Genomic DNA, 41,341 nt, shown 5'->3' on the forward strand with positions numbered 1-41,341 from the left:
CTGCATGGGGGACCGTGTGGGAGAGTAGGACGCCGCCGAACAAATTTTAGCCTCAGGCCCTGGGTCATAGACCCGGGGCCTGAGGCATTTTTGCGCTTAAGGTGACGTCATGCGCTATGACCTCGTCATCTTCGACAACGACGGCGTACTCGTCGACAGCGAGCCGATCGCGAACCGGATCCTGGCCGCGTACCTCACCGAGCTGGGGCATGCCACCAGCTACGAGGACTCCCTCCGCGACTACATGGGCGCCGCCGTCCACCGCATCCACGACCTCGTGCTGGAGCGGACCGGGCAGCAGCTGCCGACTGAATTCGACGACACGCTGCACGCGCGCACCTTCGAGGCTTTCGACCGGGAGCTCCAGCCCATAAAGGGTGCGGTGGAACTGCTGGAGCAGCTGGTGGCCGAGGGGGTGTCGTACTGCGTCGCGTCGTCCGGTTCGCACGAGCGCATTCGCGTCGGGCATCGGCGCACTGGGCTGGACGAGTGGTTCGAGGACGAGTGGATCTTCAGCTCGGACGATGTCGGCAAGGGAAAGCCGGCGCCTGACCTCTTTCTCCACGCCGCCCGTTCCATGGGCGTCGCCCCGGAGCGGTGTGTGGTGATCGAGGACAGCCCGCGCGGCATCCAGGCCGCGACCGCCGCGGGAATGGATGTGTACGCGCTGACCTCCCTGACGCCGAGGGACCGGCTGACCGGGGCGACCGGACGGTTCGACAGTCTCTCGGAGCTGCCGGGGCTCCTCGCGTGATTCCGCGCCGGCAAACCGTGTGCCGGTGAATCGTGTGCCGGCGAATCGTGTGAGCGAGCTACCCAGGGGTAGTGCCGCGCCGTACTCTCATCGGCCATGACGGATGCGCGCTCGCGGCTGAGAAACGGTCGGCTCTCCCTGGCGGTCAGCTTCTTCATCCAGGGCGCGGTCTTCGCTCTCCTGGTGACTCGAATACCGGCGATCCAGACCCGGTACGGAATATCCGACGGGCTGCTGCCCGTCTTCCTCGCGGCCGTTCCGGTTCTCGCCGGAATCGGCAGTATCGCCACCGAGCACCTGGTGGCGAGGGCACGGCCCGGGATCGTACTCCGCTGGGTGCAGCCGGTCGTCGGCCCTCGCCCTGCTCGCGGCCGGTTCAGGTCGCGAATTGTGGCAAGTGGCCGTCGCCCTCGGTGTGTTCGGGCTGGCGGTCGGTGGGCTCGACGCGTCCATGAACATGCTCGGGGTGAGCCTTCAGCAGGCGTACGGGCGCAGCATCATGCTCGGCTTTCATGCCGCGTACAGCCTCGGTGGCATTGTCGGGGCGTCGCTCGCCTGGCTGGGTGCACACGAGGGATTGCCGCTCGCCGCGATCTACGCGCCGGTGGTGGCCGTGGCGGTGCCGGCGGCTCTCCTCGCGAGTGGCTGGTACGCCGACCGGAGCCCCGGTGACGTACGGCTCGCGGACGCGCTCGGGAGCCGGGCGGCCGATCGCGGTATGCGTTTTCTCCTGCCGCTGTGTCTGGTGATGGCGTTCGCCTATATAGGGGACTCCACGGTCTCCAACTGGAGTGCCAAGTACCTCCAGGACGTGCTGCACAGTTCCGATCAGGTCTCCACCGTGCCGTACAACGCCTATATGGCCACGACCCTGTTGGGGCGTGCGGTCGGTGATCTGGAGGTGCGGCGTTTCGGGGCGGTGCGGGTGGTGCGGGCGGGGGCGGTGCTCGCGGCCTGTGGGTTCGCGGTGGTGGCGGTGGCGCCCGGGGCGTGGGTCGGGGCGGCCGGGTTCACCGTGCTGGGGCTGGGCCTGAGCGTGGTCGTTCCGCAGACTTTCGCGGCGGCCGGGAGGAATGCGGAGGAAAGGCTGGGGGCCGGGGCGTCCGATGCGGCCGTTGCCCGGCTCAATATCTTTAACTATGTGGGATTTCTGGTGGGTTCACCCCTCGTGGGCGCGCTCGGGGAATTGTGGAGCTATCGGTGGGCCATGGTCGTGCCGATGATTCTGGTGCTTGCTACTTTCCGGTACGCCCCTTCGTTCGGCCCTTCCGGCGCCCGCTACGGTGGCGGTCATGAGCGGCCGAGCACAGCTGATGTGGGACGAGGCGGTAACGGGCTATGACTTCGGCCCCGGGCACCCGATGGATCCGGTGCGGCTCGCGCTGACGATGCGCCTGGTCGAGGCGTACGGGCTCGACCGCGAGCTGCGGGTGACCGCCGCGCCCGCGGCGGGGGAGTCGACGCTGCGGCTGGTGCACCGCGAGGACTACATCGCGGCCGTGCGGGCCGCCTCGGCCGATCCGGCCGCGGCCGACGGCTCGTACGGGCTGGGCACGGCGGACGATCCGGCGTTCGCGGGGATGCATGAGGTGTCGGCGCTGATCGCGGGGCAGTCGGTGGCCGCGGCCGAGGCGGTGTGGCGCGGGGAGGCGCTGCACGCCGTGAACTTCGCCGGCGGCCTGCACCACGCGATGCCGGGGGCGGCCGCGGGCTTCTGCGTGTACAACGACGCGGCCCTCGCCGTGGCCCGGCTGCTGGAGCTGGGGGCCGAGCGGGTCGTGTACGTGGATGTCGACGTGCACCACGGTGACGGGGTGCAGGCGGCGTTCTGGGAGGACCCGCGGGTGCTGACGATCTCGCTGCACGAGGATCCCCGCACGCTCTTCCCGCAGACCGGCTGGCCCGGGGAGACGGGGGCCGCGGCGGCGGAGGGCGGTGCGGTCAACGTGGCGCTGCCGGCCGGGACGGGGGACGCGGCGTGGCTGCGGGCCTTCCACGCGGTCGTGCCGCAGCTCGTGGCGGCCTTCCGGCCGCAGGTGCTGGTGACGCAGCACGGGGCGGACACCCACTTCGAGGACCCGCTGGCCCATCTCGCGGTCTCGCTGGACGCGCAGCGGACGGTGGCCGAGGCGTGCCACGAGCTGGCGCACGCGCACGCGGACGGCCGGTGGGTGGCCCTGGGCGGCGGGGGCTACGCGGTGGTGGACGTGGTGCCGCGGACCTGGACGCACCTGGTGGGCATCGCGGCGGGGCGGCCGGTGGAGCCCGCTTCCGCCGTGCCGGAGGAGTGGCGCGCGGAAGTGTTCCGGCGGACGCGGCAGTTGGGGCCGTTGCGGATGACGGACGGGGTGGTGCCGGTGTGGCAGGACTTCGACTCCGGCTACGACCCCGGGGACCGGGTGGACCAGGCGATCCTCGCCACGCGCCGGGCGGTGTTCCCGTCCCACGGGCTGCTGCCGTAGCGCCGGGCCCCGGCCGCCCTGTTACGCCAAGTGTGGGATCCGGGGCCGAAAGGGCGCGCCGTCCCCCGTGGTGCGGCAGCATCGGGGTGTGTTGAGTGCTCGCACCTTGCGTGCGCATCTGCTGGCCGCCCGGCTGGCCGGAACGGTGGCCACGACGCGGGAGCGCAGTCTGGGCCGGTATCGCATGTTCGTGGCCCGGGACCCGCGGGCACTGATCGGGCTGGAGCCCGAACGGGACTGGCCCCTGGGGGAGTTGTTACAGCTGATGGGGCGAAGGTGCGGGGTTTCGGCCGATCCTGACCACTCGTCAGGACAGGACGTGATCGACCCCGACCGTACGATCGCGGCACTCGATGCCTTCGCGGACCGGCTGGCGGCGGCGGCCGCGAGCGGTGCTCCGGTGCTGTTCGGCACCGGTCATCCCCATCGACTCCTGGGCTTCTACGCCGGGTTGGCCGCGGGTCTCTCGGCGGCGGGATGCACTGTCCTCACCCCGGCGCAGGGTCGAAGTGTCGACATAACGACCCGGTTCGGGGTACGTACTTACAACCTTGACTACGTTGAAGGAGTCGCGCTGGTGCGTGAACCCGGCGCACGGAGGGGCGCGAGTGAGCCGGGCGCACATACGCATTCACCGCTCCCGCTTCGGGTGGCGCTGGCGTCGGCGATGGACGCAGGAGAACCGCTGCCGGCCCTGGTCGTCGGGGACCACGGGTGGGTCTGCGGGGCAGGTCAGCTGGGCATTGAGGCCATCGGCCTGGCGGACTCGGACGACCCCGCGCCGTTCGTCGCCGAGGCGGAGGGACGGGTGTCCGTCGCCGTTCCGCTTGATGACACTGTGCGGTCTGATTACTACCGACCGCTTACTCGCTATGTACTCAATCGAGCGTGTCTGTCACAGTAGGCGGCCGATGGCTGCTCCTCTTCCCCACTCGCATCACCCGCCCCTAACCTGGGGAGTGAGCGCGCAGCGACGAGGAGTCACCGGAGGGGAAGCCGGTGCGCGTCATGTGCGGAAGGTTCAGGTGTGTCATGGCTGCTGGCGAGAGGCCTCTCAACGAGGTCGTGTTCCTGACCGTGGCGGAAGTCGCCGCGGTGATGCGAGTGTCCAAGATGACCGTGTACCGCTTGGTGCACAGCGGTCATCTGCCGGCGATCCGGGTGGGAAGGTCGTTCCGGGTCCCAGAGCAAGCGGTGCACGAGTACCTCCGAGAGTCCTACGTGGGGGTGGAAACAGCCTGACGGGGACCTCGGATTACGTTGTTCGCCCGGTGCCGGGTAGGCTGGCCCGATGTAGGTCGTGTGGGCTCGGACGCCCCGCACCGAGTGAATCGATGTAAGCGAGGGTAGTCGTGGGCTCTGTTATCAAGAAGCGGCGCAAGCGGATGGCCAAGAAGAAGCACCGCAAGCTTCTCAAGCGCACGCGTGTTCAGCGTCGCAACAAGAAGTAAGCAGCGCCGCTGTGCTCGTCCCGCAGCCCTCCCACCGCTCAGCGGTGGGAGGGCTGCGGTGCGTTGCGGTGAGTAAAGCTTTCGCTACGGCTTGAAATGTAGCTCCGCGCATCGGCTGGTCACCACAGCGCGACGACGACCCGCTACGGTGGCCGCGGCAGCACCACTGGCAAGGGGCGGGAAGGAAGGCGCTGATCTTGGGCAAGGTCGTGCTCGTCACCGGAGTCGCACGGCAGCTGGGGGGCCGGTTCGTCCGCCGCCTCCTGCGCGAGCCCGATGTGGAGCGGGTCATCGGGGTGGACGCCGTGGCTCCCGAGCGCGGTCTCGGCGGGGCCGAATTCGTACGGGCGGACATCCGCCATCCCGCGATCGCCAAGGTTCTGGCCGAACAGGGCGTCGACACCGTCGTCCACATGGATGTGAACGGCACCCCGCTGGGCAAGCGCGGCAGCCGGGCCACGGTCAAGGAGACCAACGTCATCGGCACCATGCAGCTGCTCGGTGCCTGTCAGAAGACGCCCTCCGTGAAGCGGCTCGTGGTCAAGTCCAGCACGAATGTCTACGGTTCCGCGCCACGCGACCCCGCGATCTTCACCGAGACCACCCCGCCCAAGTCGCTGCCCAGCGGTGGCTTCGCCAAGGACGTGGTCGAGGTCGAGGGATATGTCCGGGCCTTCGCCCGCCGCCGCCCCGACGTGGCCGTGTGCGTCCTGCGCTTCGCGAACATCCTCGGGCCGCACGCCGATTCGCCGCTCGCGGAATACTTCTCCCTGCCCGTCCTGCCGACCGTGCTCGGCTTCGACCCCCGGCTCCAGTTCGTCCACGAGAAGGACGTGCTCGAGGTGCTGCGGATCGCCGCCGGGGAGCCCCGCAGGGGCACCTTCAACAGCGGCACCTTCAACATCGCGGGTGACGGGGTGCTGCTGCTGTCCCAGGCCGCCAGGCGCCTCGGGCGCCCCACCCTCCCCTTCCTCCTGCCGACCGTCACCTGGGTCGGCTCGGCGCTCCGCTCGGTCGGCGTGACGGACTTCTCCCCGGAGCAGATCCGGCTGCTCACCCATGGGCGCGTGGTCGGGACCACGGAGATGCGCGAGAGACTGGGCTTCGAACCCCGGTACACGACCGCCGGGGCCTTCGCGGACTACGCGAGCAGCCGTGGCCCGGGGCTGCTGCCGCCCGACACCCTCGCCCGTACCGTCGACCGGATCGCCGCGGCCCTGCCTGCCGGCCACGGCCAGAACTGAGGAGCGCACCCACCATGGCGGACGCGAAGGTCATCCCGTTCGGCGAGGAACCGCGGGCCAAGCGGAAGGGCCAGCGAGCGGGCCGGCCCCGTACGAACCGGACGCCGTCGTCCCTCGCGCCCGTGCCGCAGCAGCGTGACGAGGGCCCTGCCGTGGCCGCGGAGGCCGCCGAGGCGGAGCGGACGCGGGAGCGGGGCGGTGCCGGCTGGGACCGCAAGCTCGCCCATGGGCTGAGCTTCCTGCGGCGGCGCATCACCGGTGAGTACGAGGTGGACGACTTCGGCTACGACGAGGAGCTCGCCGACCAGGTCGTGATGTCCGCGCTCCGCCCGTTCTACGAGAAATACTTCCGGGTGGAGGTGAAGGGGCTGGAGAACATCCCCGACAAGGGCGCGGCGCTGGTCGTCGCCAACCACTCGGGCACGCTGCCGGTCGACGGGCTGATGCTCCAGGTCGCGGTGCACGACCACCACCCGGCCGGGCGGCACATCCGGATGCTCGCCGCCGACCTGGTCTTCGCCCTGCCGGTCATCAACGAGATCTCCCGGAAGCTCGGGCACACGCTCGCCTGCGTGGAGGACGCGGAGAAGCTCCTGGAGCGGGGTGAGGTGGTCGGGGTGATGCCGGAGGGGTTCAAGGGGATTGGGAAGCCTTTCTCCGAGCGCTACAAGCTCCAGCGCTTCGGCCGGGGCGGCTTCGTCTCCACGGCACTGCGTGCCGGGGCGCCGATCGTGCCGTGCTCGATCGTGGGTGCCGAGGAGATCTTCCCGATGATCGGCAACTCCCGGACGGTGGCGCGGCTGCTGGGCATCCCGTACTTCCCGCTGACGCCGACCTGGCCCTGGCTGGGGCCGCTCGGCCTGGTGCCGCTGCCGACGAAGTGGACGATCCAGTTCGGCGAGCCGATCCCGACGGACGGTTATGCGCCGGAGGCCGCGGACGACCCGATGCTGATGTTCAACCTGACCGATCAGGTGCGAGAAACGATTCAGCACACGCTGTACAAGCAGCTCGTGCAGCGGCGTTCGGTGTTCTTCTGAGATCGGTGTTCTTCCGAGGGCTTTCCCGAAGGCGCTCCGGAGATGACGGCGGCCGGTGTTCTCCCGAACTCTCCGACGTCGAAGACATCGAACTCTCCGACGTACGAGCTCGGTCCGAGGTGAGGAACACCGGCCGCCCAGGGCTGCTAGGGCCCTATTTCTCCTGTTCGCTGCGGATGCCGAGGCCCGGGAGGATGTCCGGGAGGAGCGGCGGGATGGTGATGTCCGGCTGCTTGGTGGCCTTGCCGTCCTTGCCGGTGTGGGCCGGGCCGGACGCACCGGGGCTCTGCGGGGGCTGGAGCAGGCCCGTGCCCCCGAGGAGGCCCTCGTGCTCCTGGTGCGCGCCCGGGTCCGCCGAGCGCGTCTGACCGCCGCCGCTGTGCTTGCCGTCGGTGGTCGAGGCGGCCGACGGCGGCGACGCCGGGCGGCTGTTCGTCCCGCTGTCGGAGCCGTGCCGGGGGGTGCCGGCCCTGGGTGCCGCGTGCTTGCCCGTGGGCGGGGGCAGCAGGGAGCGCAGCGGGCCGACGTCACTGTCTATGGCCGCGAAGACCGAGCTGACCTGATTGCCCACGTCGGCCAGTTGGGCGGGCAGCTTCTCCCGGAGCTGGCTCCAGCCCTCGCGGTGCAGCGAGGCGAAGGAGTCGAGCCGCTCCATCGGGCCCAGGGAGCCGTCGCGCTTGTAGGCCGCGTGCAGCAGGCGGTGGCCCTCGGAGACGTCGTGACGCATGCCGAAGAGGGTCTTGCGGATCTCGCTCAGGGCCTCGGAGTCGAGCGGCCCGGAGCGGCCGCGCTCCATCAGGCGGCGCGCCTCGTGGAGCCGGGTCGACGCCTGGTCCAGGAAGAGGCCGCCGCGGGCGGAATCGCCGTCGGCCATACCGAGCTTGATGTCTTCCATGCCGCGCTTCAGGCCGTACAGCGAGTCGCCCGGGAGGGCGTTGGAACTCGCCGCGGCGACCCCGCCGAAGGCACCCGCGGCCACGCCCACCGTGAGCCCGCCCGCGGCGAGCCCCTTGGTCCAGCGGGAGCGTGGCTTCAGCCTGCTCAGCGCCCGGTGCGCCCCTCGCCCTCGGGTCCTGCTGCCGCGCGGCTCGGGAACGGCGGCAGCGGATCCTGAAGCGAACTGGCTCTCCATGGCGGCGATCAGCTGTGCCCGCTGCACGGTTTTGATCTCGGGGTCGAGCTCGGGTGCGGGCAGGCCGCCGAGCTCGCTCGCCAGGGCCAGCAGCTTCCCCTGCTCGGCGTCGTCCGCCGGTGGGCCGGGCTGTGTGGCCGCCGCGCCCTGGGGTTCCTGGTCCAGGGCCTGGGCGAAGGCGTTCGCCCGCCGGTGCGCCGAAACGTTCGCGATCACAGGCGGCACCTCCTCTCGTCATGACGGTCGACTCCCCTCAAGACCGGGAGGGTTGCACGCCTTGAACGCATCCACTCGATCGAGTGAGGGGATACGGGCATGACGTGACCGCAGGGAGTCTGCATCCCGCACAACGACTGGCGCGGCGGCCGGGTTACGCGCCCTTGAGGATGTGACCGCTGGTGAGTGAACAGGCGCACAGAGTTAGCGCGCGTCGTCCGGGAGGAGGCGGGCCAGGGTGCGGACCGCGCGGTACTGGAGGGTCTTGATGGCGCCCTCGTTCTTGCCCATGACGCGGGCGGTCTCGGCGACCGAGAGGCCCTGGAGGAAGCGGAGCGTGACGCACTCCTGCTGCTGGGGGTTGAGCTTGCGGACCGCCTCCAGAAGGGCGGCGTTGGAGAGGGATTCGAGGACGGAGTCCTCCGGGCTGCGCTCGACCTCGTTGGCGTCGAGCATCTCGCCGGTGGTCACCTCGAGCCGGAACCTTGACGACTTGAAGTGGTCGGCCACCAGATTGCGGGCGATGGTCACCAGCCAGGCGCCGAAGTCGCGGCCCTGCCAGGTGAAGGTGCCGATCCGGCGCAGGGCGCGCAGGAACGTCTCGCTGGTGAGGTCCTCGGCCGTGGCCCGGCCGCCCACCCGGTAGTAGATATAGCGGTAGACCGTATCGGCGTACTGGTCGTAGAGCCGGCCGAAGGCCTCGGCCTCGCCGGCCTGGGCGCGCTCGACCAGGTCGAGCATCCGGGCGCTGTCGCTGTCGGCGCTGGGGCGGCGGGTGGTGGTGGACGTACCGGCGCCGGCGCCGCGGCGGGCGCGTCTGCCCACCGCCGCCGCGCTGCCCTCGGCGAGGGCGTAGCAGGGGCCGGCGGGGACGGGTGTGGCGAAGGCGGGGACGGCGTACGCGGTGGGGACGAAGCCGCGCAGGCGGTCGAGGACCGTTGCGCGCAGCGTAGCCAGGCCCGAGGCGTCAACCCCGACGTGTGGGTACACGGGACTCCCAGAGGCAGAGCTTCCATCACGTGCAGTACGGAACCGTTCACTCGTCGTAGGGACAAGGGGGTACCGGTTTGCGTCTGAGGAGAATAACGCTTCGTACAGGCGGCGCTACACCGAGTTGCTCAAATCACCGTTTCCGTTCGATCTCTTACCGCTTCGGGATCGATCAAATATCGAACTATGAAAGGAAGTTGACCAGATTTGGCGATGGTGTGGCCGAATGGGCTGCGTGTTGTGGCAATCCAGTCACGGAAGGACTGGCGGGGGCCGTGTGAGGGTATGACGACAGGATTGCCTGAGGGTGACGAACGACTACGCGCTGTTGCGGGCGCACCCGAACGGGCCGTACGCCGGTGGCGGGATACGCGCGCTGGGTGTTGACGCGGCGGCGCCGGCGCTCACAGCGGCCGCTGGGCGCCTCCCCCGTGTCCCGGCGGTCCTTCTCCGAACCCGGGCCAGGGTCAGCGCCGGCGGCGGTGCAGGGCGATCGCCGCGGCCGCGCCGCCCGCCAGGGCGCCCACCCCGGCGGCGGCCGGGATGCCGACCTTGGCCGCCTTGCGGCCCGTACGGTAGTCGCGCAGGCGCCAGCCGCGCTCGCGGGCGATCTTGCGCAGGCGGCTGTCCGGGTTGACGGCGTAGGGGTAGCCGACGATCGAGAGCATCGGGATGTCGTTCACCGAGTCGCTGTACGCCGCGCAGCGGGCCAGGTCGAGCCCCTCGGCGGCGGCCAGGGCCCGGACGGCCTCGGCCTTCGCGGGGCCGTGCAGCGGCTCGCCGACCAGCTTGCCGGTGTAGACGCCGCCGATCGACTCGGCGACCGTGCCCAGCGCGCCGGTCAGGCCCAGCCTGCGGGCGATGATCGTGGCGGCCTCGATGGGCGCGGCCGTGACCAGCCAGACCTTCTGGCCCGCGTCCAGGTGGGCCTGGGCGAGCGCGCGGGTGCCCGGCCAGATGCGCTCCGCCATGTACTCGTCGTAGATCTCCTCGCCGATGGACATCAGCTCGGAGACGCGGTGGCCCTTGACGATGGACAGGGCGCTGTTGCGGGCGTCCTCGACGTGCTCGGGGTTCTCCGCGCCGACCACGCGGAAGTAGATCTGCTGCCAGATGAAGCGGGCCAGCTCGCGCTTGTGAAAGAAATGGCGTTTGTAGAGGCCGCGTCCGAAGTGGAAGAGGGACGCGCCCTGCATCACGGTGTTGTCGAGGTCGAAGAAGGCGGCCGCCCGGACGTCGCCGACGACGGGGAATTCCGGCTCGGCGGATTCCGCGCCCTGGGCGCTCCCGGCGCTGTCGGCGTTCTCCTGAGCGGTCTTGCGGGCTGCCTCCGCCGCGGCCTCGCCTGCCAGCACGCTGCGTGCGGTGGCGGAGCGCTTGCGGGGAGTGATCCATCCCAGTGCGGCCATGCGGGGAGCATAGCCAGTTTGTTCGGGGTAACGCCTCTGCGCGTTCGCTTGGGGCGGGTTTGTGTGTGGCTCCGGCCCGGCAACGGCCGGATGGGGCTCCGGTGCGCTCGAAGGGTGCGGACGCCACCGCTCCGGCCGCGGCTCAGGCCGCGCCGAGTGCCTTGCGCAGCCTCGTCGGGTCCACGCGCCAGAAGTCGTGCTGGGCGCCGTCCACCAGGACAACCGGAATCTGCTCCCAATACTTGCGGTACAGCTCCTCGTCCTCGTTGATGTCCTTCTTCTCCCAGCGCGCGCCCAGCTCGGCGCAGACCTCGGTGATGACCGCCTCGGCGGCGTCGCACAGGTGGCAGCCGGGCTTGCCGATCAGCGTCACCGTGCTGTCGGCGGGGTTCTTGCGGGCGTTGCGGCGCAGCAGCGGACTCATGGGGCCATTGTGCCCGGCGGCACCCGGCGGACCCGGAAGGGGAATCCCGCCGGACGGATTTGGGTGCCTGAGTCGACTACCATCATGTGTCGATTTGTTGGTGTCCGGGGGTATGGCGATGAGGAGTGAGGGCACGTGTCGCCGTCGGCGTACGCCTGGCGCCGCCGCGGTCGCCATGGGGCGGCCGATGGTTCCCGGATCGGGGCGAAACACCGCGTGACGCCGGTCACTTTGCCCGGACAAAGCGGACACCATCTTTGTGCACGCGTTCACAAAGGCATAGCCTGCGGGGGACGGGGCGGTCCTGGGACGAGGCGCCGCCCGCAGCCCCGCTCTACCCGCAGGAGCACCGTGGCAACTGGCCGAACTCACCGACCGGCGACCCGAAGCCGAGGGATCCCCGAGGCCACCGTCGCCCGGCTACCGCTGTATCTGCGTGCACTGACCGCGCTCTCCGAGCGCTCGGTGCCCACGGTCTCCTCCGAGGAACTCGCGACCGCGGCGGGCGTCAACTCCGCCAAGCTGCGCAAGGACTTCAGCTACCTCGGCTCGTACGGCACCCGCGGTGTCGGCTACGACGTCGAGTACCTCGTCTACCAGATCTCCCGCGAGCTCGGCCTGACCCAGGACTGGCCGGTCGTCATCGTCGGCATCGGAAACCTCGGTGCCGCGCTCGCCAACTACGGCGGCTTCGCCTCGCGCGGCTTCCGCGTGGCCGCGCTGATCGACGCCGACCCGGCCATGGCCGGCAAGCCGGTGGCCGGGCTGCCCGTGCGCCACACCGACGAGCTCGAATCGATCATCAGCGACAACGGCGTGTCCATCGGCGTCATCGCGACCCCCGCCGGCGCCGCCCAGCAGGTGTGCGACCGGCTCGTCGCCGCCGGGGTCACCTCGATCCTCAACTTCGCGCCCACGGTGCTGTCCGTGCCGGAGGGCGTCGACGTCCGCAAGGTCGACCTGTCGATCGAGCTCCAGATCCTGGCCTTCCACGAGCAGCGCAAGGCCGGCGAGGAGAGCGCGCCGGCCACCGTGGCCGCGCGGACCGCCGCGGCCGTGCGCCCGGCGGCCGACAGCCGGAAGGGCCCGGACGGGGATGTTCCCGCCGTGATGCCGGCATGAGTCTCCTCGTCGTCGGTCTGAGCCACCGCAGCGCGCCCGTCAGCGTGCTGGAGCGTGCCGCCCTCGCGCGCGACGCCCAGATCAAGCTCCTGCACGACACCCTCGCGGCGGAGCCCGCCACCGAGGCGGCCGTGCTCGCCACCTGCAACCGCATCGAGCTCTACGCCGACGTGGACAAGTTCCACGCCGGTGTCGCCGAGCTGTCCACGCTGCTCGCCCGCCACACGGGCGTCGGACTGGACGAGCTGACCCCCTATCTCTATGTGCACTACGAGGACCGGGCCGTCCACCACCTCTTCTCGGTGGCGTGCGGGCTGGACTCGATGGTCGTCGGCGAGGGCCAGATCCTCGGCCAGATCAAGGACGCCCTCGCGCTCGGCCAGGAGCTGCACACGGCCGGGCGGCTGCTGAACGACCTCTTCCAGCAGGCCCTGCGGGTCGGCAAGCGCGCCCACAGCGAGACGGGCATCGACAAGGCCGGGCAGTCCCTGGTCACCTTCGGCCTGGAGCGGCTCGCCGCCGGCGCGGACGTGGCCGCGTGGGCGGCAGGCAAGCGCGCCCTGGTCATCGGCGCCGGTTCGATGTCCTCCCTCGCGGCGGCGACGCTCGCCCGCGCGGGCGTCGCGCACGTGGCGATCGCCAACCGCACCGTGGAGCGCGCCGAGCGCCTGGCCGAGATCCTCACCGAGCCCGGCGGCCCCGGCTGCACGGCCTCGGCCGTGGAGATGGCCGCGGTGCCCTGCGAACTGGCCCTCGCGGACGTCGTGGTGAGCTGCACCGGCGCCATGGGCGTGGTCCTGACGGCCGACGTCGTCCAGGCCGCGCTCGCGAGCCGGAAGGACGCCCTCTGCGCGGTCGACCCCGGCTGCGCGGACGCGGCCGGCACGGTGCTCGCCCTCCTCGACCTGGCCATGCCGCGGGACATCGACGCCGCGGTCCACCGCCTGGAAGGCGCCCGGCTGGTCGACATCGAGTCGCTCGCCGAGGCGTCCGCGGACGCACCGATGGCCGCCGACGTCGACCGGGTGCGCACCATCGTCTCCGACGAGGTCGCCGCCTTCGGCGCCGCGCAGCGGGCCGCGCACATCACGCCCACCGTGGTCGCCCTGCGCACCATGGCCGCGGACGTCGTCGCGAGCGAGATCGCCCGCCTCGACGGGCGGCTGCCCGACCTCGACGACAAGCAGCGCGCGGAGATCACCCAGACCGTGCGCCGCGTCGTCGACAAGCTGCTCCACGCGCCCACCGTGCGCGTCAAGGAGCTGGCCGCCACCCCTGGCGGCGCCGGATACGCGGATGCCCTGCGGGAGCTCTTCGACCTCGATCCGCAGGCGGTCGCCGCCGTGAGCCGGGCCGATTCACGGGCCGGTACGCACAACACTGCACGGGAGCCGGCATGAACGACACCTCTTCGACGGTGGACGAGGTGACCGCGCGGCAGCGACCGCTGCGCCTGGGCACCCGTCGCAGCAAGCTCGCCATGGCCCAGTCCGGGCAGGTGGCGGAGGCCGTGCGGCAGCTGACCGGCCGCCCGGTCGAGCTGGTCGAGATCACCACGTACGGCGACGTCTCGCGGGAGTCGCTCGCGCAGATCGGCGGGACGGGCGTCTTCGTCTCCGCGCTGCGCGACGCGCTGGCCGCGGGGGAGATCGACCTCGCCGTGCACTCCCTCAAGGACCTGCCGACGACCCAGCCCGATGACCTGGTGCTGGCGGCGATCCCGGTCCGCGAGGACCCGCGCGACGTGCTGATCGCGCGGGACGGACTGACCCTCGAGACCCTGCCCGCCGGAGCCCGCGTCGGCACCGGCTCGCCGCGCCGCATGGCCCAGCTCAACGCCCTGGCCCGCGCGCACGGCCGGGACATCGAGACGGTGCCCATCCGCGGCAACATCGACACCCGGATCGCCTTCGTCACCGACGGCGAACTGGACGCCGTGGTGCTGGCCGCCGCCGGGCTCGCCCGGCTCGGCCGGGCGTCGGAGATCTCGCAGTTCCTGGAGCCCGACGCAGTTCTGCCCGCCCCCGGCCAGGGGGCCCTGGCGATCGAGTGCGCTGCGACCGACGCACCCCTCGCCGCGATGCTCGCCGAGCTCGACGACCCGTACACCCGGGTCGCCGTGACCGCCGAGCGTTCCCTGCTCGCCGCCCTGGAGGCCGGCTGCTCCGCACCTGTGGGTGCGCTGGCCGACCTTTCCCCAAGCTCTCGACTTCGCTCGAGCAGGGGATACCCCAATGCCGCCGAGCAGGTTGTCACCGAAATGCGCCTGCGCGGCGTCGTCGGCTCGACCGACGGCAAGACGCTGGTGCAGCTGTCCACCACCGGTCCCGTGCCGACGTCCAGCGAGGAAGCCGTGGCCCTGGGCCGCGAGCTCGCCGCAGCGATGCTCGACAAGGGTGCGGCCGGTCTTATGGGGGAGCGAGCACTTTGAACCCCACCGCCCCGAACCACCCCGTGCACGGGCACGTCACCTTTCTCGGTGCCGGCCCCGGAGACCCGGGACTGCTGACGCTGCGCGCCGTGGAGGCACTGGCGGCCGCGGACGTCCTGATTGCCGATCCGCAGGTGCTCGATGTGGTGCGCACGCATGCGCGCGCCCATGTGGACATGCCTGCCCAGACGGTTACTGACGAGTCATCAAAAACCGTCGGAACGCCCGAAGTACCTGTCCTGCGGGACACCGCCAATCTTGTCATGTCGGCCGCGCGCGGCGGCAAGCGGGTCGTCCGTGCGGTGCTCGGCGACCCCGGCCTCGACGGCAACGCCGCCGACGAGATGCTGGCCTGCGCCACCGAGGGCATCACCTTCGAGGTGGTGCCGGGCGTCGCCACGGCCGTGGGCGTGCCCGCCTACGCCGGGGTGCCGCTGCGCGACGGCAAGGGTGCCGACGTGCGCTTCGTGGACGCCCGTACGGCCTCGGCCACCTGCTGGTCCGAGGTCGGCGCGAGCGAGGTCACCGCGGTCGTCTCCACGACGCTCGACTCGGTCGTGGCCGCCGCCGGTGAGCTGGTCTCCGCCGGGCGCAAGCCCGACACCCCGCTGACCGTCACCGTCGCGGGCACCACCACGCGCCAGCGCACCTGGACCGCCACCCTCGGCTCGATCGCCCAGGTGCTCAAGGCCGCGAAGGTGCTGCCGTCCCCGGACGGCGGCCAGCCGGTGATAGCCGTGGTCGGCGAGCGCAGCGCGGCCGCGCAGCGCGACCAGCTCTCGTGGTTCGAGTCCAAGCCGCTCTTCGGCTGGAACGTGCTCGTCCCGCGGACCAAGGAGCAGGCCGCGTCGCTCTCCGACCAGCTCCGGTCGTACGGCGCCGTGCCCAGCGAGGTCCCGACCATCGCGGTCGAGCCGCCGCGCACCCCGCAGCAGATGGAGCGCGCGGTCAAGGGCCTGGTCACCGGCCGCTACGAGTGGATCGCCTTCACCTCCGTGAACGCCGTCAAGGCCGTCCGCGAGAAGTTCGAGGAGTACGGTCTCGACGCGCGTGCCTTCGCCGGCATCAAGGTCGCGGCCGTCGGCGAGCAGACCGCGAAGTCCCTCGTCGAGTTCGGCGTGAAGCCCGACCTCGTGCCCAGCGGCGAGCAGTCGGCCGCCGGTCTGCTGGAGGACTGGCCGCCCTACGACCCGGTCTTCGACCCGATCGACCGCGTCTTCCTGCCGCGCGCCGACATCGCCACCGAGACCCTGGTGGCGGGCCTGATCGAGCTCGGCTGGGAGGTGGACGACGTCACGGCCTACCGGACCGTGCGCGCCTCGCCGCCCCCGGCCGAGACCCGCGAGGCGATCAAGGGCGGCGGCTTCGACGCCGTGCTCTTCACCTCCTCGTCCACCGTGCGGAACCTCGTCGGCATCGCCGGCAAGCCGCACAACGTCACCGTCATCGCCTGCATCGGCCCGGCCACCGCGAAGACCGCGGAGGAGCACGGCCTGCGGGTGGACGTGCTGTCGCCCGAGCCCTCGGTGCACAAGCTGGCCGAGGCGCTCGCGGACTTCGGCGCGGCGCGGCGCGATGCCGCCCTGGAGGCCGGCGACCCGGTCACGCGCCCGAGCGAGCGACGGCCCGGATCGCGTAGAAGGGCACGCAGTTGAGCACGTACGGCACCTTCCCCGGCGCCCGCCCCCGGCGGCTGCGGACCAGCCCGGCCATGCGCCGGATGGTCGCGGAGCACCGGCTGCACCCGGCCGACCTGATCCTGCCCGCCTTCGTGCGGGAGGGCGCGGCCGAGCCGGTACCGATCTCGGCCATGCCGGGCGTCGTCCAGCACACCCGTGACACCCTGCGGCGGGCGGCTGTCGAGGCGCTGGAGGCGGGCGTCGCCGGGATCATGCTCTTCGGCGTGCCCGAGGACGCGAAGAAGGACGCGGCGGGCACCGCCGGGACCGACCCCGACGGCATCCTCCAGGTCGCCGTCCGCGACGTGAAGGCCGAGGTCGGCGACGACCTCGTCATCATGTCCGACCTGTGCCTGGACGAGTTCACCGACCACGGCCACTGCGGCGTCCTCGACTCCGAGGGCCGGGTGGACAACGACGCCACGCTGGAGCGCTACGCCGAGATGGCGCAGGTCCAGGCCGACGCGGGCGTCCATGTGGTGGGACCGAGCGGCATGATGGACGGCCAGGTCGGCGTCATCCGCGACGCCCTCGACCAGACCGGCCACGAGGACGTCTCGATCCTCGCCTACACCGTGAAGTACGCCTCCGCCTTCTACGGCCCCTTCCGCGAGGCCGTCGGCTCCTCGCTCCAGGGCGACCGCAAGATGTACCAGCAGGACCCGGCCAACGCCCGCGAGTCGCTGCGCGAGCTGGAGCTCGACCTCGCCGAGGGCGCGGACATGGTCATGGTCAAGCCGGCCCTGCCCTACCTCGACATCCTCGCCAAGGTCGCGGAGTCGGTGGACGTGCCGGTGGCCGCGTACCAGATCTCCGGTGAGTACGCGATGGTCGAGGCGGCCGCCGCCAACGGCTGGATCGACCGCGACCGGGCCATCATGGAGACGCTCACCGGCATCAAGCGCGCGGGCGCGAACATGATCCTCACCTACTGGGCGACGGAGGTCGCACGGCAGCTCTGAGCGAGCACGGCTGTACGCACCGATGGCGGCTTCCCCGGCGGGGAGGTCGCCATCGGCGTTCCCGCCCGCTGGCGACGATTCGCCTCAGAGCTCTACGTTGTGCCCATATCGCTCACCCCGGAGGCGTAGATGAGCAACGACCCCGAACTCGCCGACGACTGGGAGTACACCCTCCAGGTCCCCTCCGACCCGATGGCCCCCTGCATCGCGCGGCGCACGCTCCGCACGATCTTCCAGGAGCACGGCTTCGCCGAACTGGCGGACACCGCGGAGCTGTTGACGTCGGAGCTGGTCACCAACTCCTACCGGCACACCGACGGGCCCGCGTCCGTGCGGGTGCGGCGGGAGGGCGAGCGGGTGCGGGTGACCGTCTGGGACACCAACCCCAAGCTCCCCGGGCTGAGCAGGGTCGGGCTCCCGGACGACGAGGCCGAACAGGGGCGCGGGCTGGGGCTGGTGATGAAGTGCGCCGACAGCTGGGGCGGGTTCGCGCTGCGGAACCAGCCGCAGGGGCTCGTCGGCAAGCTGATCTGGTTCGAGCTGGGGGCGGGGCACCAGGCCCCGCCCCCAGCCACGTGAGCTACAGCTGCTCGGGCGTGCGGATGCCCAGCAGGGACATGCCCTGACGCAGGGTGCGGCCGGTCAGCTCGGAGAGGAAGAGGCGGTTCTCGACCGTCGCCGCGTCCTCGGCCTTGAGGACCGGGCACTGGTCGTAGAACGTCGTGAACGCCGACGCCAGCTGGTAGAGATACGCGGCCAGCTTGTGCGGCTCGTAGGAACCGGCGACCTCCGCCAGCGTCTCCCCGAACTGGTCCAGGTGCAGCGCCAGCGCGCGCTCCGCCGGGGCCAGCGCCAGCTCCGGGTGGGCCTTGGCGGAGGCCGACTCGCCCGCCTTGCGGAGGATGGAGCGGATACGGGCGTAGGCGTACTGGAGGTAGACCGAGGTGTCGCCGTTGAGGGAGACCATCCGGTCGAGGTCGAAGATGTAGTCGCGGCCCAGGGACGTGGACAGGTCGGCGTACTTCACGGCGCCGATGCCCACCTGGGTGCCGCGCTCGGCGACCTCCTCCTCGGAAAGACCGAGCTTCTCGCTCTTCTCCCGGACCACGGCCGTCGCCCGCGCGATCGCCTCGTCCAGCAGGTCGACCAGCCGGACCGTCTCGCCCTCACGCGTCTTGAACGGCTTGCCGTCCTTGCCGAGCACCGTGCCGAAGGGCAGCTGGACGGCCTTGACGCCGTCGTGCAGCCAGCCGGCCCGGCGGGCGGTCTCGAAGACCATCTTGAAGTGCAGGCCCTGCCGGGCGTCCACGACATAGAGCAGGGAGTCGGCGCCCAGCTTGCCGACCCGGTCGCGGATCGCGGAGAGGTCGGTCGCCGCGTAGCCGAAACCGCCGTCGGACTTCTGGACGATCAGCGGGGTGGGGTTGCCGTCCGGGCCCTTGACGTCGTCGAAGAAGACGCACAGCGCGCCGTTGGACCGGACGGCGACACCGGACTCCTCCAGCATGCGGCAGGTGTCGGCCAGCATGTCGTTGTAGCCGGACTCGCCGACCACGTCCGCGTCCTCGATCTCCATGTCCAGCTTGCCGAAGACCGAGTAGAAGTAGATCTTCGACTCGTCCACGAACCGCTGCCACAGGGCGAGGGTCTCCGCGTCGCCCGCCTGGAGGTCCACGACCCGGCGGCGCGCCCGCTCCTTGAACGCCTCGTCGGAGTCGAAGAGCGCGCGGGAGGCCTTGTAGAGCCGGTTGAGGTTGGACATGGCCTCCTCACCGGAGGCGGCGTCCTTGTGGTCCAGCTCGTGCGGGTGCTCGATCAGATACTGGATGAGCATGCCGAACTGCGTGCCCCAGTCGCCGATGTGGTGGCGGCGCACGACCTTCTCGCCCGAGAACTCCAGGATCTTCGCGACCGCGTCACCGATCACGGCGGACCGCAGGTGGCCGACGTGCATCTCCTTCGCCACGTTCGGCTGGGCGTAGTCGATGACGGAGGTGCCCGGCCGCTCGGCGAGCGGCACGCCGAGGCGGTCGTCGGCCGCGCGGGCCGCGAGCGTCCCGGTGATCGCCCTGTCGGTGACCGTGATGTTGAGGAAGCCGGGGCCGGAGACCTCGATCTCCTGGATCAGATCACCGGAGGGCAGGCCGGCCACGACCTTGCCCGCCAGCTCGCGGGGGTTGCCCCCGAGCTTCTTGGCGAGCGCCAGCATCCCGTTGGCCTGGAAGTCGGCCCGGTCGCTTCGTCGCAGCAGCGGGTCGGCGGCACCGGCCTCCGGCAGGGCTGCCGAGAGAGCGTCCGCGATGCGCTGGTGGAGCGAGGAGGCGAGGGAAGGGACCGAGGCCATGGGGTGGGTGCCGTTCCGTTAGAGGACGTTTTTGACACACCGAGTATCACACGCACCCGCCGCCGCCCGGGCGGCCATTTCCGGCGCCCGGGAGCAACCCCGGAGCCGCCCGCGCCGTCTGGGACAATGGTCATGCCAGGACCGTAAGGAAGGAAGTGCCGTGGCTCAGGCTCAGAGCACCGAGGCCGACTGGGTCTCCCGTTTCGCCGACGAGGTCATTGCCGAAGCGGAGCGCCGTGCCCCCGGCAAACCGATCGTCGTTGCCTCCGGCCTGTCCCCCTCCGGCCCGATCCACCTGGGCAACCTGCGCGAGGTCATGACCCCGCACCTGGTCGCGGACGAGATCCGCCGCCGTGGTCACGAGGTCAGGCACGTGCTGTCCTGGGACGACTACGACCGCTACCGCAAGGTGCCCAGCGGCGTCCCCGGCATCGACGACAGCTGGGCCGAGCACATCGGCAAGCCGCTGACCTCGGTGCCCGCCCCGGCCGGCTCGGCCTACCCGAACTGGGCCGAGCACTTCAAGGCCGCCATGGTCGACGCGCTCGCCGAGCTCGGCATCGAGTACGACCCGATCAGCCAGACCGAGCAGTACACCTCCGGTGTCTACCGCGAGCAGATCCTGCACGCGATGAAGCACCGCGGTGACATCGACGCGATCCTCGACCAGTACCGGACGAAGGACAAGGCGACCGGCAAGCCGAAGAAGCAGCAGAAGCCGGTCGACGAGGCCGAGCTGGAGGCCGCCGAGGGCTCCGGCGCGGCCGCCGAGGACGACGGCAGCGGCTCCGGCGCGGGCTATTTCCCGTACAAGCCCTACTGCGGCGTCTGCGAGCGCGACCTGACCACGGTCACCGCCTACGACGACGAGACCACCGAGCTGGCCTACACCTGCGTGTGCGGCCACTCCGAGACCGTGCGCCTCAGCGAGTTCAACCGCGGCAAGCTGGTCTGGAAGGTCGACTGGCCGATGCGCTGGGCGTACGAGGGCGTGATCTTCGAGCCCTCCGGCGTCGACCACTCCTCGCCCGGCTCCTCCTTCGTCGTCGGCGGCCAGATCGTCCGCAAGGTCTTCGGCGGCGAGCAGCCGATCGGCCCGATGTACGCCTTCGTCGGCATCAGCGGCATGGCCAAGATGTCCTCCTCCAAGGGCGGCGTGCCCACCCCGGGCGACGCACTCCAGATCATGGAGGCACCGCTGCTGCGCTGGCTGTACGCGCGCCGCAAGCCCAACCAGTCCTTCAAGATCGCCTTCGACCAGGAGATCCAGCGGCTCTACGACGAGTGGGACAAGCTGGAGGCCAAGGTCGCCGACGGCACCGTGCTGCCCGCCGACGCCGCCGCGTACGCCCGTGCCGCGCGCACGGCCTCCGGCGAGCTGCCGCGCACCCCGCGCCCGCTGCCGTACCGCACGCTCGCCTCGGTCGTCGACATCACCGCCGGCCACGACGAGCAGACCCTGCGCATCCTCAGCGACCTCGACCCGGAGAACCCGGTCACCTCGCTGGACGAGACGCGGCCGCGGCTCGACAAGGCCGAGCACTGGATCAACACCCAGGTCCCGGCCGAGTCCCGGACGATCGTCCGCGAGGAGCCCGACACCGAGCACCTCGCCTCCCTCGACGAGCAGGCCCGCGAGTCGTTGCGGCTGCTGCTCGCCGGGCTGGACGAGCACTGGTCGCTGGACGGGCTGACCACGCTGGTCTACGGCGTGCCGAAGGTGCAGGCCGGGCTGGAGCCCGACGCCAAGCCGACGCCGGAGCTCAAGGTCGCCCAGCGCTCCTTCTTCGCGCTGCTCTACCACCTGCTGGTCGGCCGTGACACCGGCCCGCGCCTGCCCACGCTGCTGCTCGCCGTGGGCGCGGACCGGGTGCGCAAGCTGCTGGCCGTGTAACACCGCGCGGTACCGCGTACGACACGACGACGCCGGGCGGGCCCCCTCGGGCCCGCCCGGCGTCGTCGTGCGTGGCGGCTACCTCTTGTTCGCGGCGGCGACCGCGGCCACGGCCTCCTTCGCCGCGTCCTGCGCGTTCTTCATCAGGTCGCCCGCGTCGGGGTTCTTGGCGCCCTGGAAGCCCGCGCCGGTGTACTTGATGGTGATCACGACATTGGCGGTGCGGGTCACCACGATCGCGTTGCGGTAGTCGTCGTCGTCCTTGCGGTAGTCCGCGGCGATGCTGTTCGCCTCGTCGCCGATGCCGCCGACCTTCTCGGTCTTGGCGTCCTTGGCGCCGTCCTCGGTGGCCGCCTTGGTCGTCCGCTGGCCGACGTAGGTCCCGGCGAGCTTCTCGCCCGAGCCGAGCGTGGGGTCCGAGGAGAACCGCTTGAGCGAGATCGTCAGGCTGCGGTACTGCAGGTCCTTGGCGTCCTCGCCGTTCAGGCCGTTCCAGAAGCAGCTGGCGGAGTCGTTGGGGGCGGTCGCCGGGAGGGCCTCGCCCTCCTTCTTCTTCGCCGACGGCACGAGCTTGTCGATGCTCTTCTCGTCGAGCGTCTTGCACACCTCGGGCAGCTTGCCGAACGTCGCGGCCTTCATCGTGGCCGACGGGCTGGGCGTCGCGGCCTGCGACGGCGAGGACGTCGTCTTCTTCTTGGAGCCGGAGTCGTCGCCCGAGCAGCCGGTGGCGACGAGCATCACCGGTACTGCGGCGCAGGCGAGGATTCGGGCGAGTCGCGGGGCTGTTCGGTGCATGGGTCCTTCACTCGGTCGTGTCGGGGGGCGGTCGTTGAGGTCCGCCGGCGGGTGCCCTGCCCGGCACGGTACGCGGCGGCGGAGCGCCGGTGGCCGAGGCGGGGCGATACTCGCCGGGCTAATTGCCGAAGTGCCCCGCGTCCAGCTCCTTGGCCAGGCCGTGCGCCTTGCCCTGGAGGTCTTCGCTGGTGGGAATGTGCTGCCGGTCGGCCGTCCACTGGTCGTAGGCGATGCTCACCAGGACGTTCGCGGACCGGAAGACGATCGCGATGTCCCGGTGCACGCCGGCCGCCGCGGTGACCAGCTTGTCGTCGATGAACGCGTCGTCGCCGAGGTCGTCGAGGACGCGGGGCAGGAAGCGGGGGTCGGCGGAGGGGGAGCCCGAGGCGGAGGGGCTCGCGGGGGCGGACGGCGAGCCGGTGGCGGCGCCGCCCTGCGGGTGCGTGCCCGCGCTCGCGGCGGGCGAGGACGGGGTGGCGGAGGGGGTCGCGGAGGCCGACGCGTCGGGGATCTTCGCGGCCGCCGCCTGGCGGGCGTAGAGCTCCTTGGCCCGGTCGTCGTCGCTGACGCCCGGCTGGTAGGAGACGACGCGCTCGAAGTCGATGGACAGGTGCCGGGTGCCCTCCGGGGTCTCCAGCTTCCAGCGGCAGCCGACGCGGCGGTCGGTGTCGTAGGTGATGGCGGCCTGGCCGCGGTAGAGCTTCTGGACCTCGGGGTCGCTCTCGTCGTCACCGGTCGGCAGCATGCGGCGCAGGGTGTCCCGGTTCACATAGCCGCAGGGCTCGGGAAGGCTGTGGTACTTGCCGGGTTCCCCGGCTGGGGCCGTCGAACCGGTGTGGCCGGTCTTGGCGTCGTCGTCCCCGCCGTGGCCGCCGGCGGAGCCGCCGCACGCGGCGAGGACCGCGGCGAGCAGTGCCGCCACCAGTGCGGCGGCCGGTGCGTATGCCCTTCGCTGCACTGTCCGTGGCTCCCTTCGCCTGCGGCTTGATCGCCCTCGCCCGCCGCCTCCGCGCTCGTGCTCGCGCGAAAACGGGTTGCCGCCGGGAAGACGGTGGCTGGAAGGTATGTCTACCGCACGCACCGCCAGGTCTGCCGGTTCCCTGTCGTGAATCGTCAGATTTGTCCGGCTTTTGCGTTATCTTGCTTTCACGGGGTTATGAGGAAAACGATGTCCTACACCGAGGTGCCCGGCGTCCGTGTACCGATCCGCATGTGGGCCGACCCGGCCACGGTCGAGGGCGTCGCCATGCAGCAACTGCGCAACGTCTCGACCCTCCCCTGGATCGAGGGCCTCGCGGTGATGCCGGACGTCCACTTCGGCAAGGGCGCCACGGTCGGCTCGGTGATCGCGATGCGCGGCGCGGTGTGCCCGGCGGCGGTCGGCGTGGACATCGGCTGCGGCATGTCGGCGGTGAAGACCTCGCTGACGGCGGACGACCTGCCCGGCGATCTGTCGCGGCTGCGCTCGGGGATCGAGGCGGCGATTCCGGTGGGCCGGGGGATGCACGACGACCCGGTCGACCCGGCCCGGCTGCACGGCGTGCCGACGGCGGGGTGGGCGGACTTCTGGGGGCGGTTCGGTGGGGTGGCGGAGGCGGTCAAGTTCCGCGAGGGCCGGGCGCTGCGGCAAATGGGAACACTTGGCTCCGGGAACCACTTCTGGGAGCTCTGCCTTGATTCGGATGATTCGGTCTGGGTCATGCTGCACTCCGGTTCGCGCAACATCGGCAAGGAGCTGGCCGACCACCACATCGGCCAGGCGCAGAAACTGCCGCACAACCAGGACCTGATCGACCGCGACCTCGCCGTCTTCGTCTCCGACACCCCGCAGATGGCCGCTTACCGACACGATCTGTTCTGGGCGCAGGAGTACGCGAAGCACAACCGCGAAATCATGATGGCGCTGTCGCAGGACGTGCTGCGCAGGGAGTTCGCGAAGGCGAAAGTCACCTTTGGCGAAGTCATTTCCTGCCACCACAACTACGTGGCCGAGGAGACCTACGACGGCAAGGAACTGCTCGTCACCCGCAAGGGAGCGATCCGCGCGGGCGACGGCGAGTACGGCATCATCCCGGGCTCGATGGGCACCGGTTCCTACATCGTGCGCGGCCTCGGCAACGCCTCGTCCTTCAACTCCGCCTCCCACGGCGCGGGCCGGAAGATGAGCCGCAACGCCGCGAAGAAGCGCTTCTCCGTCCGGGACCTGGAGGAGCAGACGCGGGGCGTGGAGTGCCGCAAGGACTCCGGGGTGGTGGACGAGATCCCGGGCGCCTACAAGCCGATCGAGAAGGTCATCGAGCAGCAGCGGGACCTCGTCGAGGTCGTGGCGAAGCTCAAGCAGGTCGTCTGCGTCAAGGGCTGACGCCGGCGCGCCTCACACGTCCTGCGGGTACCAGCGCAGCTCGACCGTGTTGCCGTCCGGGTCGGTGATGTAGACGGACTCCGCGTTGCCGCGTGCGCCGAAGTTGGTGACGGGGCCGCGGATGGCGTCGAAGGTGCCCGCGTCGATCACCGTCTGCCAGTCCAGCGGCTCGACGACCAGGCAGATGTGGTCGACGTTGGACTCGCCGCGGGTGCGGTCGACCAGGTCGATGATGGTCGTGGGAGAGACGCGCACCGAGGGGAAGGGCACCTTCCCCGCGCGCCACTCCTCCACGCGGACGGGCTCCAGGCCGAGCGGGCCGCAGTAGAAGGCGAGGGCCCGCTCGACGTCGGAGACGTTCAGGACGAGGTGGTCGAAGCCGGTGACGCGCATGTGAGGTTCCCTTTCGTGCGGGCCGTCCCCCATGGCGGCCGCTGTGCAAGAAGGTAACCCCTGATGATCATTCGCGTCATCGGTCTCCGGTCCTGCGTCGCAGGTCCCGGGCCTGCTCAGACCTCGCGGTGCACCTTGTGGTTGGCGGCCTGGGCGCGGGGGCGGACGACGAGCAGGTCGATGTTGACGTGCGGGGGCCGGGTGACCGCCCAGGTGATGGTGTCCGCGACGTCCTCGGCCGTCAGCGGCTCGGCGACCCCGGCGTAGACCGCGGCGGCCTTCTCCTCGTCGCCGCGGAAGCGGGTGACGGCGAACTCGTCGGTCTTGACCATGCCGGGGGCGATCTCGACGACGCGCACCGGCTCGCCGCACAGCTCCAGGCGCAGGGTCTCGGCGATGACGTGCGCGCCGTGCTTGGCCGCGACGTAGCCGCCACCGCCCTCGTAGGTGCCGAGCCCGGCGGTCGAGGAGACGATCAGCACCGTGCCGTCCTCGCTCGCCACGAGCCGGGGGAGCAGCGCCTGCGTCAGGTTGAGCACGCCGAGCACGTTGACCTCGTACATCGCGCGCCAGTCGGCGGGGTCGGCGGTCGCGACGGGGTCGGTGCCGAGCGCGCCGCCGGCGTTGTTGACCAGGACGTCGACGCTCTCGTAGTCGTCGAGGTGGACGGCGAAGGCCGTGACCGCGGCGCGGTCGGTGACGTCGAGTCCGTAGGCGACCGCCTCGTGGCCGGCCTCGGTGAGCTCCGCCGCCAGCGCCTGGATGCGGTCCTCGCGGCGGGCGGTGAGGACGACGCGGTAGCCGGCGGCGGCCAGCCGGCGGGCGGTGGCGGCACCGATGCCGCTGCTCGCGCCGGTGATGACGGCGGTGCGGGTGCTCATGGCGGGCCTCCTGAGGTGCGGCGTGCGGGATCCGCTCGCAGGATATGCGGCCTCGCGTTCGAGCGGCTCTCCCGGCCGGGCGGCTCAGCGGCCGCGCGGCGCGTACATGATGATCGCGACCCCGGCGAGGCAGACCAGCGCGCCGGCCACGTCGTAGCGGTCGGGGCGGTAGCCGTCCGCGACCATGCCCCAGGCCAGGGATCCGGCGACGAAGACCCCGCCGTACGCGGCGAGGATGCGGCCGAACTCGGCGTCCGGCTGGAGGGTGGCGACGAAGCCGTACGCCCCGAGGGCGAGGACTCCCGCGCCGATCCACGCCCAGCCGCGCCCCTCTCCGGAGCCGCTGCCGCGGACGCCTTGCCAGACGAGCCAGGCGCCGCCGATCTCCAGGAGGGCGGCGAGGAGGAAGAGGGCGATGGAGCGGAGGGTGAGCACGGTAGGCACGTTACGCGGCGGCCGGAGCGCTCAGGGCCAGACCAGGCAGTACGGCTGGTGGCCGTTCTCGTGCAGGCGGTGGGAGAAGTCCTGCCATTCGCGGAGCAGCTGATAGACGTTGAAGGCGTCGCGCGGGCCGCCGCGGTCGGGGACGGTGGACCAGATGAAGGCGGCGGCGCCCACGGACTCCTCGCCGATGCCGCGGAGCGGGTCGACGACGGTCATGGGGAGCTTGACGACGGCGTAGTCGGGGTGGAGGACGACCAGTTCGAGCGGGGGGACCTTGTGCAGGGGTATGCCCTCGATGCCGGTGAGGACCATGGCGGCGACCGTCTCCGGCTTGATCTTGGTGAACATGCCGCCCATGCCGAGCTCGTCACCGCCGAGCTCCTCCGGGCGCATGGAGATGGGGACGTTGGCCGCGGCGGCGCTGTTGGGCGCCCCGAAGTATTTGTAGGTCACCCCCACCCGGCCACCACTCCTGCTGCTTCCCGCGCCGTCTTCTTCACGACGGCCTCTGTGGCGCCCCCTGCGGGACCTCTGGGCTCGCTCGGGCCCCAGGTCATCGGTGCCCTCGCCCAGTCCGCCACCGCGATGCATATCTCCACCCGACCGCTTTTTTACGCAGCACAGCCCCCGCCGCGCAACCCGATCATCGTCTCAGAGACCTCCCCCGTGAACAGCGTGTGAAACGCCCGAAGACGACTCGGTGCACGGCTCTGAGACCATGGCTAGCGTGAGCTACCCATATGAAGCCCCAGTCTCGCAGACACGAGAGGGCTGACGCCCGGTCGCGAGCGAGGGAAGCTTCGCACCGCTGCCAGCCGGGGCGCGCGGCCAGCCGCCGTCCCTTCCTACGTTTCCGCAGGTCAGGATCAAAGTGCCTTATTCGTATGAAGCCCCCGTCTCGCAAGCGCTGTTCGACCGTGCCGCCGTGGTGACGCCCGGCGGCGTGAATTCCCCGGTGCGTGCCTTCCGCGCCGTGGGCGGTACGCCCCGGTTCATGGTGTCCGGTACGGGGCCGTATCTGACGGACGCGGACGGCCGGGAGTATGTGGACCTCGTGTGTTCGTGGGGGCCGATGATTCTCGGCCACGCGCACCCCGAGGTGATCGCCGCCGTCCAGGAGACGGTCGCGCGCGGCACGTCCTTCGGTACGCCCGGCGAGGGCGAGGTGGCGCTCGGCGAGGAGATCGTCTCCCGGGTCGAGCCCGTGGAGCAGGTGCGTCTGGTGTCGTCCGGTACCGAGGCGACGATGTCGGCGATCCGGCTCGCGCGCGGTTTCACCGGCCGTGCCAAGGTGATCAAGTTCGCGGGCTGCTACCACGGCCACGTGGACGCGCTGCTGGCCGCGGCGGGTTCGGGGCTGGCGACGTTCGGGCTGCCGGACACGCCCGGGGTGACGGGCGCGCAGGCGGGCGACACGATCGTGCTGCCGTACAACGACCTGGAGGCCGTGCACGCCGCCTTCCACGCGCACCCGGGCGAGATCGCCTGTGTGATCACGGAGGCGTCGCCGGGCAACATGGGCGTGGTCCCGCCGAAGCCGGGCTTCAACGCGGGCCTGAAGGCGGCCTGTGCCAAGAACGGCGCGCTGTTCATCTCGGACGAGGTCATGACCGGCTTCCGCACGAGCAAGGCGGGCTGGTACGGCGTCGACGGTGTGCGGCCGGACCTGATGACCTTCGGCAAGGTCATGGGCGGCGGCTTCCCGGCGGCGGCCTTCGGCGGCCGCGCGGACGTGATGGGCCATCTGGCCCCGGCGGGCCCGGTCTACCAGGCGGGCACGCTCTCGGGGAACCCGGTCGCCACCGCGGCGGGCCTCGCGCAGCTGCGGCTGCTGGACGACGCGGCGTACGAGAAGGTCGACGCGGTCGCCGCGGAGATCAGCGGCCTGGTGACGGCGGCCCTGACGAAGGAGGGCGTGGCGCACCGGCTCCAGACGGCGTCGAACATGTTCTCCGTGTTCTTCACCGGCCGCGAGGTCACGGACTACGAGCAGGCGAAGGCGCAGGAGTCGTTCCGCTTCAACGCCTTCTTCCACTCGATGCTGGCGCAGGGCGTGTATCTGCCGCCGTCGGCGTTCGAGTCGTGGTTCGTCTCGACGGCCCATGACAGTGCGGCGATCGAGCGGATCGCGGCGGCGCTGCCGGCCGCGGCGCGGGCGGCAGCCGAGGCGACGGAATGACGGACGGGATGACCAACGGGATGAGCAACGACGCCGGCAAGGCCGAGGACGGCAGTGAGATCACGGTCGTCCACCTGATGCGGCACGGTGAGGTCCACAACCCCGAGGGCGTGCTCTACGGGCGCAAGCCGGGCTATCACCTGTCGGATCTGGGGCTGCGGATGGCCGACCGGGTCGCCGAGCACCTGGCGGGGCGGGATATCACGCATGTGGTCGCCTCGCCGCTGGAGCGCGCGCAGGAGACGGCGCAGCCGATCGCCAAGGCGCACGGTCTGGACCTGGCGACGGACGAGCGGCTGATCGAGGCGGAGAACGTCTTCGAGGGGAAGACCTTCGGGGTCGGCGACGGCGCGCTGAAGAAGCCGGCCAACTGGAAGTACCTGACGAACCCCTTCCGCCCGTCGTGGGGCGAGCCCTATGTCGAGCAGGTCGTGCGGATGATGGGCGCGCTCGGCGCGGCGCGTGACGCGGCGCGCGGTCACGAGGCCGTCTGTGTGAGCCATCAGCTGCCGATCTGGATCGTGCGCAGTTTCGCGGAGCGGCGGCGGCTGTGGCACGACCCGCGTAAACGTCAGTGCACTTTGGCGAGCCTGACGTCGTTCACCTTCAGGGGGGACAAAATCGTGTCGGTCGGCTACAGCGAGCCGGCCCGGGATCTGGTCCCGGCGCATCTGCTCGCGGGCGCGAAACCGGTAAAGGGCGGGGCCAAGGCATTTGGCGCCTGAGCGTAATGCCCTGCGGACAACTCCGCGACCGCTCGCCTAAAACCGGGTAAAGGGCCGTAAAGACCGGCGAAAACGCGCAACCGCCGTACTCGACGCGCCGTCTCACGCAATGTCGTTTTATATGGACGACAAGGTGTATGGAGGCGTGGCGAGTACGGACGGAGACGACATGCGCGAGATCAGCCGACGAGGTCTCCTCGGCATGGGGGTGGGGGCGGGAGCGGCCGCCGCGCTGACCGGCGTCGCCGGCTGCTCCTCTCCCGCCGGCTCCGAGAAACACGATCCCTCGGCCAAGGCGAGCGAGCGGGCGAAGGCGAGCCCGATCGGCGACGGCTCCACCGCCGACGCCGGGCCGCAGCCCAACCAGCCGCCCAAGCCGGAGCGGCTGGAGCCGGGGCAGAAGCCCCCGCAGTTCGTGATCTTCTCCTGGGACGGCGCGGGCGAGGTCGGCAACGGCCTCTTCCCGCGCTTCCGCAAGCTCGCCCGGGACCACGGCGCGTACATGACCTTCTTCCTCTCCGGGCTGTACTGCCTGCCCGAGTCGAAGAAGGACCTCTACAAGCCGCCGAACAACCCGGTGGGCGCCTCCGACATCGGCTACCTCACCGACGAGCACATCCAGGCGACCCTGGAGAACATCCGCCAGGCATGGCTCGAGGGCCACGAGATCGGCACCCACTTCAACGGGCACTTCTGCTCCGGCTCCGGCTCCGTCGCCCAGTGGACCGCCGACGACTGGGAGTCGGAGATCGAGCAGGCCGTCTCCTTCGTCACCGAGTGGCGGACCAACACCGGCTTCAAGGACCTCGAACCGCTGCCCTTCGACTACCGCAAGGAACTCTGCGGCAGCCGCACGCCGTGTCTGCTGGGCCAGGACAATCTCCTGCCGACCGCGAAGAAACTCGGCTGGCGCTACGACGCGAGTTCCCCGGGCGGCACTCAGGTGTGGCCCAGCAAAAGGCACGGCCTGTGGGATCTGCCGTTGCAGCAGATGCCCTTCCCCGGCCATTCGTTCGAAGTCCTTTCGATGGACTACAACATCCTCGCCAATCAGTCGAAGAACACCACCAAGGGCCCGCCCGAGCACTACGACCACTGGCGCCGCCAGGCCACCGAGTCCTATATCGCGGGATTCGACCGCGCGTACGAGACGAATCGCGCGCCGTTCTATGTCGGCAACCATTTCGAACAGTGGAACGGCGGCATCTACATGGACGCCGTCGAAGAGGCGCTGAAATACATCGCCGACGAGAAGCGCAAGGACGTCAGGCTGCTCTCCTTCCGGCAGTTCGTCGACTGGCTCGACGCTCAGGACCCCGCCGTCCTGGAGAAGCTGCGCCGGCTCGAGGTCGGCGAGAAGTGGAGCGCCAGGAGCACCTGACGGGCCGCCGCACGGGCCCGTCACCCGTGCGCCGACTCGTTGGAGGGGCCCTTGAGGGGGGTGCGGAAGATCCCTAAACGGACCATGCGAAACTTTTCACATGAGTGCCTGCCGCGCCCTTCGACGCATCGATTCCCGCCGTCGCACCACCCTGCTGGCCGCCTGCACCGCCCTCGCGGCCCTGACCCTGACCGCCTGTGGCTCCGGTGACAACCCGAAGAGCGGCGGCCAGACCCAGTTCGTGCAGGGCGCCGGCGGCGTCAGCGTGGTCAATGACAAGGGCGCCCGCCAGGGCGCGCCGGACCTCTCGGGCAAGACGCTGGAGGGCAAGGCGCTCGACGTCGCGAAGGACTACAAGGGCAAGGTCGTCGTCCTCAACGTCTGGGGCTCCTGGTGCTCCCCCTGCCGCGGCGAGGCCAAGAACCTCGTCACGGTCGCCAACGACTACAAGGACAAGGGCGTCCAGTTCGTGGGCATCAACACCCGCGACACCGACCCCGCCCCGGCGATCCGGTTCGAGAAGGAATTCGGCGTCCCGTACCCGAGCCTCTACGACTCCGGCGGCCAGCTGCTGCTCCGCTTCCCCAAGGGCAGCCTCAGCCCGCAGTCGATCCCCTCGACCGTCTTCATCGACCGCGACGGCAGGATCGCGGCGCGGGCGATCAAGGCGCTGACCGAGGACGAGCTGCGCAAGACACTCGACCCACTCGTCGCGGAGAAGTGATCCGGTGACCGCCGTCACCACCCTCGCCGCCGCCGGGGACATGAACCAGACCGTCCTCAGCGGCGCACTGCTGCTCGCCCTGCCCATCGCCGTGCTCGGCGGCCTGGTCTCCTTCTTCTCCCCCTGCGTGCTGCCGCTCGTGCCCGGCTACCTCTCCTACGTCACCGGTGTCAGCGGCTCCGACATCGCCGAGGCCAGGCGCGGCCGGATGCTCGCCGGCTCCCTGCTCTTCGTGCTCGGCTTCAGCGCGGTCTTCGTCTCCGGCGGCGCGCTCTTCGGCAACATCGGCCAGGACCTCCAGGCCCACCAGAAGACGATCTCCAAGATCCTCGGCGTGCTCACCATCGTGATGGGCCTCGCCTTCATGGGCTTCCTCTCCCGCTGGGGCCAGCGGGAGTTCCGCTTCCACAAGAAGCCGGCGATGGGGCTGGCCGGGGCGCCGCTGCTGGGCGCGATGTTCGGCGTCGGCTGGACGCCCTGCATCGGCCCGACGCTCGCCTCCGTCCAGCTGCTGGCCTTCAACCAGGGCAGCGCGGGGCGCGGCGCGCTGCTGATGTTCGCGTACTGCCTCGGCCTCGGCCTGCCGTTCATACTGGCCGCCCTCGCCTTCCGGCGCGCCCTCGGCGCGTTCGGCTGGGTCAAGCGGCACTACGCCTGGGTCATGAGGATCGGCGGGGCCATGCTCATCGCGGTCGGCGTGCTGCTGCTCACCGGCGCCTGGGACCAGCTGATCGCCGACATGCGACAGTGGTCCGACTCCTTCGTTCCCGAGGTCTGACACATGGCTGAGACAACCACCCCCACCACCGAGGACAAGGACATCGGCGCTGCCGCATCCCAGCTCTCCACGGCGCCCGCCGAGGAGGGCCAGGCGGTGCCCGGCTCCTTCGGCGGCGTGCGCCGCCCCGGCGCCCTGGGGTGGCTGGCCTGGTCGGGCCGGGAGGCCGTCGGCTGGGTGCGCTGGTTCTGGCGCCAGCTGACCTCGATGCGGGTCGCGCTGATCCTGCTGTTCCTGCTCTCGCTCGGCACCATCCCCGGCTCGCTCATCCCGCAGACCAGCGTCGACGCGGTGAAGGCCGAGAACTGGAAGAAGTCGCACGAGACCCTCGCGTCCGTCTACGACAAGCTCGGCCTCTTCCACGTCTACACCTCGGTGTGGTTCTCCGCGATCTACATCCTGCTGTTCACCTCCCTGGTCGGCTGCATCATCCCGCGCACCTGGCAGTTCGTCGGCCAGCTCCGCGGCCGCCCGCCCCGCGCCCCGCGCCGCCTGGACCGGCTGCCGGTCTACACGACCTGGCACACGGAGGCGGAGCCCGAGCAGGTGCTCGGCGCGGCCGGGAAGCTGCTCAAGCGGCGGCGCTTCCGCACGGACGCCTCCGGCGACGCCGTGGCCGCCGAGAAGGGCTACCTCCGCGAGGCCGGGAACCTCGTCTTCCATATCGCGCTGATCGTGCTGCTCCTGGCGTTCGCCTCCGGGCAGCTGTGGAAGTCCGAGGGCCAGAAGCTGATGGTCGAGGGCGACAAGTTCGCCAACACCCTCACGCAGTACGACGACTTCAAGTCGGGCTCCCTGTTCTCCTCCGACGACCTCCAGCCCTTCGGCTTCACGATGGACAGCTTCGAGGGGACCTACGAGCGCACCGGCCCCCAGCGCGGCACGCCGCGGACGTACGAGGCCCGGGTCACGTACTGGGACGGCGCGGACGGCGCCCCCAAGAAGAAGACGATCAAGGTGAACGAGCCGCTGGAGACGGCGGACTCGAAGGTCTATCTGATCGGCCACGGCTACGCCCCGGTCGTCACCGTCCGGGACGGCCAGGGCGAGATCGCCTACCGCGGCGCGGTGGCCTCGCTGCCGCTGGACAGCAACATCACGGAGTCCACGGTCATCAAGGTGCCGGACTACCGCGACAAGGACGGCAAGCAGAACCAGCTCGGCTTCAAGGGCCTCTTCGTGCCGACGCAGGACCCGGCGATGCCGATGGCCTCGAAGTTCCCCGCGCTGGACAACCCGCGCCTCGTCCTCACCGCCTACCGCGGCAGCCTCGGCATCAACTCCGGTCTGCCGCAGAGCGTCTATCAGCTCGACGTGTCCAAGATGAAGCAGTTCAAGGACACGGACGGCAAGAACCCGTTCGCGCAGAACCTCAAGGTCGGCGACACCATGACGCTCCCCGACGGCGCGGGCACCCTGAAGTTCGAGGGCATCAAGCCCTGGGCCACCTTCCAGGTCTCCCAGCAGCCCGGCAACAGCATGGCGCTCGTCGGCGCGGTCGCCGCCCTCGTCGGCGTGGCCGGGTCGCTGTTCATCCAGCGCCGCCGCGTGTGGGTGCGGGCCGTCCGCGGCGCCGACGGGCGGACGGTCGTCGAGATGGCGGGCCTCGGCCGCAGCGAGTCCGCGAAGCTGCCCGACGAGATCTCCGACCTCGCCGCCGCCCTCACGCCCGACGCCCCGCCCGTGGCGCCGGAAGAACCCACCGAGCCAGCGGATTCCGCTGAATCCTCCTCCGAAGGAGCGCGCGCGTGACGTCGATCGCTGCCGCAGCCAACGAGAACTTGGCGCACATCAGCAATGTGCTGATCTATTCGGCCATGGCCGTCTACACCCTGGCCTTCCTCGCGCACATCGCGGAGTGGGTGCTCGGCAGCCGCAGCGCGGTCGGCCGGACCGCCGCCGCGATCACGGTGGAGGCGCAGGCGGCCGCGGCCACAGGCGACGGCAAGGCGGCGGCCCAGGGCGGCGGCACCGCCGTGCTGGAGCGCCCCAAGGTCGTCACCCGGTCCGCCGTCGGCAGCCGGGACATCCCCGACGGCCCCGGCGCGGCCGGCACCAGCGAGAAGGGCGACGTCTACGGCCGCGTCGCCATCTCCCTGACCGTCCTCGCCTTCCTGCTGCACGCGGGCGCGGTGCTCACGCGCGCGCTGTCGGTGGAGCGGGCGCCGTGGGGCAACATGTACGAGTTCTCGACGACCTTCGGCATGGTCGTCGTCGCCGTCTACCTCGCCCTGCTGGTCGCCAAGAAGAACGTGCGCTGGCTCGGCCTCCCGCTGACCACCACGATCCTGCTCGACCTGGGCCTCGCCCTGTCGGTGCTCTACACCGACAGCGACCAGCTGGTGCCCGCCCTGCACTCGTACTGGCTGTGGATCCACGTCTCCTGCGCGATCATCTCCGGCGCGGCCCTGTGGGTCGGCGCGTGCTCGACGCTGATGTACCTCATCCGGGACGGCTACGAGACGCGCCTGTTGGCGGGCCGGACGGGCCCGGGCGTGGACCGCTACCTCGCCGAGCTGCCGCAGGACCGCAAGTGGGCCCGCTTCAAGGCCAAGGTCGCCAAGGGCACGGACAACCCGGTCTCCCGGCTGCCCGCCGCCGCGACGCTCGACAAGTTCGCGTACCGCATCAACGCGACCGTCTTCCCGCTGTGGACCTTCACCATCGTCGCGGGCGCGATCTGGGCCCAGGCGGCGTGGGGCCGTTACTGGGGCTGGGACCCCAAGGAGGTCTGGTCCTTCATCACCTGGGTCGCCTACGCCTGCTACCTGCACGCCCGCGCCACCGCCGGCTGGAAGGGCCGCAAGGCCGCGTACATCGCGCTGGCCGCGTTCGCCTGCTACATCTTCAACTACTACGGCGTGAACATCTTCGTCACCGGCAAGCACTCCTACGCCGGCGTCTGACCGCTCCGCACGCCACGACGGCCCGCCCCCTCCCAGGGGGCGGGCCGTCGTCGCGCAGGGGGTCAGCGGCGCGGGCGGGTGCCCTTCTCCTGCTGCGGGGGCTTCTGGCCGGCGCCCGGCAGCTTCGGTTTGGGCAGGTGGGTGACGGCCCACTTGGCCTGGGCGAGCTGCTTGGCGGTGTCGCCGGGCAGGGCGGGCGGCCGCGGCGCGGGCCGCGGGAAGCCGAAGGCGGAGGTGAGGTCGCCGAAGGCCCGGCGGCGCCAGGCGCTGATGTTGGGCTCCTTGACGCCCGTCACGACCTCCAGGAACCGCAGGCAGGAGGTGTGGTCGAAGGGCTCCCCGGCGGCCCAGCCGCCCACCGTCCAGGGCGAGATGATCATGCACGGCACGCGGAAGCCGCCGCCGATCGGCAGGCCCCCCACGAACTCGTCCGCCGTCCCCCGGGGCGGCACCGGCGGGGGCACGTGGTCGAAGAGGCCGTCGTTCTCGTCGTAGTTCAGGATGAACGCGGTCTTCGCCCATACGTCGGGGTTGTCCGCGATGGCCTCGATCTTCCTGGCGACGTAGTCCGCGCCCGCGGCCGGGAGATAGTCCGGGTGCTCGGACTGCCCGGCGGTGGGGATCAGCCAGGAGACGGTGGGCAGCCGGTCGTTGCGGGCGTCGTCCTCGAAGGTGCCCGCCGGCTGCCGGCGCATCCCGCGCTCGTACAGCGGGTTGCCGGGCTTGGCGTTCTTGAACTGCTGGAACTCCTCCAGCAGATTGCACTCGTAGTTGTCCTCCTCCTGATAGACGCGCCAGCTGACGCCGGCGGCCTGGAGGCGCTCCGCGTAGGTGGTCCAGCGGTACGGCTTGGGCGCGCTGTTGTCGATCACCGGGCCGCCGTGGGTGCCGCCGGGGTCGATGGTGCCCGTCATCCAGTAGAGCCGGTTGGGCCAGGTGGGTCCGAAGACCGAGCAGAAGTAGTTGTCGCAGAGCGTGAAGTTCTCGGCGAGCGCGAACTGGAAGGGGATGTCCTCGCGGGTGTGGTAGCCCATCACATAGGGCGCGTTGGCGCCGTCCGCCTTGCGGTGGGCGGGCAGCCAGCGGTCCATCCTCCCGCCGTTCCACGCCTCGTGCTGCACCTCCCACGCGTGGCTCGTGGTGGGGATCGCCTGGGCGCTGGACTTGGCGGTGTTCAGCCGGAACGGCAGCAGGTGGCCGTCGGGGTTCTTCGCGTCCGGCTGGTGGAAGACGCTCTTGCCGTTCGGGAGCTTGATGGCGTGCGGGTCGGCGAAGCCGCGTACGCCCTTGAGCGTGCCGAAGTAGTGGTCGAAGGAGCGGTTCTCCTGCATCAGCAGGACCACGTGCTTGATGTCGCGCAGCGCGCCGCGCCGGGCCGGTCCTGCAGCGATCGCCCGCTGCACACTCGGCGGCAGCAGCGACAGCGCCGCGGCGCCGCCCACCGCTCCCGCCGCCGCACCGAGGAGTCTGCGTCGGGTCATCTCGGGCATGGCGTGCCCCTCTCCCTGGAGTCGCGTGAGGCCACAGTGTGACCCGGCCGACTCTCCCGGCACAGGTGTGACCGGGGCAGGAGGGGGTGCGTGAACGGTGGGTCAAATGGCAGTGAAGAGGCGCCAGTTGGGAGAAAAGGTCATCGTATGTACGAGGGAGTTCCACCCCATCGGGTGATGCGGCGCTAGCCCGTACGGCAGCGTATTTCCGGGCGTCAGCCCTGCGTGCCGCCGCCGTTCGGGTCCTCGCGCCGCAGCGAGCGGAGGAACTCGGGGTTGTCGTCGGGGGCCACCCACCGCTGCCCGCCGTCCCGGCCGCCGGCGCCGAGCCGCTCCGTGCGGCGGGGACGGCCCGCCAGCAGCCAGGCGACGGGCCCGACCAGCACGCCGCCGAAGAGCAGGATCACGATCACCCAGCCGATCTTCGGCAGGCCGCGCACCTCGTTCTCGGGGGTGTTGAGGCAGTCGATGAACGCGTAGATCCACAGGCCCAGGACCAGCAGTGACGGCAGATACCTGAGCATGTTGGCGGGCTCCCCGAGTGCGGCGGTACGGGCCGGACCCGGCCCCCGTGACGGGTCCAGGGTAATCCGTGCTTGATACTGGAACGCATGGCTTATGACGATCTACGCTCGTTCCTCCGGGCGCTGGAGCGCGACGGTGACCTCAAGCGCATCAAGGCCGAAGTCGACCCGTACCTGGAAATCGGGGAGATCGTCGACAGGGTGAACAAGGCCGGCGGGCCCGCCCTGCTCTTCGAGAACGTCAAGGGCGCGGCGATGCCGCTGGCCATGAACGTCTTCGGCACCGACCGCCGGCTGCTCAAGGCGCTCGGCCTGAAGTCCTACGACGAGATCAGCGACAAGATCGGCGGGCTGCTCAAGCCCGAGCTGCCGCACGGTTTCGTCGGCGTCCGCGAGGCGTTCGGCAAGCTGGGCGCGATGGCCCACGTGCCGCCGCGGAAGGTCAAGGAGGCACCGGTCCAGGAGGTGGTGCTGACCGGCGACGACGTCGACCTCGACCAGCTGCCCGCGCTCTTCACCTGGCCCGAGGACGGCGGCTCCTTCTTCAACCTCGGCCTCACGCACACCAAGCACCCCGAGACCGGCGTCCGCAACCTCGGCCTCTACCGCCTCCAGCGGCACGACAAGCGCACCATCGGGATGCACTGGCAGATCCACAAGGACAGCCGCAACCACTACCAGGTGGCGGCCAAGCGCGGCGAGAAGCTGCCCGTCGCCATCGCCTTCGGCTGCCCCCCGGCCGTGACCTACGCCTCGACCGCGCCGCTCCCCGGCGACATCGACGAATACCTCTTCGCGGGCTTCCTCTCCGGCAAGCGCGTCGAGATGGTCGACTGCAAGACCGTGCCGCTCCAGGTCCCGGCGAACGCCGAGGTCGTCATCGAGGGCTGGCTGGAGCCGGGGGAGATGCTCCCCGAGGGCCCCTTCGGCGACCACACCGGCTTCTACACCCCGCAGGAGCCCTTCCCCGCGCTGACCATCGACTGCGTGACGATGCGGCGCCGCCCGCTGCTCCAGTCGATCGTGGTCGGCCGCCCGCCGACCGAGGACGGTCCGCTGGGGCGCGCGACGGAGCGGTTCTTCCTGCCGCTGCTCAAGATCATCGTGCCGGACATCGTGGACTACCACCTGCCGGAGTCGGGCGGCTTCCACAACTGCGCGATCGTCTCGATCGACAAGAAGTACCCCAAGCACGCCCAGAAGGTGATGCACGCCATCTGGGGCGCGCACATGATGTCGCTGACCAAGCTGATCGTCGTGGTCGACAGCGACTGCGACGTGCACGACTTGCACGAAGTGTCCTGGCGGGCGCTGGGCAACACCGACTACGCGCGCGACCTCACGGTCGTCGAGGGCCCGGTCGACCACCTCGACCACGCCTCCTACCAGCAGTTCTGGGGCGGCAAGGCGGGCATCGACGCGACGGCGAAGTGGCCCGAGGAGGGCTATACGCGGGACGGGGGGTGGCCGCACATGGTCGAGTCGGATCCGGAAGTCGCCGATCGGGTGACGAAGCGCTGGAAGGAGTACGGGCTGTGAGGAACAGGTCCATCATGCGGAGCGGCGGTGCGGATCCGGGGTTTCCCCGCCTCCGCGGGGGTGAACCGGAGTACGGGCTGTGAGTGCTGCCGAGGGGGTCCTGAGCCCCGGACCCGCGCCCTCCACCGGCAAGGTGCGGGCGTTCCTGCGCCTCGTGATGATCGAGCACTCGGTCTTCGCGCTGCCCTTCGCGTACATCGCCGCGCTCACCGCGATGTTCCAGGAGTACGGCGACGTCCACTGGACGCGCCTGCTCCTGGTCACCGTCGCCATGGTGGGCCTGCGCACCTTCGCGATGGCCGTCAACCGGATCATCGACCGGGAGATCGACGCCCGCAACGCCCGTACGGCCAAGCGCGAGCTGGTCACCGGCGCGGTCTCCGTGCGGACGGCGTGGACGGGCGCGCTGGTCGCCGTCGTCATCTTCCTCGGCGCGGCGGCGCTGCTGAACCCGCTGTGCCTGGCGCTCGCGCCGGTCGCCGTGGTCCCGATGGTGGTCTACCCGTACGGGAAACGGTTCACCAACTTCCCGCACGCGATCCTCGGCCTGGCGCAGGCGATGGGTCCGGTCGGCGCGTGGCTGGCGGTGACCGGGGAGTGGTCCTGGACCGCGGTGATACTCGGCCTGGCCGTGGGCATCTGGATCGGCGGCTTCGACCTGATCTACGCCTGCCAGGACGTGCTGGCGGACCGGGTCCACGGCGTGAAGTCCACCCCGGCGCGCTTCGGCGTCCCGGCGGCACTGCACGGTGCTCGCGTGTGTCACGTCATCACGACGGGCCTGCTCGTCTGGTACGGCCTCGCGATCGACGCGGGGGTCTTCTGGTGGGTGGGTCTCGGCTTCGCCGCGGCGTCGTTCGTCTATGAGCACACCGTCGTCCGGCCGCACGACCTGTCCCGGCTGAACAGGGCGTTCTTCACGGTCAACGGCGTGATCGGCATCGTGCTCTTCGTCTTCGCGCTGCTGGACCTCGTCAAGCGCGGCCTCGGCTGGTAACTCGTCCGGGTGGTTCGCCCCGGCCCGCTGCTCGCTGGGTGGCGCGCCGCTGCGGATAGGCTCGACACCGTGGAGCCGTACGAAGAGACAGCCGCACACGACACCCCGGCCCCGGGCCGCAGGCCCTGGGTGGTCGGGGTGTCGGGCGCGTCCGGGACGCCGTATGCCGCCGCCGTGGTGCGGGGGCTGCTGGCGGCCGGTGAGGCCGTGGACCTGGTGGTGAGCCGCGCGTCGCGGCTGACGCTGCTGGACGAGACCGGGATCAAGTTCCGCGACGCGCACTGGCGGGAGGACCTGCGCGACTGGCTGGAGCTGGGCGCGGACGGGAAACCGCACACGTTCGAGGCCGACCTCACGGACGTGCGGTACTGGCCGGCGGGGGATCTCGCGGCGGGGCCGTCGTCGGGTTCGTACCCCGTCAAGGGAATGCTGATCGTCCCGGCGAGCACGGCCTGTGTGGCCGGGGTGGCGCTGGGGCTCTCGAAGGATCTGCTGCAGCGCGCGGCGAGCGTGATGCTCAAGGAGCGGCGCCGGCTGGTGGTCGCGGTGCGCGAGACGCCGCTGAGCGGTCAGACGCTCAAGCAGCTGGTGGCGCTCGACGAGGCGGGCGCAGTGGTGCTGCCCGCCTCTCCGGCGTTCTACGCGGGTGCGACGCACATCCAGGATCTGGTGGATTTCGTCGCGGGGCGGGTGCTGGACGCGGCGGGTGTGCCGCACCAGCTGTACCGCCGGTGGAAGGGAGAGCTGGGTGAGGCGCGCTCCCGTTCCGGGGACTAGCGCTTCTTGGCGCGCGCGGTGCGGGCCGCCTTGGCCTCGGCGCGACGCTCGGCGAACTGATGGGCACGCGAGCGGTTGGCCGTGTCCTGCAGCTCGCGCATACGGGCGTAGGCCATCTCGATCGTGTACACGGGAAGATCACTCCTGAAGGATCGTCGTTGATCTAGCGGATCTTGCGAGAAATCACAGGGTGTGAACCCCTGTATGCCTTAGATTCTACATGCAATGCGGCGAGTTCGCTCATTATTTGAAAGGTTCCAGGCAATGGACGCGGTGGACAGGCAGCTCATCCAGGCCCTCCGGGAGAACGGCCGGGCGTCGTACGCGGAGCTGGGCCGGCTCGTCGGCCTCTCCGGGCCCAGCGTCACGGACCGGATCAACCGCCTGGAGGCGGCCGGGGTGATCACCGGCTACCGCGCCACCGTCGACGCCGCGTCGCTCGGCCTCGGCGTCACGGCGCTGATCGGCATCCAGCTCTCCGACGCGGCGGACCACGAGGACGTGGCGCGGCGGCTGCGGGACCTGGAGGAGATCGAGGACTGCTGGTTCATCGCCGGCGACGACTCCTACATGCTCAAGGTCCGCGTCGGCGACGTGGACGGCCTGGAGCGCACGATCCGGCGGCTGTCCGGGACCAAGGGTGTGAGCCGCACGCGCACCACGATCGTGCTCTCCACGAAGTGGGAGAACCGCGTGGGCGAGCTCCCCGAAGAGGCGTAGGGGGCACAGACCGCCCGAAAGCGGGGGAGTACGCTCGATCAGGTTGCGATGAGCGGATGGACTGGAGAGGCGGACGCATGGACGCTGGGCTGAAGCGTGAGCTGGAGGAGAAGGTTCACGCGGGTGAGCGGCTGACGCGCGAGGACGGTATCGCTCTCTACGAGTCCGATGA

40 protein-coding genes and 1 pseudogene are annotated in these 41,341 nt (G+C 70.7%); 27 read left to right on the top strand and 14 right to left on the bottom strand.

From position 1 onward, the window contains the following. Positions 1 to 109 precede the first annotated feature (109 nt). The 8 genes and pseudogenes from ACFY1P_RS33325 (at position 110) to ACFY1P_RS33360 (ending at position 6,951) form a co-directional block, all read left to right on the top strand. Complete coding sequence (locus tag ACFY1P_RS33325; protein ID WP_390752773.1) at positions 110 to 754, top strand: HAD family hydrolase; 645 nt, start codon at positions 110 to 112, stop codon at positions 752 to 754. A 96-nt stretch (positions 755 to 850) separates the two neighbouring features. Further along, positions 851 to 2,096: pseudogene (locus tag ACFY1P_RS33330) on the top strand (MFS transporter). Next, complete coding sequence (locus ACFY1P_RS33335; RefSeq protein WP_361524453.1) at positions 2,047 to 3,216, top strand: acetoin utilization protein AcuC; 1,170 nt, start codon at positions 2,047 to 2,049, stop codon at positions 3,214 to 3,216. Before ACFY1P_RS33330 ends, ACFY1P_RS33335 begins: the two are co-directional and overlap by 50 nt. Before the next feature lie 88 nt (positions 3,217 to 3,304). Further along, positions 3,305 to 4,120: a phosphatase gene (locus ACFY1P_RS33340; RefSeq protein ID WP_361524450.1), complete on the top strand. Its 816-nt coding sequence runs from the start codon at positions 3,305 to 3,307 to the stop codon at positions 4,118 to 4,120. Between the two features lie 128 nt (positions 4,121 to 4,248). Continuing rightward, positions 4,249 to 4,458, top strand: coding sequence for a helix-turn-helix domain-containing protein (locus tag ACFY1P_RS33345; RefSeq protein ID WP_067299677.1), 210 nt, complete (start codon positions 4,249 to 4,251; stop codon positions 4,456 to 4,458). Positions 4,459 to 4,568: 110 nt separating this feature from the next. Continuing rightward, the gene (locus tag ACFY1P_RS33350; RefSeq protein WP_003948845.1) at positions 4,569 to 4,667 is read left to right on the top strand and encodes a 30S ribosomal protein bS22; all 99 of its coding nucleotides are present in this window, start codon (positions 4,569 to 4,571) and stop codon (positions 4,665 to 4,667) included. Positions 4,668 to 4,864: 197 nt separating this feature from the next. Then, positions 4,865 to 5,911, top strand: a complete 1,047-nt coding sequence (locus ACFY1P_RS33355; protein ID WP_390752774.1) for an NAD-dependent epimerase/dehydratase family protein — start codon at positions 4,865 to 4,867, stop codon at positions 5,909 to 5,911. Between the two features lie 14 nt (positions 5,912 to 5,925). Beyond that, positions 5,926 to 6,951 (top strand): lysophospholipid acyltransferase family protein, encoded by a 1,026-nt coding sequence (locus tag ACFY1P_RS33360; protein ID WP_361524443.1) that lies wholly within the window; start codon positions 5,926 to 5,928, stop codon positions 6,949 to 6,951. Between the two features lie 154 nt (positions 6,952 to 7,105). On the opposite strand, the gene ACFY1P_RS33365 is transcribed toward ACFY1P_RS33360, so the two are convergent. The 4 genes from ACFY1P_RS33365 to ACFY1P_RS33380 form a co-directional block, all read right to left on the bottom strand. Beyond that, positions 7,106 to 8,299 carry a DUF5667 domain-containing protein gene (locus tag ACFY1P_RS33365; protein ID WP_361524440.1) on the bottom strand — a complete coding sequence of 398 codons (1,194 nt, stop codon included), beginning with the start codon at positions 8,297 to 8,299 and terminating at the stop codon, positions 7,106 to 7,108. Between the two features lie 204 nt (positions 8,300 to 8,503). Then, on the bottom strand, positions 8,504 to 9,289 hold the full coding sequence (locus ACFY1P_RS33370; RefSeq protein ID WP_116212650.1) for an ECF subfamily RNA polymerase sigma factor, BldN family: 786 nt from the start codon (positions 9,287 to 9,289) through the stop codon (positions 8,504 to 8,506). Between the two features lie 467 nt (positions 9,290 to 9,756). Continuing rightward, the gene (locus tag ACFY1P_RS33375) at positions 9,757 to 10,698 is read right to left on the bottom strand and encodes an HAD-IB family hydrolase (RefSeq protein WP_361524437.1); all 942 of its coding nucleotides are present in this window, start codon (positions 10,696 to 10,698) and stop codon (positions 9,757 to 9,759) included. Between the two features lie 142 nt (positions 10,699 to 10,840). Next, on the bottom strand, positions 10,841 to 11,122 hold the full coding sequence (locus ACFY1P_RS33380; protein WP_361524434.1) for a glutaredoxin family protein: 282 nt from the start codon (positions 11,120 to 11,122) through the stop codon (positions 10,841 to 10,843). A 351-nt stretch (positions 11,123 to 11,473) separates the two neighbouring features. On the opposite strand from ACFY1P_RS33380, the gene ACFY1P_RS33385 reads away from it, so the two are divergent. The 6 genes from ACFY1P_RS33385 (at position 11,474) to ACFY1P_RS33410 (ending at position 17,895) form a co-directional block, all read left to right on the top strand. Next, on the top strand, positions 11,474 to 12,244 hold the full coding sequence (locus ACFY1P_RS33385) for a redox-sensing transcriptional repressor Rex (protein ID WP_361524431.1): 771 nt from the start codon (positions 11,474 to 11,476) through the stop codon (positions 12,242 to 12,244). Then, entirely contained in the window at positions 12,241 to 13,644 is a 1,404-nt protein-coding gene (locus ACFY1P_RS33390; RefSeq protein ID WP_390752775.1) for a glutamyl-tRNA reductase, read from the top strand. Before ACFY1P_RS33385 ends, ACFY1P_RS33390 begins: the two co-directional genes overlap by 4 nt. Continuing rightward, positions 13,641 to 14,675 carry a hydroxymethylbilane synthase gene (hemC, locus tag ACFY1P_RS33395; RefSeq protein ID WP_361524425.1) on the top strand — a complete coding sequence of 345 codons (1,035 nt, stop codon included), beginning with the start codon at positions 13,641 to 13,643 and terminating at the stop codon, positions 14,673 to 14,675. The genes ACFY1P_RS33390 and hemC overlap by 4 nt, the downstream gene beginning before the upstream one ends. After that, on the top strand, positions 14,672 to 16,330 hold the full coding sequence (locus tag ACFY1P_RS33400) for a bifunctional uroporphyrinogen-III C-methyltransferase/uroporphyrinogen-III synthase (protein ID WP_361524422.1): 1,659 nt from the start codon (positions 14,672 to 14,674) through the stop codon (positions 16,328 to 16,330). The genes hemC and ACFY1P_RS33400 overlap by 4 nt, the downstream gene beginning before the upstream one ends. After that, positions 16,327 to 17,316, top strand: a complete 990-nt coding sequence (gene hemB, locus ACFY1P_RS33405) for a porphobilinogen synthase (protein WP_390752776.1) — start codon at positions 16,327 to 16,329, stop codon at positions 17,314 to 17,316. Before ACFY1P_RS33400 ends, hemB begins: the two co-directional genes overlap by 4 nt. A gap of 129 nt (positions 17,317 to 17,445) precedes the next feature. Continuing rightward, positions 17,446 to 17,895 carry an ATP-binding protein gene (locus tag ACFY1P_RS33410; RefSeq protein WP_361524416.1) on the top strand — a complete coding sequence of 150 codons (450 nt, stop codon included), beginning with the start codon at positions 17,446 to 17,448 and terminating at the stop codon, positions 17,893 to 17,895. A gap of 1 nt (position 17,896) precedes the next feature. Here ACFY1P_RS33410 and argS read toward each other — a convergent pair whose 3' ends face one another. Beyond that, a complete protein-coding gene (argS, locus tag ACFY1P_RS33415; RefSeq protein WP_361524413.1) occupies positions 17,897 to 19,660 on the bottom strand; it encodes an arginine--tRNA ligase in 1,764 nt (587 codons plus the stop codon). A 160-nt stretch (positions 19,661 to 19,820) separates the two neighbouring features. On the opposite strand from argS, the gene lysS reads away from it, so the two are divergent. Beyond that, entirely contained in the window at positions 19,821 to 21,554 is a 1,734-nt protein-coding gene (gene lysS, locus ACFY1P_RS33420; protein ID WP_361524410.1) for a lysine--tRNA ligase, read from the top strand. Positions 21,555 to 21,632: 78 nt separating this feature from the next. On the opposite strand, the gene ACFY1P_RS33425 is transcribed toward lysS, so the two are convergent. Beyond that, positions 21,633 to 22,349, bottom strand: a complete 717-nt coding sequence (locus ACFY1P_RS33425; RefSeq protein ID WP_361524407.1) for a hypothetical protein — start codon at positions 22,347 to 22,349, stop codon at positions 21,633 to 21,635. 118 nt (positions 22,350 to 22,467) lie between these two features. Beyond that, on the bottom strand, positions 22,468 to 23,307 hold the full coding sequence (locus ACFY1P_RS33430; RefSeq protein WP_390752777.1) for a hypothetical protein: 840 nt from the start codon (positions 23,305 to 23,307) through the stop codon (positions 22,468 to 22,470). Between the two features lie 210 nt (positions 23,308 to 23,517). Here ACFY1P_RS33430 and ACFY1P_RS33435 point away from each other — a divergent pair, with 210 nt between their 5' ends. Next, positions 23,518 to 24,711, top strand: a complete 1,194-nt coding sequence (locus ACFY1P_RS33435; RefSeq protein WP_361524402.1) for an RtcB family protein — start codon at positions 23,518 to 23,520, stop codon at positions 24,709 to 24,711. Between the two features lie 12 nt (positions 24,712 to 24,723). Here the strand turns inward: ACFY1P_RS33435 and ACFY1P_RS33440 are convergent, their stop codons facing one another. The 4 genes from ACFY1P_RS33440 to ACFY1P_RS33455 form a co-directional block, all read right to left on the bottom strand. Further along, on the bottom strand, positions 24,724 to 25,104 hold the full coding sequence (locus ACFY1P_RS33440; protein WP_361524400.1) for a VOC family protein: 381 nt from the start codon (positions 25,102 to 25,104) through the stop codon (positions 24,724 to 24,726). Positions 25,105 to 25,220: 116 nt separating this feature from the next. Beyond that, the gene (locus ACFY1P_RS33445) at positions 25,221 to 25,985 is read right to left on the bottom strand and encodes an SDR family NAD(P)-dependent oxidoreductase (protein ID WP_390752778.1); all 765 of its coding nucleotides are present in this window, start codon (positions 25,983 to 25,985) and stop codon (positions 25,221 to 25,223) included. Between the two features lie 84 nt (positions 25,986 to 26,069). Further along, on the bottom strand, positions 26,070 to 26,420 hold the full coding sequence (locus tag ACFY1P_RS33450) for a YnfA family protein (RefSeq protein ID WP_361524395.1): 351 nt from the start codon (positions 26,418 to 26,420) through the stop codon (positions 26,070 to 26,072). A gap of 30 nt (positions 26,421 to 26,450) precedes the next feature. Further along, a complete protein-coding gene (locus ACFY1P_RS33455; RefSeq protein WP_361524392.1) occupies positions 26,451 to 27,020 on the bottom strand; it encodes a hypothetical protein in 570 nt (189 codons plus the stop codon). 274 nt (positions 27,021 to 27,294) lie between these two features. Between ACFY1P_RS33455 and hemL the strand changes: the two genes are divergently transcribed. From hemL to ccsB, 7 genes are all read left to right on the top strand, one after another. Continuing rightward, complete coding sequence (gene hemL / locus ACFY1P_RS33460) at positions 27,295 to 28,608, top strand: glutamate-1-semialdehyde 2,1-aminomutase (RefSeq protein ID WP_390752783.1); 1,314 nt, start codon at positions 27,295 to 27,297, stop codon at positions 28,606 to 28,608. Positions 28,609 to 28,628: 20 nt separating this feature from the next. Next, positions 28,629 to 29,333, top strand: coding sequence for a histidine phosphatase family protein (locus tag ACFY1P_RS33465; protein ID WP_390752779.1), 705 nt, complete (start codon positions 28,629 to 28,631; stop codon positions 29,331 to 29,333). Between the two features lie 169 nt (positions 29,334 to 29,502). Beyond that, on the top strand, positions 29,503 to 30,714 hold the full coding sequence (locus ACFY1P_RS33470) for a hypothetical protein (RefSeq protein ID WP_361524465.1): 1,212 nt from the start codon (positions 29,503 to 29,505) through the stop codon (positions 30,712 to 30,714). Positions 30,715 to 30,814: 100 nt separating this feature from the next. After that, a complete protein-coding gene (locus ACFY1P_RS33475; protein ID WP_361524388.1) occupies positions 30,815 to 31,438 on the top strand; it encodes a TlpA disulfide reductase family protein in 624 nt (207 codons plus the stop codon). Between the two features lie 4 nt (positions 31,439 to 31,442). Further along, positions 31,443 to 32,216 (top strand): cytochrome c biogenesis CcdA family protein, encoded by a 774-nt coding sequence (locus ACFY1P_RS33480; protein ID WP_390752780.1) that lies wholly within the window; start codon positions 31,443 to 31,445, stop codon positions 32,214 to 32,216. Positions 32,217 to 32,219: 3 nt separating this feature from the next. Further along, positions 32,220 to 33,968 (top strand): cytochrome c biogenesis protein ResB, encoded by a 1,749-nt coding sequence (locus tag ACFY1P_RS33485; protein ID WP_361524385.1) that lies wholly within the window; start codon positions 32,220 to 32,222, stop codon positions 33,966 to 33,968. Next, the gene (gene ccsB / locus ACFY1P_RS33490) at positions 33,965 to 35,122 is read left to right on the top strand and encodes a c-type cytochrome biogenesis protein CcsB (RefSeq protein ID WP_390752781.1); all 1,158 of its coding nucleotides are present in this window, start codon (positions 33,965 to 33,967) and stop codon (positions 35,120 to 35,122) included. Before ACFY1P_RS33485 ends, ccsB begins: the two co-directional genes overlap by 4 nt. 62 nt (positions 35,123 to 35,184) lie before the next feature. Here the strand turns inward: ccsB and ACFY1P_RS33495 are convergent, their stop codons facing one another. Continuing rightward, the gene (locus tag ACFY1P_RS33495) at positions 35,185 to 36,612 is read right to left on the bottom strand and encodes an alkaline phosphatase family protein (protein ID WP_361524379.1); all 1,428 of its coding nucleotides are present in this window, start codon (positions 36,610 to 36,612) and stop codon (positions 35,185 to 35,187) included. 215 nt (positions 36,613 to 36,827) lie between these two features. Beyond that, positions 36,828 to 37,136, bottom strand: coding sequence for a PLD nuclease N-terminal domain-containing protein (locus tag ACFY1P_RS33500; RefSeq protein ID WP_361524377.1), 309 nt, complete (start codon positions 37,134 to 37,136; stop codon positions 36,828 to 36,830). Positions 37,137 to 37,223: 87 nt separating this feature from the next. Here ACFY1P_RS33500 and ACFY1P_RS33505 point away from each other — a divergent pair, with 87 nt between their 5' ends. From ACFY1P_RS33505 to ACFY1P_RS33515, 3 genes are all read left to right on the top strand, one after another. Next, positions 37,224 to 38,675, top strand: a complete 1,452-nt coding sequence (locus ACFY1P_RS33505; RefSeq protein WP_361524375.1) for a menaquinone biosynthesis decarboxylase — start codon at positions 37,224 to 37,226, stop codon at positions 38,673 to 38,675. A gap of 79 nt (positions 38,676 to 38,754) precedes the next feature. Further along, positions 38,755 to 39,672 (top strand): menaquinone biosynthesis prenyltransferase MqnP, encoded by a 918-nt coding sequence (gene mqnP, locus ACFY1P_RS33510; RefSeq protein WP_390752782.1) that lies wholly within the window; start codon positions 38,755 to 38,757, stop codon positions 39,670 to 39,672. A 69-nt stretch (positions 39,673 to 39,741) separates the two neighbouring features. Next, the gene (locus tag ACFY1P_RS33515; RefSeq protein WP_361524370.1) at positions 39,742 to 40,449 is read left to right on the top strand and encodes a UbiX family flavin prenyltransferase; all 708 of its coding nucleotides are present in this window, start codon (positions 39,742 to 39,744) and stop codon (positions 40,447 to 40,449) included. Here ACFY1P_RS33515 and ACFY1P_RS33520 read toward each other — a convergent pair. Next, positions 40,446 to 40,580, bottom strand: coding sequence for a hypothetical protein (locus ACFY1P_RS33520; RefSeq protein WP_275898584.1), 135 nt, complete (start codon positions 40,578 to 40,580; stop codon positions 40,446 to 40,448). The genes ACFY1P_RS33515 and ACFY1P_RS33520 overlap by 4 nt on opposite strands. 133 nt (positions 40,581 to 40,713) lie before the next feature. On the opposite strand from ACFY1P_RS33520, the gene ACFY1P_RS33525 reads away from it, so the two are divergent. Continuing rightward, complete coding sequence (locus ACFY1P_RS33525) at positions 40,714 to 41,169, top strand: Lrp/AsnC family transcriptional regulator (protein ID WP_361524367.1); 456 nt, start codon at positions 40,714 to 40,716, stop codon at positions 41,167 to 41,169. The last annotated feature ends 172 nt before the right edge of the window (positions 41,170 to 41,341 follow it).

Origin of the sequence: Streptomyces sp. NPDC001407, assembly GCF_042895325.1 — a bacterium.
Classification (GTDB): domain Bacteria; phylum Actinomycetota; class Actinomycetes; order Streptomycetales; family Streptomycetaceae; genus Streptomyces.

Excerpts from the sequence above, each read along its gene's own strand:
- ACFY1P_RS33325 (WP_390752773.1), top strand. The coding sequence starts at position 110 with ATGCGCTATGACCTCGTCATCTTCGACAACGACGGCGTACTCGTCGAC.
- ACFY1P_RS33335 (WP_361524453.1), top strand. The coding sequence starts at position 2,047 with ATGAGCGGCCGAGCACAGCTGATGTGGGACGAGGCGGTAACGGGCTAT.
- ACFY1P_RS33345 (WP_067299677.1), top strand. The coding sequence starts at position 4,249 with ATGGCTGCTGGCGAGAGGCCTCTCAACGAGGTCGTGTTCCTGACCGTG.
- ACFY1P_RS33360 (WP_361524443.1), top strand. The coding sequence starts at position 5,926 with ATGGCGGACGCGAAGGTCATCCCGTTCGGCGAGGAACCGCGGGCCAAG.
- ACFY1P_RS33375 (WP_361524437.1), bottom strand. The coding sequence starts at position 10,698 with ATGGCCGCACTGGGATGGATCACTCCCCGCAAGCGCTCCGCCACCGCA.
- ACFY1P_RS33380 (WP_361524434.1), bottom strand. The coding sequence starts at position 11,122 with ATGAGTCCGCTGCTGCGCCGCAACGCCCGCAAGAACCCCGCCGACAGC.
- ACFY1P_RS33390 (WP_390752775.1), top strand. The coding sequence starts at position 12,241 with ATGAGTCTCCTCGTCGTCGGTCTGAGCCACCGCAGCGCGCCCGTCAGC.
- hemC (WP_361524425.1), top strand. The coding sequence starts at position 13,641 with ATGAACGACACCTCTTCGACGGTGGACGAGGTGACCGCGCGGCAGCGA.
- ACFY1P_RS33410 (WP_361524416.1), top strand. The coding sequence starts at position 17,446 with ATGAGCAACGACCCCGAACTCGCCGACGACTGGGAGTACACCCTCCAG.
- argS (WP_361524413.1), bottom strand. The coding sequence starts at position 19,660 with ATGGCCTCGGTCCCTTCCCTCGCCTCCTCGCTCCACCAGCGCATCGCG.
- ACFY1P_RS33425 (WP_361524407.1), bottom strand. The coding sequence starts at position 22,349 with ATGCACCGAACAGCCCCGCGACTCGCCCGAATCCTCGCCTGCGCCGCA.
- ACFY1P_RS33435 (WP_361524402.1), top strand. The coding sequence starts at position 23,518 with ATGTCCTACACCGAGGTGCCCGGCGTCCGTGTACCGATCCGCATGTGG.
- ACFY1P_RS33440 (WP_361524400.1), bottom strand. The coding sequence starts at position 25,104 with ATGCGCGTCACCGGCTTCGACCACCTCGTCCTGAACGTCTCCGACGTC.
- ACFY1P_RS33445 (WP_390752778.1), bottom strand. The coding sequence starts at position 25,985 with ATGAGCACCCGCACCGCCGTCATCACCGGCGCGAGCAGCGGCATCGGT.
- ACFY1P_RS33455 (WP_361524392.1), bottom strand. The coding sequence starts at position 27,020 with ATGCATCGCGGTGGCGGACTGGGCGAGGGCACCGATGACCTGGGGCCC.
- ACFY1P_RS33465 (WP_390752779.1), top strand. The coding sequence starts at position 28,629 with ATGAGCAACGACGCCGGCAAGGCCGAGGACGGCAGTGAGATCACGGTC.
- ACFY1P_RS33470 (WP_361524465.1), top strand. The coding sequence starts at position 29,503 with ATGCGCGAGATCAGCCGACGAGGTCTCCTCGGCATGGGGGTGGGGGCG.
- ACFY1P_RS33475 (WP_361524388.1), top strand. The coding sequence starts at position 30,815 with ATGAGTGCCTGCCGCGCCCTTCGACGCATCGATTCCCGCCGTCGCACC.
- ACFY1P_RS33485 (WP_361524385.1), top strand. The coding sequence starts at position 32,220 with ATGGCTGAGACAACCACCCCCACCACCGAGGACAAGGACATCGGCGCT.
- ACFY1P_RS33495 (WP_361524379.1), bottom strand. The coding sequence starts at position 36,612 with ATGCCCGAGATGACCCGACGCAGACTCCTCGGTGCGGCGGCGGGAGCG.
- ACFY1P_RS33500 (WP_361524377.1), bottom strand. The coding sequence starts at position 37,136 with ATGCTCAGGTATCTGCCGTCACTGCTGGTCCTGGGCCTGTGGATCTAC.
- ACFY1P_RS33505 (WP_361524375.1), top strand. The coding sequence starts at position 37,224 with ATGGCTTATGACGATCTACGCTCGTTCCTCCGGGCGCTGGAGCGCGAC.
- ACFY1P_RS33525 (WP_361524367.1), top strand. The coding sequence starts at position 40,714 with ATGGACGCGGTGGACAGGCAGCTCATCCAGGCCCTCCGGGAGAACGGC.